Source organism: Clostridium disporicum, from assembly GCF_001405015.1.
Classification (GTDB): domain Bacteria; phylum Bacillota; class Clostridia; order Clostridiales; family Clostridiaceae; genus Clostridium; species Clostridium disporicum_B.
Map to the genome: position 1 here is coordinate 173,014 of NZ_CYZX01000003.1, position 54,768 is coordinate 227,781.

Here is a 54,768-nt window from a genome sequence, read left to right on the forward strand (position 1 = left end):
ACCATTATAACTCCTAAGGTTAAAATTACCGTTATTAATAAAGGTAGATTATGTGTTAACTCATATATAAACTCTGCCAAAGAAATAGTCATTAAGTACACTCCTCATAAATAATATAATTTACTAGTTTATAAAAACTTTTCGATACTTAATTCTATTTTTTAACTTTACCTTTAATACATTTTTATTAGTATATTTTTTATTAAATCTTATTCTTTCATTATTTTTAAAAATTCTATTGCTCCTAATGATAATGGTACTTTCTTCAAATAACATGCACCTATGCTTCTTTTAGGAATCTTCTCTATAGTATCAATTTCGTATAAATAATTTTTTTCTAAATATTCCTCAGAAAACTCTTTAATTACGCAAGCAATTCCTAAATTTATTTTTGCAAACTCTAAAAGTAAATCATACGACCCTAATTCAAAATCCGGTGATAAATTTACACCTTTTGAATTCATAAAACTCTCTACATATTTTCTTGAGTTTGATGACTTTTCTAAGAATATTAAAGGTAATTTTGTTAATTCTTCATAAGAAACTTTATCACTTATCAACTTTTTATACTTTTCTCCACAAACAAATATATCTTGTATTTCAGCACAAGGTATTAATTCTAATGAAGAATCATCTATAGGAAAGTTACAAATTGCAATATCTATATCACCAGACTTTATATATGAACAAAGCTCGGTTGTTGTGCTATTAATAATCCTTAATTTTATATTTGGATATTTATTATGAAACTTTTCTAAGAAAGATATTAAGTAATGCTTTGATATTGTATCACCTACTCCTATCTTTAATTCTCCTGTAGAAAGATTTTTAAATTCAAATATCTTCTCTTCCCCTGCTTCAATAAGAGTTATTGCTGAATTTACATAATCAAAAAGATTCTCTCCTTCAGTAGTAAAAGTTACTCCTTTACGAGTTCTATTAAAAAGACGAATATTCAATTCACTTTCTAATTGCATTATTGATTGACTAACAGCTGGTTGAGTCATATATAGTTCTTCTGCCGCCTTTGAAAAACTACCACTCTTCCCCACCTGTCTAAAAACTCTATATAAGTCTAATTTACCTATCATATAAGTACTCCTTATATCAAATATACAAACTATTTATTTTACTTATATTATATCTAATAGTATATTACAGGTATAGAAAATTTTTTTAAATTTTACATAAGGGAGAGATTATTTTGGAAAGAATTATAGGAACAGTTGTTAGAGGTCTTAGATGTCCAATTGTCAAAGAAGGAGATAATATTGAACAAATAGTTGTTGATTCAGTTTTAAAAGCAGTTGAAACAGAAAACTTAACTTTAAATGATAAAGATATAGTAACAGTAACAGAATCAATAGTTGCACGTGCTCAAGGAAACTACGCTACAATCGATCAAATAGGACAAGATGTTAGTTCTAAATTCGGTGAAGATACAATAGGTGTTATATTCCCTATCTTAAGTCGTAATAGATTTGCCATATGTTTAAGAGGTATTGCTAAAGGCGCTGCTAAAAAAATAGTTCTAATGTTAAGCTATCCTTCAGATGAGGTTGGTAATCACTTAGTCGATTTAGATCTTTTAGATGAAAAAGGAATTAACCCTTGGACTGATGTTTTAACAGAAGCTGAATTCCGTAACCTTTTCGGATATAATAAACATACTTTTACTGGTGTTGATTACATAGAATACTACAAATCACTTATAGAAGAATACGGAATAGAGTGTGAAGTTATTTTCTCGAATGACTGTAGAACTATATTAAATTACACTAAGAGCGTTCTTACTTGTGATATTCACTCAAGATTTAGAACTAAGAGATTATTAAGAGCTAATGGTGCTGAAAAAGTTTATGGACTAGATGATATAATGACTGAATCTATAGACGGCAGTGGTTGTAATAAAACTTATGGTTTACTTGGCTCTAATAAATCAACAGAAGAAACAGTTAAACTTTTCCCAACTAACTGTCAATTAGTAGTAGATAATATACAAGCTATTTTATATGAAAAGACTGGTAAAAATATTGAAGTTATGATTTACGGAGATGGTGCATTCAAAGACCCAGTAGGTAAGATTTGGGAACTAGCTGACCCTGTTGTTTCTCCTGCTTATACTTCTGGATTAGAAGGAACACCAAACGAAGTAAAAATTAAATATCTTGCAGATAATAACTTTGCTAACCTAGAAGGTGAAGAATTAAAGAAAGCTATCTCTGAATATATTGAAAATAAAGATGCTGATTTAACTGGTAACATGGTTTCTCAAGGAACTACTCCTAGAAGACTTACTGACCTTATAGGCTCATTATCAGATTTAACTTCTGGTAGTGGAGATAAGGGAACACCAATCATCTTCATCCAAGGTTACTTTGATAATTATACTAAATAGTTTCCATTAAATAATATACAAATATATAAAATAAAGACTGTGTATAGCCGGTCTTTATTTTTTATTAAATTTATTCTACAAATAAAGATACAAATTCAAACTTTAGAATTTACACAGACTTACTAATGAAAAAAGCCAGCTAAAGCTGACTTTAAATCATTATATTTTCAGAAACACCATCAGTTTCCTCTTAACTATTAACTTTTATATCTTAACTATTTGCTAAGTTTCTTCCCATCATAACTCCCATAGCTGAAGCCATCATTAGACCTCTTGTCCAACCTGAAGAATCCCCTAAACAATATAATCCTTTTATATTAGTTTCAAAATTCTTATCAAGTTCTATTTTATTACTATAAAATTTAATCTCTGGTCCGTAAAGAAGAGTTTCTCTACTTGCAAATCCAGGAACTACAACATCCATAGATTCTATAAAGTTTAAAATATTAGTCATTGTTCTATATGGTATAGCTGAAGTTAAATCTCCTGCTTCAGCATCTGGAAGAGTATGTTTTATATTTGATTGATATAACTCATGCTCCCATGTTCTCTTACCGTCTAAAATATCACCATATCTTTGAACGATAATACTTCCATTTCCAAGCATATTTACAAGTTCAGCAACCTTCTTACCATATTCTATAGGTTTATTGAATGGCTCACAGAAATTGTGAGAACTTAATATTGCTAAGTTAGTATTTTCTGACTTTTTATTTTTATATGAATGTCCATTTACTATAGCTAAATCATTATCGTAGTTTTCTTGGCTAACAAATCCACCTGGGTTTTGACAGAAAGTTCTTACCTTATCGTGGAATGGAGCTGGGTAACCAATAAGCTTTGATTCGTATAAAACATCATTTACACTTTCCATAACTTCATTTCTAAGCTCAACTCTAACTCCGATATCAACAGTTCCTGCTCTATGATCAATATTATGTTCTAAACACATATCCTTTAACCAATCAGCACCTTTTCTACCTGTAGCCACTACTACTTTATCTGCATAAACTTTTTCTTCTATCTTTTTAGTTCTTGAATCAGCTATTAATACACCTTTAATAGCATTGTCTTCTACTATTAAATTCTTAGCAACTGTATCAAATTTTATTTCAACACCTAATTCTAAAAGGTGATTTTGAATCTTTAAATATATTTGTTGTGCCATTTCAGTACCTAAATGTCTTATAGGACAATCTACAAGCTTTAAGTTACCTTTAATAGCTTTTCTTCTTATTTCTTTTACTGCTTCGTTATTCCCTACACCTTCAACTTTAGTATCTGCACCAAAATCTAAATATATTTTATCAGTATAATCAATAAACTCTTGAACTAGGCTTGGTCCCATAAGCTCTGGCAAATCTCCACCTACCTCATAGTTTAATGAAAGCTTTCCATCAGAGAAAGCACCTGCTCCTGAAAAACCAGTAGTTATATGACAGTAAGGCTTACATGACACACATACATTAGTTTTTTCTTTAGGACAAGATCTTTTATCTATTCTTCTTCCCGCCTCAATAAGTAAAATATTCTTTTCTGGGTTTAATGTTTTCGCTTCTAATGCTGTGAAAATTCCAGATGGACCTGCTCCTACAATTATTACATCATAATTCATCATAAAATACCTCCAACTAGCTTATAGTTCAGCTTTTTACGGTAGCTGAGTAGAAACATCTAGACCTTATTACCAGAAATATATAAGCGAATATTTTTAATCTTTATTTAAATTTTGTTCGGTTTTATTATATTACATTTTACGAACGAAATCAATATGTTTTTAAATAATATTTGTATTTTTTACAATATCAATTTATATATTCCTTTTATTAAATTATATTGAATTACACTTTAAATTTTTTCTATATATTATATAATATTAAGATAATGATTTTTATTTTGAGAGGTATTTTTTATGAATAATATATTGACTGAAGAAAATATTAAAAAATTAAGAGAAGAGTTAGATTATAGAATGACTGTAAAGAGAGCTGAAATAGCTAAAGATAAACTTATTGCTGCAGCTCATGGTGACCGTTCAGAAAACGCTGAATATAAAGCTGCTTGTGAAAACTATAGAGAAAATGACAACAGAATACAATACTTATTAACTATGATTTCTACAGCAACAGTAGTTGATGATTCTTCATTAGACAAATCAGTATTAGGTATAAACAGTAAAGCAAGAATTAGATTTATCGAATTTGACGACGAAGATACAATAACTCTTACTACTACTCTTGATGCTAATCCTGAAGATATGCTTATAAGTATAGAATCTGATTTAGGAAAAGCACTAGCTGGAAAAAAAGTTGGAGATATTGTTGAAGTAAACGCTCCTGCTGAAAACTATTCAGTTGAAATATTAGAAATACTATAAGTGTAAAGCTACGAACGTATGCGAGTAGTGTGTTTCAAATAAAAAATAATAAATGAGGTTTTACTATGGTTGAAATGAATATTAGAGAATTATATGAGGTTGGCACTACTTTTGAATCAGCAGTTGGTCAAGGTACAAAAAGTGAAAGAGCTAGAATACCTAAAAATTATTCGAGAATTAATTTTACAGAAGATATGGTTAATTTTTTAGCTAGCTTTGATAAAGAAATTAACTTTCTAATTGCAGGTGAGATTTGGTGTCCAGATTTCCAATTAAATGCCACAGTTTTAAAGAAGTTTACAGAGATTAATAGTAATTTTGATATGTCTGTAATATCGATGGGCAGAGGTAAAAAGTTCTTATTTCCTATTTTAAATGTTGAAAACATGAAATTTCCTGTAATAGTAGTTTTAGATAAAGAATTTAACATTTTAGGTACTTTTGAAGAAAGACCTAATGTAGTTCATGAATCATCTAATTTTGAAGATATAAAACTAGATTATTATAAAGGCAGATACTTAATAGATTCTGCTAATGAATTTATAGATATTATGAATAAAGCAAAATAAATACTTACTTTCTAGCTATAAAAAGAAGCCAAAAGTTTATATATCTTTTAGCTTCTTTTATTCTTATACTATTTCTTAGGAACGTCTTCCCAATCTTTTAAAAATTTTTCTATTCCTATATCAGTTAATGGATGTTTAGTCATTTGAATTATTACTTTATAAGGAACTGTTGCTATATGAGCTCCACATCTCGCTGCTTTAGTAACATGAATTGGACTTCTTATACTTGCAGCAATTATTTCTGTTTTTATATCATGTATCTCAAATATCTCAACAATTTCTTTTATTAATTCAATTCCATCCATGCCTATATCATCTAATCTTCCTAGGAAAGGGCTCACATAAGTAGCTCCTGCCCTTGCAGCAAGTAATGCTTGTGCTGCAGAAAAAATAAGAGTTACATTTGTTTTTACCCCTTTAGATGATAATATTTTTGTAGCCTTTAACCCCTCTTCAGTCATTGGAATCTTAATTACTATATTTTTATGAATTTTTACAAGTTCATCTGCTTCTTTAACCATTCCTTCTGCTTCTGTACTTACAACTTCAGCACTAATAGGTCCATCAACTATATTTGTTATTTCTGTAATAACCTCTTTAAAATCTCTTCCTGATTTTGCAATTAAGGATGGATTTGTAGTTACTCCACATATAACTCCCATATCATTAGCTTTTTTAATCTCTTCAACTATAGCCGTATCTATAAATAGCTTCATTCTAACTCCTCCCTTGAATTAACTTTAATAATTCAATTACAATATATGCAAATACAATAACTTTATACTGAATTCTTGACTTTATAATCCATTATATATTTTATGCATATAGTATACTTACATATATATCTCATTAACTAATCTCTAAAACTTTAACCCATATCATATGATTTTATTTCATTTCTAATCCTATCTATGAATCCATCTAATTCTACAGAACCTTCATCTCCATTTTTTCTGCTTCTTAAAGCTATATTTTGATTTTCCACTTCTTTTTCTCCAACTATAACTATATATGGTACTCTTTCATTTCTTGCTTCTCTTATCTTATAACCTATTTTTTCAGCACGTAAATCTTCTTCAACCCTTATGCCATTATCTAATAATTTATTTTTTACTTCACTTGCATAATCATTAAACTTATCCGATATAGGTAAAATCTTAACTTGCACCGGAGCAAGCCATGTTGGGAATTTACCTGCAAAATGCTCAATTAATATTCCAATAAATCTTTCTATACTTCCAAAGATTACTCTATGGATAACTATAGGTCTATGCTTCTCCCCATCACTACCTATATAATCAAGTTCAAATCTTTGTGGTAACTGGAAATCTAATTGTATTGTTCCACATTGCCATGTTCTACCTAAGCTATCTTGAAGATGAAAATCTATCTTTGGTCCATAAAAGGCTCCATCACCTTCATTTATTTTATATGGTAAATTTAATTCATCTAGAGCTCCTTTTAATGACCCCTCAGCCATATTCCAATCTTCATCACTTCCCATCGAGTCTTCTGGCCTTGTAGAAAGCTCAACATTATATTTAAATCCAAATTTTGAATATACTTCATCAATAAGCTCTACGACACCTTTTATTTCAGATTTTATTTGTTCAGGTAACATAAAAATATGCGCATCATCTTGAGTAAAAGCTCTAACTCTCATAAGTCCATGTAAAGCACCTGAAAGTTCATGTCTATGAACTCTTCCCAGTTCACCTAACCTCATTGGAAAATCTCTATATGAATGGACTTCTGATTTATAAACAAGCATTCCACCTGGACAATTCATTGGCTTTAATGCAAATTCCTCTTCATCAATAATTGAAGTATACATATTTTCTTTATAGTGATACCAATGTCCTGATGTTTCCCAAAGCTTCTTGTTCAACATTATTGGAGTTTCAATTTCTACATATCCAGCTTTCTGATGAACTTCTCTCCAATAATTTATTAAAGTATTTTTTAAAACAACTCCTTTAGGTAAGAAAAATGGGAATCCTGGCCCCTCTTCTACAAAAGTAAACAGTTTTAAATCTTTCCCTAACTTTCTATGATCTCTCTTCTTTGCTTCCTCTAAATTATGAAGATAAGTTTTTAGCTCATCTTTGCTTGCAAAGGCCACACCATAAACCCTTTGAAGCATTTTATTTTTTTCATTTCCTCTCCAATAAGCACCTGCTACGGAAGTTAATTTAAATGCTTTTATATACTTAGTTGAATAAATATGAGGCCCTCTACAAAGGTCAATAAATTCACCTTGCTTATATAAAGATATTTTTTCTCCCTCTGGTAAATCACTTATAAGTTCTACCTTATAATCTTCACCTCTGTCTTTCATAAGCTTTAAAGCTTCTTCTCTTGATATATCCACTCTTTCAAAACTTAGGTTTTCAGAAATAATATTATTAATTTCTTTTTCAATTTTATTTAAATCTTCTGCTGTTAACGGTTCTTCTATATCAAAATCATAATAAAACCCATTATCTATTGATGGCCCTATTGCTAATTTTACATTCTTAAATACTCTCTTAACTGCTTGAGCCATAACATGTGAAGTAGAATGTCTCATAACTTCAACTGCTTTCTCATCTTCAAATGTTAAAATGTTTACCTCATCATTATTTTTCAACTTATAACTTAAATCAACTAAGGTTCCATTTACTTCACCTACCACTGCTGATTTAGCTAGATTCTTGCTTAGTGATTTTGCAAGTTCATAAATATTAGAACCTTCTTGGACTTCTCTTACTGATCCATCTTTTAATTTTACGTTAATCATACCTCTACCTCCTTAAGTGAGATTAAAAATTTCGCCCACAGGGCGCACATGTAATTTGTTTAATCGAACTTACACCTTCGATTCTAGGAGAAGGTGATTCCTATATTAATTTAAAATAAAAAAACATCCATCCCTAACCTTGGGACGAATGTTTACATACGTGGTTCCACCCAAATTGAATTACTACAATTCAATTCATCTCTTAAAATTTAACGATTTTCACCGATGATATTTCACCTTTAGACTACTAAACCATAGCTCCAGGGTAGTTTTCTTATAGTCATATTTAAGAATGCTTACAGCCGGCGACATTCTCTCTCTTCAAACTGTGCTCTATAGTACTCTTCCCTTTCCTTGCCTATAAATATTAAAACTAATATTATCACTTTTACAATATTTTGTAAATATATATTTTTAAATATTTTATGTTTTAACACCTAATTTTATTCAAAAAAGAAGTCGCACCTTTAATACGACTTCTCTATTAAAACTCTGCTATCTCTATTGTTCCATCTTGTAAAACTGTAAATGTTATTCCTCTATCATAATCTTCAGTTATATAAATCTCTGAATTACTTAATGCTTTTCTAACCCTTTTACTAGCAGAATTAGTATCTACTGTAGTATCTGTTGTAATAACTGAATACTTTGGAGAAACAGCTATTGCAAATTCATCTGATGTAGCATCCTTATTTCCATGATTTCCAACCTTTAATATATCACTAGAAAGATCTACCCCAGCATCCATAAGTGTCTTTTCCTCTGCAAACTGCATATCTCCAGTAAACAAGAAAGTCTTCCCATTTACTACAAGCTTCATTACAAGTGAATTATCGTTATCGTCATCTTCATTTAACACCAAAGGTCCAATTACATCAAAATAAATATCATCTGTAATCTTAACCTTATCTCCAGCATTTAATTTTGTTATTGGTAGATAAAGATCCTCTGATAAATTATCTATTTTATTTTCACCATTCTTTTTATTTTCAGATATTTCTGCTCTGTACATCATCTCTATATCATAAGCTGCTGCAACTGCTTCCATACCACCAATATGATCTTTATGTGTATGAGTTAAAAATACTCCATCTAAAGTATCTACATCTTTTGCTTTAAGGCCCTCTAGAAGCATTTCTGAATTTTCCTCTAGTCCAGTATCTATAAGATAATTCTTATCATCAATTTGAACTAAAATAGCATCTCCTTTACCTACGTTTATGTATGAAACATTAACATTTTCTGCTTTACTAGATATATTGGATAAACTATTCTCTTTATTTTTCCCACACCCAACTAATACAAATATCATAAAAAAACTACTTAATATTTTAAAAATGCTTTTCTTATTATTCATCAAAATTCTCCTCTCTTAAATTACTTCAACTTATTTTTCATAAGCTAATTTATAATGCTTTCGATATTGAAGTGGAGTCATCTTATATTGTTTTTTAAATACTCTATAAAAATAACTTTTTTCTTTAAAACCAATCATTTCAACGATATTTTGTACAGTCAAATTTGTAGTAACTAACAACCATCTAGCTTTTTCCAACTTTATTTCTAATAGCTTTTCAGAAAATTGGCAATTAGCTAATACTTTAAATCTTACCGAAAAATATGTGGGATTAAAATTAAAATGTTCTGCCATAGACCTAAGAGTTACTGTTGAATAATTATCTACCATATACTTAAGCCACTTTCCAATATCATAATCCTTCATCATACTAGACTCACTTATTATTAGTGCCTCTTGATGGACCTTATGTAAATTAGTTAAAAATAAAATCAAAGAAGCTTTTACTAATTTATAATTTTCTTCATCGTTACTACTTAGCTCATATAATAATATATTTAAATATGTCTTAACTACCTCTTGCATAGTTATATCAAATAGCAAATATTCCATTTGAGATGTATCTAATCTTAAAAAATCATATAATATTGGACAATCTGCCATTTGCGCTATTAATTGAGTAGTTATAAACTCTTTCTTTAACTTTACAAAGCAAATCTCATTCTTATCTTTAATATTATATTTTATTTCCCCTACTTGCTTCAGTAATATAATATTACCACTAAACAAGTTAATAACTTTAGAATCTATAGTTATACTTCCTTGTCCAAAAGCTACTATCAAAATTATATCTCCTTTTTCATTTGATAATATACCTTCTTCACCTTCAATTAATCTTATATTATAAATTCCATTTTTATTTTCTTTTTTATTTCTTATTTTATTTAAAACACTTTTAACTTCCATAGTTTTCATTACCGCTTTCTATATAAAAGTTTTATTCTTAGCTATATAAAATCTATTATATTTTTATTAACTTAATATTACCTTAATCATTTTATTACCATAACATAATTAGAATATTATTAAAATATCACATCTTTCAATTCTTAAAATAAACCACTTTTTCTGCAAAATGCATCATCTTCTTTTAACTTTTTTATACTGTTATACTTTTTCTTGTTAGTTAAAGATATAACAATGAATGGGGGAAACACTAAAATGATAAGAAAAAAATTAAGTATGCTATTAGCAACAGCTTTAGTTTTTGCTATGAGTACAAGCCTTTTTGTTGGTTGTAGCTCAAATAATACTGGTTCTAAATCAACTGCAAAAGCTGGTACTTATACAGCAACTGAAAAAGGATTTGGTGGAGATGTTACAGTTAATGTAACTATTGCTGAAGATGGAAGCATCGAAAGTATTGATGTTACTGCTGACTCTGAAACTCCTGATATCGGTGGTAAAGCTGCTCCTCAATTAGCAGAAACTATAGTAAATAATCAAAGCTTAGCTGTTGATACAGTAAGTGGTGCAACTGTTACAAGCACAGCTGTAATTACAGCAATAACTAACGCTTTAACTGAAGCTGGTGCTGATATAGATGCATTAAAAAATGCTGAAACTGCTAAGAAAGGTGAAAATGAAGAAGCTACTGTTGACGTTGTTGTAGTTGGTGCTGGTGGTTCTGGTACTGCTGCTGCTTTAGCTGCTGCCGAAGCTGGACTTAACGTAATGGTTATAGAGAAAACTGCTTCAGCTGGTGGTAATACAAAAATTTCTTCTGGATTCTTCGCTGTTGATACAGAGCTTTTAAAAGAAGATGGATATGATCTTTCTGTAGATAAAGCAGTTCAAGATTTAATGGAATTTAACCAATACTTATCAAACGGTACAATCGTAAGAAAGATTGTTGAAAACGCTGGTGATACAGTTGAATGGTTACAAGGATATGGGGTTGATTTCTATATTCCAGAAACTACAACTCAATTAGCTCACGAAGATGACGTTTATAAGTGGAAAACTTATCACAAATATAAAGATAATGCCGTAGCATATGAAAATATGTATGCTAATTTAGATAACATGGGTGCTGATGTACGTTACAATACTTCTCTTGAAACTATAATCAAGAATGACGAAGGTGTTGTTACAGGTATAACAGCTACTAAAGCTGATGGTGGTACTTTAACAGTTAACGCTAAAGCAACTATCATCTGTACTGGTGGATATGGTGCTGATGCTGAAAAAACTGCTGAAGCTTTAAAATCTGATTTATTTAACTCTCTTGGTATGCCAAATGCTGGAGAAGGTATAGAAGCTATCGAAGCTGTTGGTGGATACGACCTAGATGCAACTCCACTTTTACATGCTTGTCAATTTGCAGAATCAGAAGTTAAACAAGATTCAGCTGGTGAAAACCTTGCTGGTTTCTCTGATACAAGCTTAACTCAAGTATTAAATACTCCATTATTATGGGTAGACCAAACTGGTAGCCGTTTCACTAACGAAGATGTTGTTTATGATACAGCATTCTGGGCAAACGCTGCTTACACTGTTGGTGGAAAATACTACATCATAGTAGATGAAGCTACATTAAAATCTTTCTCTGAAGGAACTAAATTAACAGTTTCTCAAGCTGGTCCTGGTGCAAAAATGGATCTTGATGATTTCGTTGCATTAGCAGATGCATCTGTTGAAGCTGGTACTGCATTTAAAGGTGCTACTTTAGAAGAATTAGCTGAAAAAGCTGGTATGGATGCTGAAGATTTAAAAGCTACTGTTGAAAGATATAACACTATGGTTAAAAACGGTAAAGATACTGATTTCGGTAAAGCAAGTGAATCATTAGCTTACTCTGTAGAATCAGGTAACTTCTATGCTTTTGATGTAAGAGGTGTATTCCTTGGAACTATCGGTGGAGTTAAAGTTGATGAAAACATGCAAGTTATGAACACTAACTACGAGTTCATCCCTGGATTATATGCAGCTGGAGCAACTGCTGGTGGATACTACACTGGTGTTGGATACCCTCCATATGAAGGATTAGCATCTGGATTTGCTTATACTTCTGGTAGAATAGCTGGTATGAGCGCTGTAGATTATGTTAACTCTTTAAAATAGTTAAAAGCTATAATTTTAACCCCTAAAATATAGTTTTAAATATCTATCCCCAAATCATTTATTTTAATGATTTGGGGATTTCTTTCATTATGCAGTATTATACATCTAAGTATGTTGTATTAGCAGGAACACCTGATATATCTTCATTAACATTTAATTCATCAATCTTTTTAATATCTTCACTTGATATATCAAAATCAAATATATCTATATTAGCTTTTATTCTTTCTTCATTTGATGATTTTGGTATTGGAATTACTCCATTTTGTATGTGCCACCTTAAAGTAATCTGAGCTATACTTTTATTATATTTTTCTGATAACTCTAACATTAATGGTAAAGATAATATTTTCCCTCTCATTATAGGTCCCCATGCAACTACCTGAATATTATTTTCATTACAGTACTCAATTGTTTCCTTCTGAGTTTTGCAAGGATGTATCTCTATTTGATTTACCATAGGCATAATTTTAGCTGTCTTCTTTAATTCTTCTAAATGACCTATCTTAAAATTACATACTCCTATTGCTCTTACTTTTCCTTCTTTATAAAGATCTTCAAAAGCTCTCCAAGTTTCACTATTTAATTTATTAGGCCAATGAATTAAATATAAATCTAAGTAATCTACACCAAGTTTTTTTATAGACTTATTGAATGCATTAATTGTTTCCTCATAACCATGGTCATCATTCCAAAGCTTAGTCACAAGAAATATATCTTTTCTATCAATGCCACTTTCAGCTATTCCTTTACCAACACCTTCTTCATTTCCATAAAAAGAAGCTGTATCAATCTGTCTATATCCAAGATTAAGTGCTAGCTTGACTTTATCTATTACCTCTTGTTCTTCTCCAAGCTTATATGTCCCAAAACCAATTGAAGGTATATCAACTCCATTAGATAATTTTCTAACCATACTTTCCATATTAATTTACCTCTCTTTCAATTATTTTTATTTCTGTATCACTGACTACTATTACTTTAGTAGCAATCTTATAAAATAATGACGTATCTACAACACCTACAATTGAATTTAAATCTTCATTTAATTTTTCTATACTGCTAATTTTATATTTATCAAAAAAAGCATCAATTAAGAATAATCCATTATCTGATATTGTGATTCCATCCTTTGCTACACTACTTCTCATTTTAGGTATTCCGCCTAAATTTCTTATTACCGATTCTACATAACTCTTACTTTCAGGGATTATTTCTAAGACTACAGGATGATTAAATTCTAATCTCTTTACAACCTTACTTTCATCTACAAGGAGAACATACTCTTTAGCCATACTTGCAATAATCTTTTCTTTAGTATGAATTCCGCCTCCACTTTTTAACGCATTTAATTCTTCATCTACTTCATCACATCCATCAAATGCAATGTCTACACTACTAATTGACCAAGTTGGTAGAACTTGAATACTATTTTCTATACAAAGACTTGCTGTCTTAAAAGATGGGGTAACTACTTTTACATTTAATCCAGATTCCTTTATATAAGAAATCAAATATCCTATAGTACTTCCCCCTCCAAGTCCTATTGTCATATTATCTTTTATATAATTTAAAGCTTCCTTTGCACATCTTCTTTTCACTTTTCATCTCTCCTATTTATAGCTTATCATCAGCAATTGATTGTTCATGCCTACTTAAGTTATCATAGACATCCTCTTTTCCTACAGTCAGGAATAAGTATAGTATTTCTATTACTGTCATAGCTGATATTCTTGAAAAATAATATTCATCTAAAAACAATTTTTCTCTAGTAGCCGTTGTGATATGATAATCACTTATTTTAGCTAATGGTGAATTAGCACTATTAGTAATCGATATTACTTTAGCTTCTTTTTTATGAGCTACTTCTGCTACATTTAATAATCTTTTAGATGCTCCTGAATTAGAAATTACTATCACAACATCTTCTTTTGTTAAATTATAAGTATATGCAATTTGTGTTTCCCAAATTGTATTAGCTACTGCTGGTATGCCAATTTGATTAAATTTATAACTTCCATCCATTGCAACTGGTATTGTATTACCTACCGCTGCAAATTGAATACTTCTAGCTCCACTTATCAACTTTATAATTCTGAGTAAATTCTCTTCATCTATCATAGATACAGTTTGGCTTAATTCCTCTACTTTATTAGCTAAAATGTTCTGTAATGATTTCTTGATATTATTTTGGTTAACATCTCCAGAAGCAGTTACTTCTGATTCACAACCTTTAACTAATTCTTTTGCAAGAGTAATCTTTAGATGATGAAACCCCTTCACATTACACTTTTTACAAAACCTAGAAACAGTTGCCTCACTAGTACCTGCTGCTTCAGCTAATTCTGCAATTGTTAATTCAACTACTTTAGAAGAATTATTTAAAATATAATTTGCAATTTTCTTTTCTGCATCAAAGAAATTATTATACTCAGCAAAAATTCTATCCCTAATTGTTTTATTTTCCATATGAAATTTCCTTTCATCATTTAGTATATTTTTAGTATATCAAAGAAATTAAATTTCGTAAATAATTATACCAAGAAATTAAATTTCTTGGTATTGCATAATATCTTATACCTATGTTAATTCTTTTTTATATACAAACTTATAATATTTAATATGAAAAGTAGGTATAGATAAAATTCTATTTTTATCTATACCTACTTACATTAAAACACACAATTAATCTATTTTTAGAATGCTAAACATCTTATATATACATAAATTACTTTATAAAAGTGTTTTAGCAAACTCTATATTATCAAATTCTTTTTCTTTTATATACCTTATAGATTTAGTTAAATAACTTCTATGATGCTCAATAGTTTTAGAGAATACTTGAATAAACCTAACTATTTCCTCTTTAGAATCATTTCTTTCCTTTATATATTTTCCAACTAGATAAAACCTAATAAATGAATATCTCATTAATAACATAATATATCCATCAAAAATAGACTCTTTTTCATTAAACGGAAACATATTATTATAAATAAAATTAACTAAATAATTTTCAAAAATATATGTATACTTATCAAGAAATTCTTTATTATATTCTTCAAAAACCTCTATATATGTTCTATTATCAGCATCTTCTCTATTCAAATTAAACGAATCTATAATTTGCTTTGTATATTCCTTAAACAAATCACTATCTACTTCTTTATCTATATTTAATAAAGATACCATCTTCTTAAAGAAATCTATTTGAAGCATAAAATATAAACTATTTTTTTCATAAAAACCTTGAGTTCTGTTTATATCATAGTTATTAATAAACTTTTCTATGTTATTAAAATTACTTTCACTTTCATCTTCTAAATTATTGATAAATTCACCTAATACGAAAAGTCTTTCAGTTAATTCTAATTTTCTATTTTGAATTATTTTAATACAGACTTTCCTTATCTCTTTAAAGTACTTTGCAAGTGAATTGCTTAATTCTTTAGATTTAGTATCAACTTGGTTTGATAATATATGTTTACCTATCTCCTCTTCGCTTTCTTTAAACTTAATTCCCTCTTCATTCAATAATAAAATTCTTGCAGCTTCAGGACAAGCAACATCAAGGGATCTTTCATAACATCCATCAACTAAGTTTGTTATCCTTGGAAAACATGTACAAACATTTGAAAGATAATCTTCCCCAAGTTTTGAATGTATTACACAATAATTATTACAATCTAAAAAAGGACATCTTTTATCATCCTTTAATTTTACCTTTCCATAATCTACATCATCACTAAAACTTTCTTCATTATTATGTACATTTTTTTGAAACATTCTTTTCATCTCTAAATCTTGTACTTTATAATATTTTCTAAATGTAACCTTATCGATATCTATATCCCATCCAATACAACAGCTATCCTCACAAGAACCACCTATACATTTAAACTCATTATAATATTCTGGATATATACTTTTAACTTTCTTCCCCATAGTTCATTCCTCTTCTAACAATTAAGTATAGGCTCATTTTACTATAATTAAAAATTAAAATCTATATTTAATAAGTATACTTAATTTAATGACTATACCTTGTCAAAATTTAATTTCATATTATTAAGTAATTCGTACTCAAAGATTTTCTAAATATATACTAAAGAGATTACCTATAAAGTTTTTAGGTAATCTCTTTTAATTAATATATATTTATATAATCTAAATTGTATATGAAACATTATACTGGTAATATTATTGTAAATTTACTTCCTTTATTTAATTCACTTTCTAACGTAACCTTTCCGTTATGTAGCTCCACTATATATTTAACTAATGTTAATCCTATACCACTACTACTTACCTGAGTTGAATTCATATTTTCTCCTTGCTCAAATCTATTAAATATGAACTTCTGGTCTTCTAATGATATTCCTAGTCCTGTATCCTCTACTGAAATACTTACTAACTCACCATAGTCTTTAATAAATACTCTGATTTCTCCACCTTCTTCAGTAAATTTAACAGCATTTCCTATAAGATTAATAATACATCTCTCTATTTCATTAGGATCACAACATATTATTTTCTCCTCAATCTCTGGGTCTATAATTAGTTCAATTCCTTTTTCACTTATTAAACTACTCATTCCTAGTGCAGTTTCTTCAACTAAATATACAATATCAATACCTTCTTGTTTTTTTATCTTATATGCACCTGATTCTATCTTTGAACTGTCTATAATATCATTTATAATTCCCAATAAATTATTAGAACTCTTCGTAATAATATTCAGATATTTTTCTCTATTTTCATTATATAAATTATCTTTTCCAACTAATGTCCGTACTAGCTGTACTGTTGCTATAATAATATTAATTGGTGTTCTTAACTCATGAGAAAGATTTACAAAGTAATCATTTTTAAACTTCTCATTTTTAATGTTTCTTTCATATAACTCCCTATTCGTTTCCATCTGAGCATTTATTTCCTTAGTCTGCCTATCAACTATCGCTTTTAATATTTTAACATGATTTCTAACATAAATAACTATAGCAGCTATTATAATAAAATAAAGTATAAATGCAGTTTTAGTTCTCCATATAGGACTTTTTACAATAAAGTTAAGAGAAGTTTCTTCAGTTATATCTCCATTACTCTTTATGCCCCTAACCTTAAATGTATAATTCCCTGGCGATAACAAAGTATAAATAGCATTATTTCTATTTTCAGGATATTGCCAGTCACTATCAACCCCTTCAAGCATGTAGGTATATGAAACTCCACCTATTCTACCATAGTCAGGTAAAAAATATTTAATCTCTATATTATTCTCATTATGATTAAGTTTGATAATCTCATTATCATCATAATCTATTAATTGATTATTTACTCTAATATTACCTAATACAACCTTATCTTCATTATATATTTCTTCTTTTATTTCACTTGGATTAAATGAAATAATACCTTTATTTGTACCAAAAAACATTTTACCACTCTTTGTCTTATAGGCTGCTCCCCTATTAAAAAGAGTTCCTTGTAAACCATCTGCTTCAGAGTAATTCGTAAACTTTTGTTTTTTTATGTTAAACTTACTTAAACCATTATTAGTTCCAATCCATAAGTTTCCTTCATCATCAATTAATAAAGAGTTTATATAATCATTTGCAAGTCCATCTTTTTTAGAATAATTAGTAAATGTTTCTGTTTCTATATTAAATTTATTTAAACCGGCATTGGTACCTATCCACAAGTTACCATTACCATCACCTTGAATACAGTTTATAGTATCATAAGTTAAGTCATTATTATTATCATCACTTGTATAATTCTTAATTATCCCTTCTTCTTTATGAAACTTGATTAACCCTGTATATCTACCACCAGCTAACCATAATATATTTTCATCTTCTTCATCCTGAAAGATATCAATTACCCTATAATTAGATAAGCCATATTCCTCAAAGTGACTATTATAACTTTTTGCAAGATTTCCACCATTTTTATGTATATAAAAACCTTCATTGCTTCCAACCCATGTAGATTGTCCATCATAATAGAATTTCAAATAATTTTTATTAGCCGCTTCTCCTAAGCGATTTTTATTAATGTTTTGTATAGTCCCATCTTCTTTTAATATCACATCCACAGACTCATCTGTAGAAAGCATAATTTTACCGGGTTCTACCTCATGTAAATGGTTTATAGAATTACTGCTTAAAGATTGCTCCATTGTATCATCATGAACATATCTTATGGTCTCATTTGTTTCTTCGTTAAAACAAAATACTCCATTATATTTAGTTCCTACCCATATATCTCCATGACTATCTTCTAATATTGATGTAACACTGCTTTCAGAAATACCTAGGTTATGTAATAAATAATTATATTTTTTATTAAATTGTTGAGTATTATTTAATATACTCACTCCGTTATCTGTCCCTATCCAAATAACTCCATTCCTATCCTCATATACATAAGTTATATAATTACTTAATAAACTATTGGATACTTCTTTATCGGTTTTATAAACTTTAGTTATATCATCTTTTTGTTCATACTTTATTAATCCATTTGAGCTTGCAAACCATATATTTTCCTGTGAATCACATAATATATAGCTGATATCTGTATTAATTCTTTCTCCTATATCTACATCAAAATAAACGCTCTGTATCTTATTATCATTAATATAATAAATCCCACTTTTTGTTGAATACCAAGTTTTATAATCGTTATCAAAATCTATACTATATATATATTTATTATTTTCATGAATATCTTTCATTTTATTAATTTCAAATGTATTAATATCTATGTATGTTGCTCCACTTTTAGTAGCTACTACTATATTACCATCTTTAAACTCCTTAATATCTGTAATATAGCTATTAGTTAAAGAGTTACTATTACCCTCTTCTGCATAATACTTTCTAAATTTCCCTGTTTGCTCATCATACATATTAAGCCCATCAGAAGTTCCAACCCACATTGTATTATTATTATCCTTAAATATAGCGGTCACGTGATAGTTTGATATCGAATAATCACTATTATAATTATTTCCTATTCTGGTGACTTCGTTAGTTTTCATATTTATTATACTTAAACCACCACCAGTTCCAACCCACATATTACCATTAGAATCTTCAGCTAAAGCTGTTATATATGTTGAATTTAAGCTCTTTTCATCTTCATAGGAATAATTATAGATTCGGACTCCACTTCCATCATATCTATTTAATCCATCTGCCGTCCCAATCCACATATATCCTCTAGAATCTTGTAAAATTTTTGTTATATAATCATTGGAAATCCCATCTTTTACTGTTAACGATTGAAAATTAACAGCATCATTTTTTACTATTTCATTATCATATATAACTTTATCATCGGAGTATACGATTTGATTACCTCCGAGTACTATAATAAATAAAAATAGTAAAAATATTATATATTTTCTCTTTTTACTCATTTTCCCCCCGAATAATTAAATCAATATTTTTAACACCAATATTTTAGCAAAAACTTCCTTTTTTCGTCAATATTATAGTGGTAATTTTCAAATAAATTCATAGTATTATTATATTAATATATAATATGATTCTGTTATCAAGTTCCATTTTTAACTATTTTAATATTGAATAAGCTTTTTATGTAAGCTTATTCACTTTAATTTTAAGAATAAATAAAGAACTATATTTAAATCTCCTTATATAATAAGTAGTTTTTATATAGTTCTTTCTATTCATCTATAATACAATCACTATCTTCTAATGTTTTATTTATATCAAGTATTTACCCTACCAATGTTTTCCTCACATTTTATATCCTCTTTTTTAATATATCTGCTTTCCAAAATAGCAAATATTATTAAAGTTATTGTTACTCCCATTGTAACATCTGATGCAAAATGAGCTCCTACCATTATTCTACTTATTGGAACTACTAATATCCATAATAAAGAAAAACCTATAAACCAATTTTTCTTTTCTCTTAAAGATGTAATAAATGTTGGAATTAATGTAATCCAAATCATAATAGCTGCATTTGCACTATGTCCTGATGGAAATGACATAAATTCATTATCTGTTGTTAACTTCTGTGGAATAAACCAAAGAGAGAAACCTTCAAAAGAGCCTGTTGCAATCATATGCCTATATCGTTCTCTTCCCCATCCCATTTTAACTAAATTAAAAGTTATAACAACAAATACAAAAGTCAATACGCCTACAATTGCTGCGTTACGTAATTCCTCTCTATTAGTAGAGGAATACTTTTTAGCAATTATATAAGAAATAACTATATATAAAGTAGCAATTATAGGAATAAGCACTGTAGGTCCATTAAAATATTTTACTGGTAGCATAGCTGCCATCAGTGCAAATAGGAGCAATAATATAATATATCCACCTGTTCTTAAATTATATTTTACTGACTTTTCTTCATTTCTAGTTAGCATTAAACTAACTGTGCAAAATGTTGCTATAACCGCAGCTGGAAATTCTCCAATAGCTTCAAATATCATCCCAAAACTACTATTAGAATTATAGATTGCATTTGAAATCTGTAAATCAGTAAAAGCAAATATCACCAATAAAATACCAATAACTAATAACGTATATTTATAAGTTTTTCTCATATATTCATACCCTCATATATTTATTTTGAATACTTTAAAATAAATTTCCCCATTTCTATAGCACAATCTTCACTTTGTGGATATACCCCTATGTTATCTCCATAAGCATGTCCAAAGCCTTTGTATAATACAGTTGTTGTATCAACTCCAGCTTTAGTAAGCTTTGCTGCATAAGCTAAACATTCAACCTTTAAATAATCATGTTCTCCAACAGTAATAAAGGTAGGTGGTAGCCCCTTTGCTTCTCTTATATATGGAGTCAAATATTCATTCTTAACATCATTTGTACCTAATATATCTTCTAATCCTCCAGTCATACCCCCAAACATACCTAACATCATTTCAAGTCCTGCTCTGTGCTTTGGAGCCATTTCATATTCATCCATACTCCATTTAAAATACTCATCTTCAATACCTGCCATATTTACTGTAGGATAAAGTAATAGCTGACCTTTTACCATTCCTAAGTTATCTTCCATATCTCTTGTTGTACAGTATTGAGTCAGATTTCCTCCAGCACTATCTCCTGCTACAAATATATTATTTTTATCTCCGCCAAATCCTTCTGCATTTTCATAAATCCATTTTAGTACAGAGTAACAGTCAGTATGCCCTATTGGATATGGATTTTCTGGAGCTAATCTGTAATCTACTGAAAAAGCCAATATGTCTGTTTTTCTCAACTATTAGTTTTACAAGTTCTTCAACAACATCTGGTGATCCTCCAAAGAATCCGCCTCCATGAATATAATATAAAATAGGTGCATTTTCTTTAATAGTCTCAGACTTATAAATACGTACTGGTACCTCATATCCATCATCAGCTTTAACAGTTTTATTTATAATATCTATCTCTTTTTCAACTATTGGAATACTCTTAATTTCTCCAAACATCTTTCTTAACTTTTCAATCCCTTTTGCTGATGTATCCATCTTTGTCATGCTTTTAGGCATAAATCTCATTATTGTCATTTGCTTTTTCATATCTTTATAAAGACGTGGATCCATAGCACCTTTTTCATCACTATCTGGTAAATTCTTAACTAAAACTTCTACTCCTTTTATATTTACCAATTCTTGCCTTTCAACTATCTTATTTAATAAATCTTGTGAATATTTTCTACTCATTTTTCCTCTCCTTCCCCATTACCAACTTTTATAAAACCTTTACATAACTAATAAAATTTAAACGCACATTTTGCTTATATTCAAATCTGTGCGTTTAATTTATTAATTAGATATTATCATTTTTAATTAATTTATTGTTGTAATTTCTTGTCCACTTTTCAGCTGTTTCTTGACAATTTATTAATTGACGATATTTTGATGGAGTCATATTGTATTTTTCTTTAAATATGTTTATAAATGATTTTACATTTAAAAAGCCATGTGTAAGTGCTATATCCTGAATATTATCATCGCTATTAATTAAATCTTCATAAGCTTTTGAAAGCCTATAATTGGCTAAATACATTTTATATGTAACTCCAAACCACTCATGAAATTTCCTTGAAAAATACTCACTACTCATATAGAATTGTTTAGAAATTTTATCTAACGATAATTCTTCTCTGTAATTTTCACCTATATACATTAAAATTTCCTTTTGTTTATCTCTATATTTAAAATAATTTTCTAAGTTAGAATTATCATCTTCAACTGTAAAATTAGATAATAAAATATATAATATTTCATAAAGATATGAATTAATCTTAATATAATCTAATTCCTCTGGATTCAAATATATATCTTTAATAGTCAAAAAAATATCTACTAATCTTTTTTTGCTATTACTTTTCTTATAAATATCAAATCTAATATTATCAATATTAGGATATACGCTTTTTATAAAGTCATAAGATAAAACTAAAATGATTCCACCACATAATTTTCCTTGCTTTTTTTCTATCTCATGTACATCTCCGCTATTTACAAAAATAAAATCTCCACAATTAACTTTAATACTTCTACCGTTAATAACCCCTTCTACTTGCCCTTCTGTTAAAAATGTAATCTCTATACTCCTATGCCAATGGGGCCCTATATAAAAAGCACTTTTCGCATCAATATTTTCCTTTCCCCAATATCCTAACATAGCCGGTATATTAGGGTTTAAATTAACCTTTTCATATGTAACACCATTCATAATATTCTCCCCTTTTTGACTAATACCTTCTAATATTGATACTATTTATTTAATTCGTTAAAGGAATCACCTTATCAGGTTCATCATATCCTCTCTCTAATAAAGATATTCCTTTTAAATTATTATCTTCTAAATATTTATTACTTTCCTCATTATTTATTGGATTAAACATAAGCCCTATAGCTACAGTAATTAATGCTATTACCGATACTAAAACTACCCCAAAGCTTGGTTTCTTATAGTTAAGAACATTTTTCACTCTGCTCTTAACCTCACCTTCTCCAAATGCTATAGGGGCTATACCTACTTTATTCTTGTCAGTTGCAAATAATAATAGAGACATAGAATACTCTTTTTTTATTTTACTTCCCAATTCTTTTACTACCGTCTCATCACATGACATTTCCATATCCTTTGACATTAATATAAACGAAAGCCATACAAATAAGATTACATAGGAAGAGGTTATACTCATTTTTAGAACTGTTAAGAACAATTTATCCATAATTATTCCTCCTCATATTTATCAATCAACTCTTTTAATTCATCAGCTTGTTTCTTACTTAACTTTTTATTTCCCATAAATGCAGCTAAAAACTTAGGTAAAGATCCACCAAATGTATCCTCAACAAATTCCTCACTTTTATATTTAAAATATTCATCTTTTGATACAAGTGAAGTAACTATTGAATTATTATTTTCTAATATCCCTCTTAAACATAGTTTTTTAAGTACAGTATATGTAGTGGATTTTTTCCAATTAAATTTCTCTTCACATAAAGCTACAAGATCACCGGATTTTATAGGCTCACTATCCCATATAATCTCTGTAAACTTCATTTCTCCTTCTGCTAACTTATACTCTTTCATCCCATTCCCCTCCTTAGTCTATCGATAATAGACCTTATATGGTTTACTCTATCACTGATAGACCTAATTGTAAATATATTCCTTTTACATTTTTTATTATTTCAAATTTAAACCATTAAAACTTAATTATACTTGATATAAACAAGTTCAGCTAAAATTGCAAAATAAATATACCTGTAGCAGATATTTTAATATCTTTATGCCACAGGTATATACTTACTCACCATATTTCTTGTGATATTTAACTTTTACATTTATATTAGGATGCATTTCACAAAACTGACTAATTACATAGTAACAGCTTGGACACGGTTCCCATTTACTATACAATATAAGTTCACCATTATCCTTTAATTCTCCACCTGAAATTTGCTTATGTATTTCTTCAAATATCTTTTTTTCACTATCATTAACTCTTTTATATCCTACTCCTAGTTTACCTAATTTATTAACCTTACAAGCTTCAAAAGCAGCTTTTCCTAAATAAGGTGCATTACAATAACCCCTTATATTATTTTTACCACTTATAGCCTTAAACTCTTTGCCATTAAATGAAGCTATAGCAATATTTATAGTATCTTGAAGTGCTTCACTTTGGTCTATCTTAAAAGATTTTATTTCACTTTCATGGGATTTCATATATTTATTTAAATTTTTTATTAGCCTTTCCATTCTAGGTATATTATTATTTAAATGTTGATGATATTCTACTGTTCCTTTTGTTGCTTTAATATAATCTTTATTAAGTTCTTTTGGAATATCTATGGATAATGTTTTAACTCTTTTTTGTACATTATAATTTTCAAATATTTTATCATTTTTATTTGATATCATTCTTTTTAATAACTCAATATCTTTAGCATAAACATAATATTTACTTAGTTCTTTTTCGATGTTATATATTTTATCTATTCCACTCTTATCAATAACACTAGATATTTTAGGTTTTAAAGTTTCAATAATATTTATAATTTCATCTACATCATCTTGAATAGATGGCTCTCTTTCATATTCTTCCCTATCTATATGTAATCTCTTTATTCCTTTTATTTGTCTACATAATTTTTTATGATTATCTTCAAATAATACTATTTTCTCAATATAATCAATAAAACTATTTATGTTATCAGCTCTAAAAGTATGTTCTTCATCTTTAATAAAACTATGTAATTTATCAGCTACTTTTTCATCTACATTAAATACCTCTATAATTTCTTTTTTTAAGTTATTATCTTCTATTTCCTTAAGTCTATAACCTTCTTTTAGAGAAGCTTCTTTAAAATCTCTTATTGTACATATATCTATTCTTACTTTTTTTCTTTTATTTAAAGTTATATTATCTTCTCTCATATTTACCTCTTATCTTTTGATTAGTTAACTACAAACTTTTAATCAAACAACTTTTCTTCTAACTTGTTATAATTTAAAATAGTTATACTTTTTCTATCAAAATCAATAATAGCTTCATCCCTTAAGTTTATCAACTCTCTAGATAGTGAAGGTCTAGGTATACCTAAATAAGCAGCTATATCTTCCTTACTTTCATTCAACATAATAATATTAGAATTTGCTATACTACTCTTTTCTAAAATATAATCAACCACTTTATGGTTAATAGACTTTAATGAAGTGCTTTTTACCTTTTTATTTAACATAATTACTTTATCGCTTAAAAGAGTAATAAAATTTTCTAAAATTTTTTCACTTTTAGAACATAATTTTAATATTTCTTTTCTATTTATAAAAATAATCTTACAATCACTTTTTGCAATAACTGTAGCTGGATATAAAGATTTGCTCGATATAACAAGTGCTTCCCCAAAAACATCTCCTTCTGATAATTTAGCTAAAACTATACTTTTTCCACTTGAATAAATTCTTTCTAATTGAATTAGGCCTTCCTCTATTATTCCAATATTTTCACAAATATCACCCTCTTGAAATAATATTTGTCCCTTATTATAGCTAGTTTCTGAGTATTTTATATACGAGAAAATACTTTCTATCTCCTCATCACTTACTCCTTTAAAAAGAAAGTTATTACTTAATTTATTCTTCATAATAAACTCCAAATATATTTTATTTTAAATAATCCAATATCTTATCTATATTAATTGCTTCTCTATATTTTAATCATAAATTTCTAATCATGCAATGTAATAATCTATATTTAATTATTTCCAATATTACAATGATTGTTAAAAATAATAAAGCTCCATTAAACAACTTAGTCTAATAGAGCTTTATTATTATTTTAATCTATACATTATAGCTTCATATGGTCTTAAAGTTAAATTTTCAAGAAGTGTACTAGAATCATCATAGTTACTTAATAAAATTTCTGCAAAATTAAAATCATCATTAAGTCTAAAATTAACTGTATCGCAATAGAAATTACAAACTACTAATATTTTATCTCCATTTAACTCTCTTATATAAGCAAAAATATTTTTATCTTCTGGACATACTAATTTATAATCTCCATAGATAATAGTATCATTATTCTTTCTTATTTCTATCAGTTTTTTATAATGATAGAATATTGAATTTTCATCTTCTAATGCTTTTTTCACATTTATTTCTTTATAATTTTTATTAACTGCAAGCCATGGTTTTCCTGTTGTAAATCCTGCATTTTCTGAATCATCCCATTGCATTGGAGTTCTAGCATTATCTCTTCCTTTAATGTATATAGAATTCATTATTTCTTCGTGACTATATCCCTTTGAAATTCTATCCTTATACATATTTAATGTTTCTATATCATTATATTCATCAATATTTTCAAGTCTTATATTTGTCATTCCAATCTCTTCACCTTGATAAATATATGGTGTTCCCTTCATTCCATGAAGAAGAGTTGCAAGCATCTTAGCACTTTCTACTCTATACTCTTTATCATTTCCCCATCTTGAAACTATTCTTGGAAGGTCATGGTTATTCCAGAATAAACTATTCCATCCTTCACCTTCAAGTTCTGTTTGCCACTTAGATAATACCTTTTTAAGCTCTAATAAATCTAAAGGCTTAACATCCCATTTATCCTTACCTTCAATTTGATCTAATCCTATATGTTCAAATTGGAATACCATACTTAATTCTTTTCTTTCAGGGTTTGAGTAAAGCTTGGCTACTTCTGGAGTTGCTCCCCAAGTCTCTCCAACAGTTAATAAATCATTTCCCTCTAAAGCTGCCTTATTCATCTCTTGTAAGTATTCATGAAGCTTGGGACCGTTACCGGTAATCATATCATCAGGCACTTTACCGATAAGGTCAATAACGTCCATTCTAAATCCACCGATACCTTTATCAATCCAGAAATTCATCATATCATAAACTTCTTTTCTAACCTTTTCATTTTCCCAATTTAAATCAGGTTGCTTTTTACTAAATAAATGTAAGTAATATTGCCCTGACTCTTCATCATATTGCCATGCACTACCGCTGAAAGTTGAGCCTAAATCATTTGGTTCTTTACCATTAACAGGATCTCTCCAAATATAATAATCTCTATATTCATTATCTTTAGATTTTTTAGCTTCTATAAACCATTTATGTTCATCAGATGTATGGTTAACAACTAAATCCATCACAATCTTAATATTTCTTTCCTTAGCTTCATTTAAAAGCCTGTCCATATCTTCCATAGTTCCAAATTCATCCATGATATCACAATAATCACTTATATCATATCCATTATCATCATTTGGAGATTTATATACTGGACTAAGCCATATTACATCTATGCCTAATTCCTTAAGATAATCTAGCTTTTCTATTATTCCATTTATATCTCCTATCCCATCACCATTGCTATCATTAAAGCTTCTTGGATATATTTGATATACCACTGAACTATGCCACCATTTTCTCTCCATAACTTCCACCTCTCATTAATTAACATCCTTAATTTATTAAATATAGAAAATATTAATATTTATCTACAATAAAATTATATTATGTTTTTTTAATAAAGTCTATTTTTTATATATTTTCTAATACTACTAATCAAAAATTCTGTAGCCTATGCTTGAACAGATATATCTTATGCACATGTTGCTATTATTATATCTATATTATTATCGTCAATATAAATACCTTCTTCCTTATAAGAATAATCTAAAGTTTCTATTATTCCATCATATATATCCTGTTATTATTAATACCTATTCTTATATTTTATTAATCCTTTTCTTTACCCACTAATCATTAAAGATATGATATAATTTATATGCTTATAAATTATAAATTTACTTTAAAAGAGGTACTTATGATAAAAGAATTAAAGATTTATTTTACATCTGACCTTCACGGTTATATTTATCCAACAGATTACATTGAAAAATCTAAAAAAAACATTGGATTATTAAATATTATTAATCAGTTCGATAAAGATGGGAACACTCTAATAATTGATGGTGGAGATACTATACAAGGCTCACCATTTACAAATTATTTAAGTAACACAGAGTTTGAAGTACATCCAATAGCTTCTATTATGAATGAAGGTGGATATGACTTTATAACTTTAGGTAACCACGATTTTAATTATGGTTTAGATTACTTAAAAAACTATTTAAGCAATTTAAATGCTACATGTCTTTGTGCCAATGTAGTAGATGAAACAGGAAACCTACCTATACTTCCATACAAAATTAAAACTATGGAAAATGGATTAAAAGTAGGTATAATTGGATTTACTACTGACTTTATAAATAGATGGGAGCGTCCTGAAAATATAAAAGGCATAAATATTACAGATACTTTTGACTCAGTAAAAGAATATTTTGATGTTGTGAAAAAACAGTGTGATTTAACTATAGGTATTTATCATGGTGGTTTTGAAAATGATTTAGACTCTCATAAAAAATTAAGTAATACAAAAGAAAACATTGCTTACAAAATTTGTGCTGAGTTTGATTTTGATATCCTTCTTACTGGACATCAACATATGTCTATAGCTAATATGAATCTTCATGGTACTCATATAGCTCAAACTCCTCATAATGGAAGTAAATTCTTAAAGTTAAATCTTACTATAGATGATAATAATATAACTAAAATTACATCATCATTAGAAGCTGTAACTCTTAATCCAAATAAAGATATGTACGAAAAATTCTTATCTTTAGAAAATAAAGTTCAAGAGTGGCTAGATACACCTGTAGGTTTCTTAGATACAGAACTACAACCTACGGATCATTTACATATGGCTTTAAACGGATGTGCCTTAGCTAACTTTATAAATCAAATTCAACTTGAAACTAGTAATGCAGATATATCATGTACATCTTTTGCAAATGTGATAAAAGGTTTTGATAAAAATGTTACCGTAAGAGATATTATGTCAACTTATCCTTACCCAAATACATTAGTTATTCTTGAAGTAAATAGAGATATTCTAAAATCAGCATTAGAGAGATCTGCTAGTTATTTTGATAATAATAATGGTTGTGTAACAATATCAGAAAGCTTCCTTAAGCCAAAAGTTGAGCATTATAACTATGATTACTTTGCAAATATTGAGTATACTTTTGATTTAAATAAAGAAATAAATAATAGAGTTACTTCTATTAAATATAAAGGACAAGAATTATCAGATGGACAAGTACTTAGCTTAGTTATGAATAACTATAGAGCAAGTGGTGCTGGTGGATATGATTTCTATCAAAACTGTACTGTACTTAAAGAAATCTTAGTTGAAATGCCTGAAGTAATTATTAACTACTTCAAAAGTAATTCAAACGTAAAGGTACATAAATCTACATATTTAAAAACTATTATTTAGTTAAAAGTAAAAAGAGTTAAAAATTGTATAAATAACAAATATTAAATTTATTATTTCGTACTAATTTTTAACTCTCTATCTTTAATTTTTAACTTACTTATCCTCTAGTAAGCTTAGTTCTTATCTTAGTTGAAAGTATCTCTACTATTAATACTAAAATTACTAATCCACAAAGAATAGCTCCAACTTCATCCCAGTTAAATGCATTCATTGCAAATATTAATGGTGCACCTATACCTCCAGCTCCAACTAATCCTAATACAGAGGCATCTTTTATATTTATTTCAAATCTATATATAGCTGTAGATATGAAATCAGTGAATAATTGTGGAAGTATACCATATCTGATTTTATCAAAAGTATTACATCCTGCAGCATCTAAAGATTCTAAAATTTTTATATCTAAATCTTCAATTGATTCAATAAATAGCTTAGATATCATTCCAATAGATATAACTGATACTGTAAGAACACCTGCAAATGCACCAGGCCCAGTTACACGAATAAACATTAATCCATAAACAAATGCTGGGAATGTTCTAAGTGCTGCTATAGTAAATAATCCTATTTTACTTATCCACTTAGGCATTAAATTACTAGCTGATATAAAAGCTAATGGTATTGCTAATATTGTTCCTATTAATGTACCAATTAGCGCTATACAAACAGTTTCTAATAATAAAGCTGGAACCCCTGCCTTAAAATCAAGTAACATCTCCATATCAGGGTGTAATATACCTGAAACTACATTTTTAGCAATTTCAATACCATTTCCCTTTATTCCACTAAAAGCTATTCCCTTAGAAGCCCATACTATTACAAGTACAACAAATAATACAGTTAGGGCTTTGTGTATCCACATATTTGGTTGTTTTTCTAATTGTTTTTTAACTGTTAACTCCATATTACCCTAACCTTTCTCTTATGTATTTACTTCCATTTTCTATAATTACAACTGTAATGAATAACATAACAAGGATCATCCCTACCTTATCATATTCTCTCCATCCAATCTTTTCATTTAAAATAAGACCAATACCACCAGCACCTACATATCCAAGTATTGCAGCTGCTCTAACGTTTATTTCTAAACTATAAAGGCAAATTGATAAGTATGATGGCATTATTTGAGGCATTATTGAACCAACAAAAGCTTTAACTCTTGTTGCTCCCACTGCTTCCATAGCTTCAAAAGGTCCCATATCAACAGTTTCTATTTTTTCATATAACATTTTAGTAACAATACCAAATGTAAAAATTGATATAGCTACAGTACCAGCAAAAGTACCTAAACCAAATATATAAGTTGATATTAAAGCAATAATTAATGTTGGTAATGTTCTTGTAATACTCATTATAACTCTGATTAAATTTAAAACTATCTTAGATTTATTAATGTTTACAGAACACATCATCGCAAATGGGATTGCTATAAAACTACCAATCATCGATCCTAAAACAGAAATTTTAACAGTTTCCACTAAAGGAGGAATAACTGACTTTATATAACTAAAATCTGGTGGGAACATATCTTTTAAGATTACAAAAAATTCATTTCCCCTCTTAACTATAGTTTCAAACTTAAATCCAGTTACATCACCTGCAATAATTAAAGCTATTACTAGTCCAATTATCACAAAAGGTGCTATTGGTGTTGGAGGTTGCATTTCTTTCCCATTATTTAAAACTATTTTTTTAGGCTTAAATATACTTTTAATCTTTTCTAACATGCTTTTAAGCCCCCATTACTTCATCTTCAGCTAACTCACGGCCGTATATTTGTTTTAAGATTTCACTATCAACATCTTTCGCTGGTCCATCATATACTATTTCCCCTGCTTTTATTCCAATAACTCTGTCTGCATATTTTAATGCTAAATCTACATGATGGATATTAATTAATACTGACATATTTAATTCTTTATTAATCTTTTTAAAATCATCCATAACTTGTGTTGCAGTTATAGGGTCTAGAGCTGCAACTGGTTCATCTGCAAGAATTATTTCAGGTTTTTGCGCTAATGTTCTAGCTAAAGCTACTCTTTGTTGCTGTCCCCCAGAAAGTTGATCTGCTCTAACATAAGATTTATCTAGTATACCAACTTTGTCTAAAGCTTCTAATGCTATAACCTTATCCTCCTTAGAGTATAATCCTATAATAGATTTCCATAATGGCATATCTGGCACTCTTGAAGTTAATACGTTATTTATTACTGTAGTTCTAGTTACCAAGTTAAATGATTGGAAAACCATTCCAACCTTACGTCTAAATTTTCTTAATTCTTTTCCTTTTAAATCATTTACTTCTTGTCCATTTACAGTTAATGATCCTTCACTAATATCATGCATTCTATTAATTGTTCTTAATAATGTTGACTTACCAGCTCCTGATAAACCTATTATTGCCACAAATTCACCTTGATTTATTTCAAGCGATATATTTTTTAATGCATGTAATCCATTTGGATAAAATTTATTTACCTTATCAAACTTAATCACTAGTTTCCCTCTTTCCCATTTTCATGATATTTATGAATATTTTTCTTGTTTGCTCTTTATACACAAAATGAGTTCATGCTAGCATGAACTCATTTTTATTAATTATTACTGCATAGATTTAATTAATTCTTGCGCAGCTCTTTCTCCATCATAGTTAGCATCATCAGCTATTTGATAACCTTTATGACTATAAATAGAAATAATTTCTTGACCTTCTTCTGTGTTACCGATATTAATGAAAGCTTGTTGTATAGCTTCCTTTAATTCAGGAGTCATTGAAGCATCTTTAGTTACTGATATAGTATCGTTATATATCCCATCAGTTACACCTATTATGTTTGTTTCTTCCCAGATTGAAGCTGTTCTTCCAAAATCAGAAGTCCATTTTTCAACATTGTCTAAACGAGCATCTGCGTATGTTACCATTACGTCAATTTGTCCGCTTGCTAATTGAGTGAATGCTGTAGTGTAATTATCTAATGCTACCTTACTTTGTAAATCAGTTATTGATATACCAAAGTTATCTTGTAGCCATAAGCTTGGATATATGTATCCTGCTGGTGAAGTTGTATTTGATGAAACTCCCCATGTAGCACTTTGAATATCTTCTAAAGTTAACTCTTCACCATTATTTATTTTAGCAGCTAATTCTTGACCTTTTTCACTTGGTCCAGCAATTACTAGTGCTCTATAATAAGTTACTTGCTCATCTGTATTTTCTGTTGGAGCTGTATTCCAATCTGCAGCGTTCTCTGAATCATGGCTTAAACCAAATCTAGTTGCTGTTAATGCAACATCTACACCATCATCATATAATACATAAGTCCCACCTGGGATAAATCCAACTTGAGCTGTTCCTGATGATAAAGCTTCTCCAACTGCCTCAAAGCTTGTCCCAACTACAATTTTAACATTATTAAATTCATATCCTAATCCAGCTAATTCTGTCTTTAACATTTCTGATAAAGGTGCTGTAGCTGTTTGGATTTCTTCAGGATTTCTTGATGGTACAAAGTATACAACTAATTCGTCATTAGATGCTTCACTTGAACCACACCCAATTAACATTGACATACTTAATACTAATACTGTAAGTAATGCAAATAATTTTTTCATTTTGCTTCTCCTCATACTGTCTAATTTTTTCAGCATTATTATAGCATAATTCGATGAATTTTCCACTATTTTATTGTTTTTTTACAAAATTTTAACCTTTATGTTATACTATTTCTAGTAAAGATAAAATAAATACTTAATAATTCATACAAAAAGAAGCCATCCTTAAGATGACTTCTTTTTTTACAATATAATTAAATATCCTTAAATCTGATATGAAAATTTTCCTACCAAAACGTAAAATTCGAAGTATAATTTATTCTAAAAACATTTTTAAATCATCTTCAACATTTGTTATTCCACCGATTCCAAAGTTTTCAACAAGTACTTTAGCTACATTTGGTGAAAGGAACGCTGGTAAAGTTGGTCCTAAGTGAATATTCTTTACTCCTAAGTATAATAGTGATAATAATACTATTACAGCTTTTTGTTCATACCATGCAATATTAAATGCTATTGGTAATTCATTTATATCTTGTAATTCAAATACTTCTTTTAATTTTAACGCAATTAAAGCTAATGAGTATGAATCGTTACATTGTCCTGCATCTAATACTCTTGGAATTCCGTTTATATCTCCTAAATCTAATTTATTATACTTATATTTTGCACATCCTGCAGTTAAGATTACTGTATCTTTTGGTAATGCTTTTGCAAAATCAGTATAGTAGTTTCTTGACTTAGCTCTTCCGTCACATCCAGCCATAACGAAGAATTTCTTTATAGCTCCAGTTTTAACAGCTTCAACAACTTGGTCTGCTAATGCAAATACTTGGTTGTGAGCGAATCCACCGATTATTTCTCCTCTTTCAATTTCTGTTGGAGCTTTACACTTCTTAGCTTGTTCAATTATTTCTGAGAAATCTTTATTATCTTCACTTTCTCCCTTAATATGCTTAACACCTGCAAATCCTGCTGCTCCAGTTGTATATAATCTATCCTTATAGCTATCCTTTGGTGGTACTATACAGTTAGTAGTCATAAGGATTGGTCCGTTAAAGCTTTCAAACTCTTCTTTTTGTTTCCACCATGCATTTCCATAGTTTCCTGCAAAGTGTGAATACTTCTTAAATGCTGGATAGTAGTGAGCTGGTAACATTTCTGAGTGAGTATATACATCAACTCCTGTACCTTCAGTTTGCTTTAATAATAATTCTAAATCTTTTAAATCATGTCCTGATACAAGTATTCCTGGATTATTTCTTACACCGATATTAACCTTAGTTATTTCTGGATGTCCATAAGTTCCAGTATTAGCCGAATCTAATAGAGCCATACCGTCTACTCCAACCTTACCAGTTTCTAAAGTTAAAGCTATAAGCTCGTCTATGCTTAATGAATCATCTAAAGTTTTAGCTAAAGTTGACTGCATAAATGCATTTATATCTTCACTATCATATCCTAAAGCATTCGCATGTTTCATATATGCAGACATACCTTTTAGTCCATATATGATAAGTTCTCTTAAGCTTCTTATATCTTCATCTTTAGTTGCAAGTACACCTACAGTAATTGATTTCTCATCAAATATCTTATCTATATTTACTTCTTCTGTTCCACTTCCTAATACAGCATTTTTAATCTTAGAAAGTATTCCTACCTTGTTATCAATTTCTTTGTTTGAAGTTGCATTCCATAATGCAGCTTCTGATAAATTAGTTTTATTTTCTAAAGTAGCTAATAACTCTTCTTTAGTTCTTAAAGTTTCTTTAACTCTCTCATAGAAAACTTCATCATCAAAGTTTGCATTAGTTATAGTTGTAAATAAATTTATAGTTATTAAATGGTTAACTTGTCCATCTATTTTCTTACCTTCAGCTCTTAATCTCGTAGTTACCTCTGATAATCCTTTAGTTGTATATATCAATAAATCTTGCATTCTAGCTAAATCAGGTGATTTACCACACACTCCAAATTGAGTACATCCAGTACATCCTGCTGTTTCTTGACATTGAAAGCAAAACATCTTATTTTCCATCTTTATTCCTCCAAAGTTTAAATATTTATTTTACATGCACATTTTACATTTTATTTTGATAATTTTCAGTAACATTTGTTACGCATTTTAAATTTTATAAATTATTTAATTTTTCTAATACTTCTTCTAAATTTAATCCATGAATGCTACAAGCTTGTTCTAATGATTCAACTCTTGCTGATGGGCATCCTAAGCACCCCATACCAAATCCCATTAAAACATCTGCTGCCTTAAAATTTATATCTAAAATTTCACCTATTGTCATATCTTTATTTATCATTATCAATTCACTCCTTATCTTTTTAAATTCTTAATCATTGGTGCTTTTGCTATTGTTACTAATACTTTACTTACTTCTTTAGCTACAACATTGTGTTCTATTCTTGCATCAAAAGGTAAAAAATCACCAACTTTTAATTCAATTCTCTCACCATTAGCAAACTCCATATCAACTTCTCCACTAATAACTTGTATTGTTGCAAATCCGTTATGCTTATGGTTCGGCAATCCCTTTCCTTCATCAAACTTAAAATATACAGTTTTAAATCTATCATTTTCTGTTACTATTTCTCTATTAGCTTCTATTCTATTAAGATTTAATTTTTTCATATCTTAGCCCTCCATAATATACCTTTTTTCTAACTCTTCTAATATAGATAAGCATTTTTCTTTAACATAATTATTTTTATCTTCAAAATCATTACATTCTTTATTAACTAATTCTAAAATATTTATGTCTAATTCTCTTTCAGCATATTTATAAATAACTCTGTCCTCTTTATCAATATGTCTCTCTAAAAGATGAGTATATGAAATAGCATTTGCAATAAGGTCTAGCTTTGCATCTTCATCTCCGTCTTTAACCTTTTCTAATGCTCTATTTAAATCCTTGATATAAAGCCTTCCTAAATCATGCTCTACAAGCATCCCAGTCTTAACTACTTTTTCTGCAGTTCCTCCTAAATGCTTAACCATCTTATCAAAAAGTATATCTTCCTCTTTCTTATGATGGTGCTTATCTGCATACTCTACTATAAATTCTAATATTTTATCAAAATCATCATAATTAATATCTTCACCTTTTAAAACTCTAGAACAACATGCTCTTACTACCTTAAGCATACGGCTAATATTCTTATGCTCTTCATTCATTATTAATATAGCTTTCATATTAATTCTTCACCTTCTCTATTTTTAATATTTATATTAACTGCTAAATAACTTTTTATCTTAACTTGAAAATCATTTTTTAATTTACTAGCGACTACATTTCATATGATATATCAATTTGTATTTAAGTTCTGTAACAACTGTTACTAAAATTAAAAATATTTATTTTATTTATACATTTTAATTTTATTATATCTAAATAAAATAAGATACATCCAATTGTAATCAGATGTATCTTATTTATCTCTTTATTATTAGAATAAACTAAAACTTATTTAATTTTAACTAACTGCAAGAAACATTCTCGCTCCCATACTGCTATAATTATTTTCCTCAAATCAATTTAACTTATTGCTTAAATTAAACTTCTTGTTTTAAACAAGTTTTCAAGTCATCATCAGGAGTACTTATCAATCTTAAATCAAAGGTATCTACTAAATATTGAAGTACATTTGGACTTAAGAATGCTGGAAGTGTTGGACCTAAGTACATTCCCTTTATTCCAAGTGATAATAAAGCTAATAAATCTGCTACTGCTTTTTGTTCATACCAAGATAATATTATTGATAATGGTAACCCATTAACATCAGTACCAAATGCATCAGCAAGAGCTGTTGCAATTCTAACTGCTGAATATGCATCATTACATTGACCTACATCTAAAAGTCTTGGAAGTCCTGCAACTTCTCCAAAGTCTAACTTATTGAATCTGTATTTTCCACAAGCTAAAGTAAGTATAATGCAGTCATATGGAACCTTCTTTGCGAATTCTGTATAATAATTTCTTCCTGGTCTTGCTCCATCACATCCACCAATTAAGAAGAAATGTCTTACCTTACCATCCTTAACTGCATTAACTATAGTTTCTGCATTACTCAATGTTGCATGATGTCCAAAACCTACTAATATTTCGTGTGGTTCTTGATCTTCTTTAAATCCCCCAAGCTCTAGGGCTTTATTTATGATTTCAGTAAAGTCTTTCTTACCATCTTTATTTTTTCCTATATGTTTAACTCCGTCCCAACCTACTACGCTTGTAGTAAAAATTCTATCCTTATATGTTTCTCTTGGTCTCATAAGACAATTTGTAGTCATAAGTATACATCCTGGTATATCATCAAATTCTTTTTGTTGATCTTGCCAAGCACCACCAAAATTTCCTACAAGATGAGAATATTTCTTAAGTCCTGGATATCCATGACTAGGTATCATTTCTCCATGAGTATAAATATTAATTCCTTTTCCTTCAGTTTGCTCTAATAACATTTCAAGGTCTTTTAAATCATGTCCTGATACTATAATAAAAGGTCCTTTTTTAATATGTACATTTACTTTATGAGGTGATGGATTCTCATAAACTGTTGTATTTGCTTCATCTAATTTTTTCATTACTGCTACACTCATATCTCCAGTTCTCATAGTCCATCTTATTAATTCTTCTACATCTAAAGTATCATCTGTTGTAGCTTCAAGTGCTCTTATATAAAAATTATCAACTTGATCATCATAATATCCAAGCTCTCTTGCTTGATGTCCATAAGCGCTTATTCCTTTTAATCCATAAACTATAGTTTGTCTTAATGAACGAATATCAGGGTCTAAATCTTGATCATACATTATACCAGCTTTTTTTGCATCATCCAGCATTTCTGCTTTAGTATTGCTTAAATTATATGTAGCATGCTCTGTATCATTCTTTATTTTCCCTACTTGTTTTCTTAATCTTTCTTTTATTTTTTGAGATTCCTTCAACATTTCAACATGAACATCTGCATCAAAGTTTACATTTGTTAAAGTTGTAAATAATGCATTTTCAACAAAGCTCACTATATCCTTATCTACATTCTCACCTTTTTCAACTATTTCTTTTGCATAACAGCTTATCCCTTTTATTTGATATATAAGCAAGTCTTGTAGTGCTGCAACTTCTGGTGTCTTACCACATACACCTAATTTGGTGCAACCCTTTCCCCCTGCAGTTTGCTCACATTGATAACAAAACATTGGATATTCTAATGCCATATTATTTTCCATAGCTTATACCTCCGATTAATATTTTCTATAAATATAATTCCCTAAACTTCTTAAAATATTATTGCTAAAATAATATGCTTCAAACTTTTTATGAAATATCGAAAGGTATTCTATCTTCAATAATATATAAGTATAAAAAAGTCGATAATAATTATTCTTTTTTATATAAAAATAATTATTATCGACTATCATTTTACTCTTTAATGTATATTATTTTTTTATTTAATTACATAGTTGCTTTCATCAATAACTTTAATTTTTTTATTTCCTTGGAAATAATTTATTATTATTTCACTTATATCGACATTTATTTCCTTAACTACTTTTGCATTTTCATATGCTGGATATATCGAAGTATTAGTTGCACGATAATTATTTAAAACTACAGTATAGTCTTTATCTAAATCAATCTCTTCATTATCTTTCTTCATAGATACAACTCTATCACCAAATTCTCTAGATAAATCTATTTCATATGTCAATCCACCAAAAGTATCATAATTATAGTTTTGTACCTTAGGAACCAAGAATCCATTGTTTATTTTTACTTCTCCATCTTCTACAACAAAATATGTAGCAGCCTTTTCTATGGCTTCCTTTAATTTATGTCCATTTATTTTTAAGACCATTAATGTATTTGGATATGGATAATTAATTAATACATCTCTAATTGAAACATTCTTTTTAAATCCAATAGCTGAATCAAATAATGATAATGCTGAGAAATCAGCTCCTGAAACATCTAGCTGTACTTGGTGTAAGAAGTTTATAAATGGATGTCCCTTTAATCTTGCTATAAAAATATCATCCATTAATATATCTTTATCAAATTCACCAATCTCATTATTTAAATAATCTTGCAGCTCTGCTTGAACATTATTAAATATCTTTTCCATATCTTGATTAATTTCATCATTTAACTTAGATACATCTATTAATTCATAAGATGCTTCTTTACTTTCAGTATCTAATACAATCTTAGTAAAGTTTTGTCCATTATGTAATGGTTGTGCGCATACTATTCCATTTATCTTTGTTATAAATGATCTATGTTGATGTCCACTTAATACCATATCTATTGAATCATATTTTTCTAGTAATTCACTAGCTTGATTTTCTTTAGTTAATTTTTCTGTAGGAGTATTGTTTCCATCTAAACTCTTTTCAAATCCTCCATGATAGCAAACAACTATAAAATCAGTCTTTTCCTTTAACTCATCTTCATATATACCATATGTTTCTACTGGATCTAAAAAATTTAACCCATCTATATTTTTTTCATGTTCCCAATTTGGTATAAATGATGTTGTAAATCCAATACACCCTATCTTAAAGCCATTAAAGTCAAATATCTTATATGGCTTAGTTTCAAGTGATAAACCTTCAATATTAGAATTTATTATTTTATCTTCTACTTCTTTATAAGAATTAATTAAATAATCTTTCCCATAATTAAACTCATGGTTACCTATAACATAAGCATTATATCCAATAAACTCTAACCCTTGAATTAGAGGATTTCTTTCTATTTTTTCCTTAGATAAATAGTGAGCTAATGCTGACCCTTGAATTAAATCTCCACAGTCTATTTTTAAAGATGCATCATAATTCTTCTCATCTTTTAATATGTAACTTCCTATCTTAAGAATCCCAAGTGGCATATCCTTTACATAATTAGTAGGATAAACATATCCATGTAAATCACTAGTTTGATATATTGCTACTTTCATTTTTATTCTCCCTTATTATATCGTTTGACCTTTTTCCACTAAAATCATATCTCCATTTTCGTTATAAAGTTTTTCTGGATGATATGAGTGAATAGGTGCTAATAACTTAGGTTTTATTAAGTTAATTATTTCTATTAAATCGTATGGACGAGCATGTCCACTACAAACAACTCTATTAAATTCAATTTTTCTATCTGCAAAAGATTTTACAAAAGGCGCAAAAGCTGGATCAAATTCTCCTAATGGTTGTGCATCGCAATGGATATAAACTCCGCCTTCTTTTAGCTTATCAAAATATTTAAGTGCATTAGCATCTAACTGCCATAAATATTTTTCATTATCCTCTAATAATTCGTTAAAGTTTACTTCTAATTCTTTCTTTAATCCATATTCTTTATTATCTAAATTGTAGTACTGTACTTCATATCCTGTTGCTTCTTTTAATACATATGCATTGTATGAATCTAAAACTACAGTTCTCTTCACATTTTTTATTATATTTAATATTCTTTCAATATTTGAAATATAGTAATTAAATGTAATCTGCTTTCCTTCATTATCATTAACTATTTTATTAATTTTATCTATTAATTCTGATTCTGTCTTTGGCTCTCCTTCTCTTATAGGGTCTCCAAAGTCTTGGAACGATACACTTACACCTTCAATTAATAATACATCGCAATTTTCACTTTCTTTACAGAAATTTAAAGTATCGCTTTTTCTATATCCGTGAAGTCTTATATCTCCAGTATAAGCTATAGTTAAATCAGGAGTTTCAATAAATAATCCACATGCTCCGTAAGCATCGTGATCTACAGGCATTACTTTAACTTTAATTTTACCTACCTGTACTATTTCATTTTCCTTAACTCCAATAATATCTCTTGTATTCTTAGTACCATCATTGTTATATAATGGGAATATAAAATCATTATTTATATTTAAAGTATTTAATAAAGATTTTGTACCCTCTAATGTATATAGAGGTACTTCTGGATTTAAGTAGTTTATAATCTTAGAATGGTCTAAATGCATATGTGATAAAAATACTGCTGTATTATCAAACTTATTTTCTTTAGACTCATATCCCTTTAAAGGAATTTTAGGATCAAACATATTATCTAAAAATGGAACTAAATTCTCATCTAATAATCCCTGTAAATCTGTTGGCTGAACCTTTGCCGCTGGATTATATTCTGAACCAAAATCAAAGAATATATGACTATCTTCATAGGCTATCTCGATAATAGTTCCTCCAATTGTTAAAACTCCACTATGGAAAGTAATCTTTGTTTTCTTATCTTTTAAAACCATTCTATAAACAACTCCTCTTATGAATATTTTTTATTTTTTCTTATGTTTTAATATATACCATATACAATTCAATAAATGGTATATAACGTTTAATTATACATTATATTTATAATTTTGTATCACTTATATAATAATTTTTTAATCCCTTATATTTATAATTAATATATAGTATGTTCAGCACTTAAAATTTAAATCCACTTTCTCATACCATATCCTTTACTCTAAATCATTATCATCATAGGATGAATAAGTATACGTGTAATAAAAAAAATCAAGGAAATATACAGCTTAAGCATATATTCCCTTGAAAATATAATTTACTTCTATATAATTAACTATTTCTACATTCGCTAGTTGAAAATCCTTCAAGCTTTCTTAATAACCAAGCTGACACATCATTCATAACTTCTAATTTATTATCTTCGTTTAATATTTCATGTCTCTTATCTTTATACAGCTTATAGTTAACATCTTTTATTCCAATAGATTGTAATTTATTATATAAATTCACTATTCCTTTTCCAAAGAAGCCTACTGGATCCATATCTCCAGCTATTATATATATAGGTAAATCTTTCGGTATGGAATTAAAGTTTTCTTTCTTATGAATTGCTTTTAATCCTCTTAAAAGGTCATAATAAAATGATGCTGAACATACAAAACCACAGTATTCATTATCAATATATTTATCAACTTCTTCTTCTACACTACATAACCAGTCATATGGAGTTCTATTTGGTCTAAACTTTCTATTAAAATCACCAAAAGATAACTTGTCCATCATTTTACTTGTATGTTTTCTTCCAAATAATTTTATTTCTATATTTGATAGTAATATTCCTAGTGGTGTTAATTTTGTTGGTTCACCATTACTTCCTGAAAGAATTACTCCATCTATTTCATTTCCATGCAATTCTATAAACCTTTGACTAACAAAAGACCCCATACTATGTCCAAATAAATAAATTGGAAGCCCCTTATTCTCTTCTTTTATCATCATCATTAATTCATATAAATCTCTAACTAACCAATCAAAGCCTTCATTATCTGCTATATATCCAAGCTCCTCTTTAGATTTTGCAGTTAATCCGTGACCTCTATGATCATGTCCATATACTATAAATCCCTCATTATTTAAATAATTTGCAAATTCATCATATCTTAAAACATTCTCCGTCATTCCATGTGAAATTTGTACTATCCCTCTAATTTCTCCATCTGGAATCCACTTATATACATTTAGTTCTACCCCATCACTATCTTTAAATTTAAAATTTTCTCTCATTTTACACCTCTAAAAGCATAATCTTAGTTTATTACAATAATTATATCAAATTTTAACTTTAATTTTCAATTTTAAATTTCACATATTATTAATTATTTTTTAATTCCTGTAGATATGACTAAGGACTTGTCATATTCAGACAAGTCCTTATATCTTAAACTATTTATTATTATACATATAATTATTTAACATATTTACTTAAGAAACTAAATACTTTTTCATAATAAGTTTCTGGATCAACATCCGGTGCTGAACCATGTCCTGCTCCCTCAATTACGAGCATGTCCTTTTCACATGTAGCAGCATCATATAACCTATAAATCATTTCTGTAGGTACATAAGTATCCTCTCCACCATGAGTAAATAACATTGGAGTCTTAGACTTTTTAATCTGTTCTAAAGCTGAAGCCTCTTCAAAATCATATCCCGCTCTTATTTCAGTAACTATATTGGCTACATTTATTATAGGGAATGATGGAAGATTAAATCTTTCATATAATTGAGCTTCAAACATCTCCTTAACTGAAGTATACCCACAATCCTCTACTATAGCTTTAACGTTAGATGGAAGCTCTTCACCTGATGTCATCATAACAGTAGCTCCCCCCATAGATTCTCCATATAGAACTATTTGAGAATCTGCATCTATACTTAGCACATAATCTATCCATTTTAAAATGTCTTTTCTATCCAGCCATCCCATACCAATGTACTTACCTTCACTATTTCCATGGGCTCTCATATCTGGAGTTAAAACATTATATCCTTGATTGTAGAAATTTAGAGCTATTGGTTGTATATCTTCATGGCTTGAAGTATAACCATGAGCAATTATTACCCACTTATCAGTTTGCTCTTCTTGGAAATACATCTTACCCCAAAGCTTTAATCCATCCTCTGACTCTATAGTTGTCTCTTCCGTTTTTACATCTTCTAACCACTTGTCCACTTCTTCTCTAGCTTTTTCTTTATTAGCTACTTCAGCCATAGTTTCTATTGATTGAGGTGCATTTGGGTCTACATTTGCTGCAGTTACTATTCCTTCTTGTCTAAGAAGAGCATATTCAAAGAAGTAATTACCTACAAATCCTAATCCACCAATTAATACTACTAATATAAATGAAATAATACATATAACTATCTTTTTCTTCTTACTCATAAACATCCTCCTAAATGTATGCCTCTTTACATAGTATCTGATATTTATTTTAATAAGATTTATTTTGATAGTCAATATATTTGATTTAAATAGTTTTAGTAGTCATCAACATCAAATTCTTTATCTTTGTAATAATACTTTCTATGCTCTTCTGTTATTTCTCTTATTACTATACAAGGGTTACCTACAGCTATAACATTATCAGGTATATCTTTTGTAACAACACTACCTGCTCCAATAACAACATTATTACCTATTGTAACTCCTGGAGTAATTATAACGTTACCTCCTACCCATACATTGTCACCAATAGTAACAGGAATTCCATATTCATATCCTGAGTTTCTTGATTCAGGATGTATTGGGTGACCTGCTGTATAAATTGATACATTAGGAGCGAACATAACATTTTCTCCAATCGTTACTTTAGCAACATCTAATATTACACAGTTGTAATTAGCAAAGAAATTATTACCTACCTCAATATTTTTACCATAATCACAACGGAAAGGTTGCTCTATAAACACCTCTTCTCCTGTTTTTCCAAGTATATTTTTTATCATTTCTTTCATCTTTTTCTTATTATCTGGACGAGTTAAATTATAATCATGTATCTTTAACTTATTTTCCATTCTTTCTTCTTTTAGTCCATCTAACCATGCCTTATATGGTAATCCTGCTAACATTCTTTCTTTTTGATTCATTCTATACTCCTTTTATCTAAATATAATTTATATAACTTAAAGATATTAATCTATTTACATAATAAATTCTTATGTAATAGTTCTGCTACTTTTTATTTTATTACATATATCACTTTATTATTTTCATAAAATGAAAGTATTATTTTTTATAATAAAATAAAGATAGAGAGTATTATACAACTCTCTACCTTTATTCTTAGCATTAAGGATTTATGAAATTATACGCTGCTCCTATTAAACCAGCATCATTTTCATGCTTACATTTTTCTATAGTGCATGATACATGCTTCCACCATGGAATTTCATTTAGTGCATTTTGCAATTCTGAAATCAGCTCTTCCCTTGCACTAACCCCTCCACCTATTAATATTTTTTCAGGGTTTAACATTGATGAAACATTATATATCATCCTTGCTATATTTCCATACCATTCATTAATAATAGCTTTAATATTTTCATCTTTTTCTGCTTCTTTAAAAATATCTGAACCTAAAACTTTTTCCGTATCACTTATCTTTTTATATTCCTTATACATTTTTATAAGAGCCGTCATTGATGAATTTTCATTAAGTTTCTGATAACCCGCTTTATCTTTAGTTATCATATAACAAAACTCTCCACCCTTAAACTGTTTACCTCTTATTAATTTATTATTTAAATAAATTCCTCCACCTATACCAGTTCCAATAGTTATACAAATGAAGTCTTCACACTCTTTTGCATTTCCACTAAACTTTTCAGCCAAGGCCACACAGTTTGCATCATTTTCTATCCTAACTTTTAAATTAGTTCTTAATGATAGTTCCTCTTGTAATTTATAACCTTCTATAAATCTTAAAACACTACAAACTAATGGAATACCTTCTATATTATTTATAAATCCAGGCATGCTAATTGCTATACCTAAAATATCTTTATGTTCTTTATATAGATTAGCTATTTCACAAAGTTCATTTACAAATCCCTCTGCTGTTTTTTGAATAGTCTCCATCTTATTTTTACATAAAACATTACCAGCTTCATCAACTAACCCATACTTTATAAAAGTTCCACCTACATCTATAGAAATTATTTTTCTCATTTTTATTACTTCCCTTTAATAATTTATCTCCACCATTTGGTGACCATCTACCTTATTTACTGTAAATTCTAAAGTTCCATCTACAATATTAAACTTAACCTCTTCATTTTGTGGAACTAACGTAACGCTCTTAGGTGATTTTTCTAAATTCATTTTCACCTCTAAATTGTATAGAGGTATTACATCTTCGATTACATCAATTCTTTGACATCTTCTTTCAGGTATATAATGAAGTAAGTGTAGTACATATCTATTTTCATTTTCTTGCTCATTTAAAGTACTTATTATAGTGCTAGGTCCATTATGATTAACTAATCTATTTTCTAATAATGTATCTATAGAATTAATAAATAACTTTTTGCACCAAACTGATCCATAGTTATGATATTGAGAGAATATTTTATGAGCAATATATATTGCATTATCTCCCTTTATAATAGCTGGTCCATATATTTTCCCACTACTTGGTGCATGTTGATGCGAACAAAAATGTTCTGGTGTTCTATTAAAGTAAGGTTCTATTGAGTTGCATAGTACTTCTCCACCTTCTTCAACAGAGACTTTAGATGAATCTTCATACATAACATATTCTGTGTTATATAAATCTTTAGCTAATTTACCTTCTGGTATTATAAATGTTGGAGTAAATTCCCCTTTACCTTCATATTTTACTTTTAAAGATGGGATATTAAACTCTGTTTTTTCTTCATTTAATCCACCTTCATACACAGCTATTATTTTACCACCATTTTGAATAAATTTCTCTATTTTACAACTAAATTCATCATTTACAATAACTCTTTCTTCTGGCAATACTAAAAGTTTGTATTTATTAAAATCCATTGAACTATCAATAATATCAAATTGAAGCGAAGCTTCTTGTAACATTCTAGTTACTCCAGTTATTGAAGGTTTTAATCCAAACGGTCTCTCTGATTTATAGTCTATAAATTCTTCCGGAGTAAATACTCCTATTTCACAAACTGCTTTTGCATCTTCGCACCAAGGCTCCTTCTTTTCAACTTCACTATAAACCTTACCAATTAAATCATAAACTTCTTTAGATATTTTTCCATTAGGATCTAATTGATCTCCAATAGAGCACTTTGTATTTTGTGCTAACATGTGGAAACATTCATATTGAAGTGCGGCTAAATTCTTAAATGAGTGAAAATCTCCCCAATAAGTATGGAATTTTCCTGTCATACCTAAGCAATCTTTACCTAAATTTCTAGCATATCTAACAGTTGTAGGAAAGTGCATGTATCCCCATCCACCACTTGGTAATGACTCAATTTCAATATGACTATAATTATCTAGTCCATCTTTAAGTTGAGGGCTTATATGGGAGCCATTATAGAATATAGTTACATTTTGATTTATCTCTTTAACAAACTGACTCATTTCTCTCTTAAATTCAGTAAGCATCTTTTCAGAGAATTTTAATCTTTCTCCTTTTATTGTATAGTCAATCCCTAAATCTTCCATACTCTTCTTACAATTTTCACAAGCACATGGCACTACCATAACTATATCGAAGAATAACCCATCACACTCTGGGAATATTTCTAATATTTCTCTTACATGATTCTTTAAAAATGTTCTGTATTCATTGTTTACACATAAGAACTCATAAAATCCAGGCTTTCCACCTTCACCTTTTATGATATTACCATCTATATCTTTAGATACCCATTCTGGATGTTCATCATAAGTGAACTTGTCCCACTGAACTGGTAAATATATTGGCGCCTTAATTCCTCTCTCATGACAAGCTTCTATTTGTTCTTTCAACAAATTCTTATTAGCAAGATGTGGATGAACTCTTTCTTTATTAATCTTTGAATCATAATATAAGTATCCATGATGACATCTAGCAAAGCATGTTATAGAATTAACTCTCGCCTTTTCTAACACTTCACCAAATTCTTCTTTATTAAAATCTTTTCCTATACCCTCTATTAATGGACTTGTATGAAAATCTAAATGTATTTGTCTGCTTCTTGTCTTATACCCCATATTAATTCTCCTCTAATCTTAAACATATAATAATTTATCCTTTTACTGCTCCTGATGTAATACCTTTTTCCACATGCTTTTGACATAATACATATATAATTATTATCGGTATTATAAACATACTTATAGCTGCAAATATTGCTCCTTTATCAGATGAATATCTTCCGTTCAAACTCATAAGCGCAACTGAAATGGTATATTTAGTTTTATCAGTTAAGAACATAAGTCCAAATATAAATTCATTATAAACTGACATAAAAGTAAATATTGATATTGTTGCTGCAGCTGGTTTAGCAAGCGGAAGTAATATTCCAAATACTAATCTTAATCGTCCACATCCATCTATTATTGCTGCTTCATCTATTTCTTTACTTATTCCTCTCATATATCCTGACATCATAAATATAGCAAATGGTAATTGAAACGTTGCATATAAAAAGATAAGTGGTATAAGTTGATTTTTAAATCCATATCTATTTATAATATCTGCAATAGGAATTAATGTTGTATGCATTGGAATAGTTAATCCAATTACGAAGTATGTTAAAAGTAAATTTCTAAGCTTAAATCCTGTTCTTGTTATTACATAAGCAACTAAAGTAGTAAGTATCACTACCAAAATTGTCGTTGAAATAGCTAAGAAAAATGAATTAAATATAGCTGATACTATATCAGCTTTGCCAAGAGCGGTTTCATAGTTAAAGAAACTTATAGTTTCAGGAAGAGCAAAAGAATTACTATATATGTCATTAGTATCTTTAAATGATGACATCAATGTGAATATTAATGGAGCAACACTAAATATAGCCCATAATATAGCACAAGCATACATGCAAATTTTTATTATTTTATTCTCTTTATTTTGTAGCATTTTATTACTCCTTTCTATTCATCGCTGCCTTTAAATACTTTATTTACTATTAATGTACAAATTACTGCTGCTATTAATATTAACATCCCTATAGAGCTACCATATCCAAAGTTATTATATTTAAACGCTTGATCATATAATAATGTTACTGGAACATCTGTAGCTCCCCCTGGTCCTCCACCAGTCATAATAAAGATAATATCAAATACTTTGAAAGAACCTACTATCGCTAATACTGAGAATATCTTAAAGCTTTCTTTCATTAATGGTAAAACTATGTGTATTTGCTCTTTAAAGCCATTAGCTCCATCGATTTTAGCAGCTTCTATTAATTCTTCTGGAATATTAGTTAATCCAGCCACAAAAATAAGCATATTATATCCTATAAATATCCATGCATTAACTAAAGCAACTGTTAAAATTGCAAGTTTTGGATTACCTAACCAGTCTTGCTGTGCTGCTCCCATTCCTATTTTCATTAAAAGTGTATTTAGAGCTCCACCAGATTTATATAATATTAATGTCCACATTAACCCTGTAGCTGCTGTTGGTAATATTGATGGCAAGAAATATACTGTCTTAAAAAATCTCTTTCCATTTATATATTTACTACTAACTAGCAATGCTAAAAGATACGCAAATGGCATTATTACTAAAAAGCTTACCAGCATAAATACCCCTACGTTTTTTAATGCACTATAAAACGCTGGATCTTTGAATATATTTATAAAGTTATCTAAACCTACAAATTTCTTTTCAATAAGTGGAATACCATTCCATTTTACAAAAGATAAGTATAATGACTTAACTACTGATGATATATAAAAAAATGTATATATAGCAACCGCCGGTAGCACAAATAGTGTGCATACTATATTTTCTTTTATCATTTTCTTAATCTTAGATTTTTTTCGTATATTATTAGGTACTGGATTAAGGCTTTTTTTACTTCTTATTTCAATTTCATCTATTTCAACTTCTGCTGTAGCTGAATTTTTCATTTTATTTTAACCTCCTTTAATTCCCGTATTAATTAAAGTGAGCCGCAAAATTCTGCGGCTCTTATATTAAATACCACAACTTCTATTTAATATTTTTATTCCATATCAGTTACTTTCTGAATTCTAGCTAAAGTATCATCTACACTAGTTCCTGCAAACATACCTTGAATAGCATCTCTTATTTCTTCCCTTAATTGTGCTTTAGCAGCATAATCACCTGGCTCTAATTTAGCTTCATTAACATCTGTAAATGCAGCTTGGAATTCTTTAGCTATTGGAGTTATATCATCAATTTCTTTCATTGTTGTTACTGGATAAATTCCACCTTTAGATAAAGCTTGAGACTCATTGTACGCTTCTTCATCAGTTAAATACTTTAATAACTTTATTGAAGCTTGTAATCTTTCTTCCCCGTTAGTAGCAGATAAACTAAATCCTTCTGAAGTACCTGAGTGCCAATTATTCTTATTTTCTGGATATTTTTCAAAGTAAGGGAATGCTATAAATCCAACTCTTTCTGGATTATCAGAATCATTTACTTGATTCATGAACCAAGAACCATTTAAATGCATTGGAGTATCTCCATTTAAAAATAAAGATTGTTCTCCACTTGAATCTAGAGTAGTTATATTTTCTCCTAAATACCCTTTTTCTCTCCATGAATTCATTAATTCAAATACTTCCTTCATAGCTGTATCATTCCATTTAGTTTCACCATCTATAATTGATTTTGTATAATCAAATCCATCTCTCTTTAAAACTAAATTAGCTAAAAGGTGAGCTCCTCTAAAATTATCTTTATCACCTAAAGCAAATGGTGTAATTCCCTTTGCTAAGAATTCATCACATACTTTTTCAAATTCTTCTATAGTTGTAGGTGGTTCTAATCCATTTTCTTCAAATAATTCTTTATTATAATAAAGTCCTGTAGCAAAACATGAAAATGGAACCCCATAATATCCTTCTACGCCTTCATACTTCAAAGCATCCAACATACTTTCTATATACTTGTCTCCCCATACAGTATCTTCTTCAGCAACTTTACTTAAATCATAAAATAATCCACTTTCAACATATTCTTTAAATTGTGTTCCTCCATAATTTACAAATACATCTGGTGCATCCCCTGTTGCTATTGATGTCTTAAACATATTATTGTATGTTGATTCATCACCTATAGCTTCATGCTCAACAATGATATTAGTATTTTCAGCCATAAATTCTTCAATTCTTTTGTTAATAGTTATATCATCTGGCCCTTGGTCACTACTATATCTAGATAGCATCTTTATAGTTATTGTTCCTCCCTCTTCAGTTGTACTGTTTGCACTGCTACTTCCACAACCAACTAATGAAGTCATAGTCATTGTTGCTAGAAGTAATCCTATAATTTTTTTTCTCATAAAATCCTCTCCCCCATCTTTCATTTTTTCTAATTCTATGTTAACATTTACATTATTGGTATAAAATGTATTTTCTTTAGAATTTATTTGGAGTATATTTTATGGATATTAATTTTTTTAACTTTAAATCTATTAAAGATAAAGTGTTCTATTTCTCATTCTTAGTAACTTTATCAATTATCTTACTACTTATTTTTATTGCATATTTCATTACTTACAATAATATAAAAAATACCTCTATCTCTAGAGAGTTAGATACATTAGAACTTATAGCGAATCAAACTGACTTGGTCTTAAATTCTGCTGAATCAAGTTCAACTGGAATTATTATTGATTCAGATGTTCAAAATATACTAACTAATTCCAGTGTAAACAACATTTATCCTACCCCTAAAGATGTGTTAAAAGTTCAAAGAGCTATAGATAATAGTATGTATAAAGAATCTGTTATATCTGGAGTCATACTACACTCTACAAATAACTTTACTTTTCAGACAAACAGTAAACTTATTAGCTTTGCTAATTATAATATGGAGTTTAATAAATGGTATGGTGGAATTTCAAACATAGCAGGAAATCCTTATCTATATACAATAAAACAGATATTTAATATGAATACCGGAAAACTAATTGGTTACTTAGAAGTCTTTGTTGATGAAAGTACTTTGTCAGCAAATTATACTAACACTAAATATAATAAATTCATTAATTTTTTTCTCATTAATAACGATGGAGTAATTACTTCATCTTCTAATCAAAATGAAGTTTCTGATAACATTTTTAAACTTAGAAAAAATTTAGAATTTGCTACTTCAAATGATCCTATAAAAATAATAGAAAATAGAAAAGAGGATAAATTAACTCTTATGCTATATCATAGTAACTTAGATTGGAACATAGTTGCTGATATATACTTAAAAGATTTAATTAAAAATAAAGAAGCACTTATTTTATCTCTAATTATTTTATCCTTAATAGCTTTATTATTATCTTATGTTCTTTCTAAGACTATTGCTAAATCAATTATACAGCCAATTAACAACTTATCTTTAGCTATAAATCAAGTTGAAAAAGGCAATTGGTCAACAGAGATAGATATTTTATCTGATGATGAAATAGGATTACTTTCAAAAAAATTTAACAATCTAATCTTTTACATAAAAAACCTGCTAGATACAATAACCCTTGAACAAATAAAAAAGAAAGAATTTGAATTTGAATTAATTCAATTACAAATAAAACCACACTTTTTATATAATTCACTAGAAAATATTTCAGCTTTAGTTGAACTTGAAAGGAATGATGAAGCTGTAGATATGATCTTAAACCTCTCTACTTTCTATCGAGGGGCATTAAGCAAAGGGAATAACATTATTTCAATAAAGGACGAGCTTTCTCTAACAGAAAGTTACTTAAAAATCATGAAGTTACGATACTATGATGTTTTTGATTATGAAATATTTAGTGATTATAATTTAGAACAGTTCTCTTGTCCAAAGCTTTTAATTCAACCTTTAGTAGAAAATGCTATATATCACGGCCTAAAAAATTATGATGATACAGGCAAAGTAATTATTTGTATTGAATCTTTTAATAAGGAACTTAAAATTACCATCGAGGATACTGGTATAGGAATGACAGAAGATGAATTGCAAAAAGTAATTACTGGTAACATCTCCTCTTCGGCAAAAGGTGGATTTGCCGTAAAAAATACCATAGAGCGTTTAAAGTTGTTTTATCATAATAACTGTATTTTTAATATAAAAAGTCAAAAAAACATTGGAACTACTATTACTATAGTAATACCAGCAATAAAAAAGGAGGTATACAGCGATGAATATACTTTTAGTTGATGATGAATATCTTATTAGAGCAAAGCTTTTAAAATACTTAAAAGATAGTACATTTAAATTTAACAATATTTATGAGGCTTCTGACGGATTAGAAGCACTAGAAATTATTAGAACCAATTCTATTGATATTGCAATAATTGATATACATATGCCTAAGATTACAGGTATTGAACTTCTTCAAACTTTAAGATCTGAATTATATAAAACTAACATAATATTTCTTTCCGGTTTTGAAAAGTTCGAATATGCTAGACAAGCTATTAAATATAACACCGTCGAGTATTTACTTAAACCTGTAAAAAAATCTGATCTATATAATGCTATAGAAAAGTGTATATCATTAATAGAAAAGTCAGATCAGAATTTAGTGGCTATCCATGAATTAGAGGAAAAATCCAAATATCAATATATAGTAGATTCTATTTATAATGATCTAGACATAAAAAATTCTCCACTTACTATCACTGATAATAACTATATTTTTATATCAGTAGAATTATTTCATGAATCTTATCTAAACAAACTATATAGCTTTTTAGAAAATAATTTTGAAACTTTTGATGTTATATATGGTCTTTCTAAAAAAAATAAAATATTACTTGTTAACTGCATATATTCGGATAATATAAAAGCTAGATTTAACTCTCTTATTGAAAACAAAATATTATCATATTGCTATTTTAATAAAGACTCCAAAGATATAAAAAAATTAAAAGATTCTTTCTTTGAATGTATTACACTATTTCCTGCTAAGATTTTTTTTGATAAATTTTCAATATTTACTTTTAATGATATCAAATACAAAGCTTGTACACTTCCAAATACCCTTAAGCTTGACTTTGAGCTATTAGCTCGTTCTAACACATCAAATAATTTAGTAAATACTTTTGAATTTTATATAGATAAAGTCAGTGATATTAAAGACATATATGCTCTTAAATTATTAGTGAATTGCTTTTTATCATCTATCGAAGATGTCTTTTTAGAAGGTAATGGTGAATATTTATCTCTAATAAATCTTGACCATCTTATAACTAATTTACTATATACTAGTAAAGATTTAAATTCTATTAAAAGCTATTGTTATAATTGTTATGACAGATTATCAAAAGAAAAGTCTACAACTAGGAATAATAAAAATTCAATATCATCAAAAACTATAATAAAAGTTAAAGAATATATAGACCAAAATTATTATTCTGATAATATAAACTTAGATTACTTATCATCTCATTTTTATATTAATAGCTGTCATTTGAGTTCTACATTTAAGAAAATTATTGGTGAAAGCCTAGTAGAATATATAACTAAAAAACGTATAACAGAAGCTAAATCTCTCCTTAAAAATGATGATATAAAGCTTTCGGAAGTAGCTGAAAAAGTAGGATATAAAGATTACTACTACTTTAGTAAGTTATTTAAAAAGCATGTTGGAGTATCACCACTTAAATATAAACAAACATAAATATCTAAATACTAAAATAGGGGCTGTCTCTGAAATGATTTTTAAAATCATTTCAGTAGACGGTCTTTTTATTTTTTATTCATATATTTATATGAAATTATTTCTAAATGAACAAGTTTTTTGACACGACAAATAGGAGGTTATAA

General features: G+C 28.4%; 47 protein-coding genes, 1 riboswitch and 1 other annotated feature (1 of these 49 only partly in view). Of the genes, 7 read left to right on the top strand and 40 right to left on the bottom strand.

Features of this window, described 5'->3' with window-relative positions:
* A protein-coding gene (locus ARA56_RS03075) for an inorganic phosphate transporter (protein WP_055263834.1) crosses the window boundary here: on the bottom strand, window positions 1-92 show its 5' end (the start). Its footprint begins 961 nt before the window's first position; 92 of the gene's 1,053 nt are visible here — the first part of the coding sequence; its start codon is at window positions 90-92; its stop codon lies off the left edge, out of view.
* Between the two features lie 117 nt (window positions 93-209).
* Window positions 210-1,091, bottom strand: a complete 882-nt coding sequence (locus ARA56_RS03080) for a LysR family transcriptional regulator (protein ID WP_055263836.1) — start codon at window positions 1,089-1,091, stop codon at window positions 210-212.
* A gap of 113 nt (window positions 1,092-1,204) precedes the next feature.
* Between ARA56_RS03080 and ARA56_RS03085 the strand changes: the two genes are divergently transcribed.
* A complete protein-coding gene (locus ARA56_RS03085; RefSeq protein ID WP_055263838.1) occupies window positions 1,205-2,398 on the top strand; it encodes a coenzyme F420-0:L-glutamate ligase in 1,194 nt (397 codons plus the stop codon).
* Between the two features lie 211 nt (window positions 2,399-2,609).
* Here the strand turns inward: ARA56_RS03085 and ARA56_RS03090 are convergent, their stop codons facing one another.
* On the bottom strand, window positions 2,610-4,013 hold the full coding sequence (locus tag ARA56_RS03090; RefSeq protein ID WP_055263928.1) for an NAD(P)/FAD-dependent oxidoreductase: 1,404 nt from the start codon (window positions 4,011-4,013) through the stop codon (window positions 2,610-2,612).
* Between the two features lie 4 nt (window positions 4,014-4,017).
* A riboswitch (purine riboswitch) is annotated at window positions 4,018-4,119 on the bottom strand.
* A 191-nt stretch (window positions 4,120-4,310) separates the two neighbouring features.
* Between ARA56_RS03090 and ARA56_RS03095 the strand changes: the two genes are divergently transcribed.
* Both ARA56_RS03095 and ARA56_RS03100 read left to right on the top strand, forming a co-directional pair.
* On the top strand, window positions 4,311-4,775 hold the full coding sequence (locus tag ARA56_RS03095) for a GreA/GreB family elongation factor (RefSeq protein ID WP_055263840.1): 465 nt from the start codon (window positions 4,311-4,313) through the stop codon (window positions 4,773-4,775).
* A 65-nt stretch (window positions 4,776-4,840) separates the two neighbouring features.
* Window positions 4,841-5,344: a thioredoxin family protein gene (locus ARA56_RS03100; RefSeq protein ID WP_055263842.1), complete on the top strand. Its 504-nt coding sequence runs from the start codon at window positions 4,841-4,843 to the stop codon at window positions 5,342-5,344.
* 68 nt (window positions 5,345-5,412) lie between these two features.
* Here ARA56_RS03100 and fsa read toward each other — a convergent pair whose 3' ends face one another.
* The 4 genes from fsa to ARA56_RS03120 all read right to left on the bottom strand — a co-directional run bounded on the left by fsa (window position 5,413) and on the right by ARA56_RS03120 (window position 10,386).
* Entirely contained in the window at window positions 5,413-6,060 is a 648-nt protein-coding gene (gene fsa, locus ARA56_RS03105) for a fructose-6-phosphate aldolase (protein WP_055263844.1), read from the bottom strand.
* A gap of 152 nt (window positions 6,061-6,212) precedes the next feature.
* Window positions 6,213-8,123, bottom strand: a complete 1,911-nt coding sequence (gene thrS, locus ARA56_RS03110; protein ID WP_055263846.1) for a threonine--tRNA ligase — start codon at window positions 8,121-8,123, stop codon at window positions 6,213-6,215.
* 137 nt (window positions 8,124-8,260) lie between these two features.
* Window positions 8,261-8,487, bottom strand: a binding site (T-box leader).
* Window positions 8,488-8,607: 120 nt separating this feature from the next.
* On the bottom strand, window positions 8,608-9,480 hold the full coding sequence (locus tag ARA56_RS03115; RefSeq protein ID WP_055263848.1) for a ComEC/Rec2 family competence protein: 873 nt from the start codon (window positions 9,478-9,480) through the stop codon (window positions 8,608-8,610).
* 30 nt (window positions 9,481-9,510) lie between these two features.
* Window positions 9,511-10,386 carry a helix-turn-helix transcriptional regulator gene (locus ARA56_RS03120; protein ID WP_148315735.1) on the bottom strand — a complete coding sequence of 292 codons (876 nt, stop codon included), beginning with the start codon at window positions 10,384-10,386 and terminating at the stop codon, window positions 9,511-9,513.
* Between the two features lie 255 nt (window positions 10,387-10,641).
* On the opposite strand from ARA56_RS03120, the gene ARA56_RS03125 reads away from it, so the two are divergent.
* Window positions 10,642-12,543 carry an FAD-dependent oxidoreductase gene (locus ARA56_RS03125; RefSeq protein ID WP_172675734.1) on the top strand — a complete coding sequence of 634 codons (1,902 nt, stop codon included), beginning with the start codon at window positions 10,642-10,644 and terminating at the stop codon, window positions 12,541-12,543.
* Window positions 12,544-12,640: 97 nt separating this feature from the next.
* On the opposite strand, the gene ARA56_RS03130 is transcribed toward ARA56_RS03125, so the two are convergent.
* The 14 genes from ARA56_RS03130 to ARA56_RS03190 form a co-directional block, all read right to left on the bottom strand.
* Complete coding sequence (locus ARA56_RS03130) at window positions 12,641-13,468, bottom strand: aldo/keto reductase (protein ID WP_055263852.1); 828 nt, start codon at window positions 13,466-13,468, stop codon at window positions 12,641-12,643.
* A gap of 1 nt (window position 13,469) precedes the next feature.
* A complete protein-coding gene (gene rpiA / locus ARA56_RS03135) occupies window positions 13,470-14,144 on the bottom strand; it encodes a ribose 5-phosphate isomerase A (protein WP_055263854.1) in 675 nt (224 codons plus the stop codon).
* A 16-nt stretch (window positions 14,145-14,160) separates the two neighbouring features.
* Window positions 14,161-15,012, bottom strand: coding sequence for a MurR/RpiR family transcriptional regulator (locus ARA56_RS03140; protein WP_055263856.1), 852 nt, complete (start codon window positions 15,010-15,012; stop codon window positions 14,161-14,163).
* Between the two features lie 264 nt (window positions 15,013-15,276).
* A complete protein-coding gene (gene fliB, locus ARA56_RS03145; RefSeq protein ID WP_055263858.1) occupies window positions 15,277-16,488 on the bottom strand; it encodes a flagellin lysine-N-methylase in 1,212 nt (403 codons plus the stop codon).
* Window positions 16,489-16,729: 241 nt separating this feature from the next.
* On the bottom strand, window positions 16,730-19,969 hold the full coding sequence (locus ARA56_RS03150) for a ligand-binding sensor domain-containing protein (RefSeq protein ID WP_055263860.1): 3,240 nt from the start codon (window positions 19,967-19,969) through the stop codon (window positions 16,730-16,732).
* Between the two features lie 315 nt (window positions 19,970-20,284).
* Window positions 20,285-21,136, bottom strand: a complete 852-nt coding sequence (locus tag ARA56_RS03155) for a phosphatase PAP2 family protein (RefSeq protein ID WP_055263862.1) — start codon at window positions 21,134-21,136, stop codon at window positions 20,285-20,287.
* A gap of 20 nt (window positions 21,137-21,156) precedes the next feature.
* Window positions 21,157-21,801, bottom strand: coding sequence for an alpha/beta hydrolase (locus ARA56_RS16905; RefSeq protein WP_207642899.1), 645 nt, complete (start codon window positions 21,799-21,801; stop codon window positions 21,157-21,159).
* Entirely contained in the window at window positions 21,740-22,264 is a 525-nt protein-coding gene (locus ARA56_RS16910) for a hypothetical protein (protein WP_207642900.1), read from the bottom strand. The genes ARA56_RS16905 and ARA56_RS16910 overlap by 62 nt, the downstream gene beginning before the upstream one ends.
* A gap of 106 nt (window positions 22,265-22,370) precedes the next feature.
* Window positions 22,371-23,282, bottom strand: a complete 912-nt coding sequence (locus ARA56_RS03165) for an AraC family transcriptional regulator (RefSeq protein WP_055263864.1) — start codon at window positions 23,280-23,282, stop codon at window positions 22,371-22,373.
* A 49-nt stretch (window positions 23,283-23,331) separates the two neighbouring features.
* Entirely contained in the window at window positions 23,332-23,787 is a 456-nt protein-coding gene (locus ARA56_RS03170; RefSeq protein WP_055263866.1) for a M56 family metallopeptidase, read from the bottom strand.
* A gap of 2 nt (window positions 23,788-23,789) precedes the next feature.
* Window positions 23,790-24,152 carry a BlaI/MecI/CopY family transcriptional regulator gene (locus tag ARA56_RS03175; protein ID WP_055263868.1) on the bottom strand — a complete coding sequence of 121 codons (363 nt, stop codon included), beginning with the start codon at window positions 24,150-24,152 and terminating at the stop codon, window positions 23,790-23,792.
* A gap of 216 nt (window positions 24,153-24,368) precedes the next feature.
* Window positions 24,369-25,502, bottom strand: coding sequence for a deaminase domain-containing protein (locus tag ARA56_RS03180; protein ID WP_055263870.1), 1,134 nt, complete (start codon window positions 25,500-25,502; stop codon window positions 24,369-24,371).
* A 38-nt stretch (window positions 25,503-25,540) separates the two neighbouring features.
* Window positions 25,541-26,212 carry a Crp/Fnr family transcriptional regulator gene (locus ARA56_RS03185; protein ID WP_055263872.1) on the bottom strand — a complete coding sequence of 224 codons (672 nt, stop codon included), beginning with the start codon at window positions 26,210-26,212 and terminating at the stop codon, window positions 25,541-25,543.
* A gap of 189 nt (window positions 26,213-26,401) precedes the next feature.
* Entirely contained in the window at window positions 26,402-28,030 is a 1,629-nt protein-coding gene (locus tag ARA56_RS03190; protein ID WP_055263874.1) for a glycoside hydrolase family 13 protein, read from the bottom strand.
* 392 nt (window positions 28,031-28,422) lie between these two features.
* On the opposite strand from ARA56_RS03190, the gene ARA56_RS03195 reads away from it, so the two are divergent.
* Window positions 28,423-29,940, top strand: coding sequence for a bifunctional metallophosphatase/5'-nucleotidase (locus tag ARA56_RS03195; RefSeq protein WP_070205635.1), 1,518 nt, complete (start codon window positions 28,423-28,425; stop codon window positions 29,938-29,940).
* A 97-nt stretch (window positions 29,941-30,037) separates the two neighbouring features.
* Here the strand turns inward: ARA56_RS03195 and phnE (ARA56_RS03200) are convergent, their stop codons facing one another.
* From phnE (ARA56_RS03200) to ARA56_RS03290, 19 genes are all read right to left on the bottom strand, one after another.
* Window positions 30,038-30,844, bottom strand: coding sequence for a phosphonate ABC transporter, permease protein PhnE (gene phnE / locus ARA56_RS03200; RefSeq protein WP_055263876.1), 807 nt, complete (start codon window positions 30,842-30,844; stop codon window positions 30,038-30,040).
* Window position 30,845: 1 nt separating this feature from the next.
* On the bottom strand, window positions 30,846-31,670 hold the full coding sequence (gene phnE, locus ARA56_RS03205; protein WP_055263878.1) for a phosphonate ABC transporter, permease protein PhnE: 825 nt from the start codon (window positions 31,668-31,670) through the stop codon (window positions 30,846-30,848).
* 4 nt (window positions 31,671-31,674) lie between these two features.
* The gene (phnC, locus tag ARA56_RS03210; RefSeq protein ID WP_055263880.1) at window positions 31,675-32,439 is read right to left on the bottom strand and encodes a phosphonate ABC transporter ATP-binding protein; all 765 of its coding nucleotides are present in this window, start codon (window positions 32,437-32,439) and stop codon (window positions 31,675-31,677) included.
* Window positions 32,440-32,544: 105 nt separating this feature from the next.
* On the bottom strand, window positions 32,545-33,555 hold the full coding sequence (locus ARA56_RS03215) for a phosphate/phosphite/phosphonate ABC transporter substrate-binding protein (protein WP_055263882.1): 1,011 nt from the start codon (window positions 33,553-33,555) through the stop codon (window positions 32,545-32,547).
* Between the two features lie 256 nt (window positions 33,556-33,811).
* Complete coding sequence (gene hcp / locus ARA56_RS03220; RefSeq protein WP_055263884.1) at window positions 33,812-35,533, bottom strand: hydroxylamine reductase; 1,722 nt, start codon at window positions 35,531-35,533, stop codon at window positions 33,812-33,814.
* Between the two features lie 94 nt (window positions 35,534-35,627).
* Entirely contained in the window at window positions 35,628-35,813 is a 186-nt protein-coding gene (locus ARA56_RS03225; protein ID WP_055263886.1) for a DUF1858 domain-containing protein, read from the bottom strand.
* A 14-nt stretch (window positions 35,814-35,827) separates the two neighbouring features.
* Window positions 35,828-36,142, bottom strand: a complete 315-nt coding sequence (locus ARA56_RS03230) for a cupin domain-containing protein (protein WP_055263888.1) — start codon at window positions 36,140-36,142, stop codon at window positions 35,828-35,830.
* Between the two features lie 3 nt (window positions 36,143-36,145).
* A complete protein-coding gene (locus ARA56_RS03235) occupies window positions 36,146-36,703 on the bottom strand; it encodes a hemerythrin domain-containing protein (RefSeq protein ID WP_055263890.1) in 558 nt (185 codons plus the stop codon).
* A 360-nt stretch (window positions 36,704-37,063) separates the two neighbouring features.
* Window positions 37,064-38,737 (bottom strand): hydroxylamine reductase, encoded by a 1,674-nt coding sequence (hcp, locus tag ARA56_RS03240; protein WP_055263892.1) that lies wholly within the window; start codon window positions 38,735-38,737, stop codon window positions 37,064-37,066.
* Between the two features lie 218 nt (window positions 38,738-38,955).
* Window positions 38,956-40,467, bottom strand: a complete 1,512-nt coding sequence (locus tag ARA56_RS03245) for a bifunctional metallophosphatase/5'-nucleotidase (RefSeq protein WP_055263894.1) — start codon at window positions 40,465-40,467, stop codon at window positions 38,956-38,958.
* 15 nt (window positions 40,468-40,482) lie between these two features.
* Window positions 40,483-41,781, bottom strand: a complete 1,299-nt coding sequence (locus ARA56_RS03250) for an MBL fold metallo-hydrolase (RefSeq protein WP_055263896.1) — start codon at window positions 41,779-41,781, stop codon at window positions 40,483-40,485.
* A gap of 331 nt (window positions 41,782-42,112) precedes the next feature.
* The gene (locus ARA56_RS03255; protein ID WP_055263898.1) at window positions 42,113-43,066 is read right to left on the bottom strand and encodes an alpha/beta hydrolase; all 954 of its coding nucleotides are present in this window, start codon (window positions 43,064-43,066) and stop codon (window positions 42,113-42,115) included.
* Between the two features lie 181 nt (window positions 43,067-43,247).
* A complete protein-coding gene (locus tag ARA56_RS03260) occupies window positions 43,248-44,225 on the bottom strand; it encodes an alpha/beta fold hydrolase (RefSeq protein ID WP_070205636.1) in 978 nt (325 codons plus the stop codon).
* A 95-nt stretch (window positions 44,226-44,320) separates the two neighbouring features.
* Window positions 44,321-44,929 carry a sugar O-acetyltransferase gene (locus tag ARA56_RS03265; protein WP_055263900.1) on the bottom strand — a complete coding sequence of 203 codons (609 nt, stop codon included), beginning with the start codon at window positions 44,927-44,929 and terminating at the stop codon, window positions 44,321-44,323.
* Window positions 44,930-45,131: 202 nt separating this feature from the next.
* Window positions 45,132-46,010: an ROK family protein gene (locus ARA56_RS03270; RefSeq protein WP_055263902.1), complete on the bottom strand. Its 879-nt coding sequence runs from the start codon at window positions 46,008-46,010 to the stop codon at window positions 45,132-45,134.
* Window positions 46,011-46,025: 15 nt separating this feature from the next.
* Entirely contained in the window at window positions 46,026-48,029 is a 2,004-nt protein-coding gene (locus tag ARA56_RS03275) for a beta-galactosidase trimerization domain-containing protein (protein WP_055263904.1), read from the bottom strand.
* 34 nt (window positions 48,030-48,063) lie between these two features.
* Window positions 48,064-48,900, bottom strand: a complete 837-nt coding sequence (locus ARA56_RS03280) for a carbohydrate ABC transporter permease (protein WP_055263906.1) — start codon at window positions 48,898-48,900, stop codon at window positions 48,064-48,066.
* A 14-nt stretch (window positions 48,901-48,914) separates the two neighbouring features.
* Entirely contained in the window at window positions 48,915-49,901 is a 987-nt protein-coding gene (locus ARA56_RS03285; RefSeq protein ID WP_242855852.1) for a carbohydrate ABC transporter permease, read from the bottom strand.
* Window positions 49,902-49,996: 95 nt separating this feature from the next.
* The gene (locus ARA56_RS03290; protein ID WP_055263908.1) at window positions 49,997-51,304 is read right to left on the bottom strand and encodes an ABC transporter substrate-binding protein; all 1,308 of its coding nucleotides are present in this window, start codon (window positions 51,302-51,304) and stop codon (window positions 49,997-49,999) included.
* A 101-nt stretch (window positions 51,305-51,405) separates the two neighbouring features.
* Here ARA56_RS03290 and ARA56_RS03295 point away from each other — a divergent pair, with 101 nt between their 5' ends.
* Both ARA56_RS03295 and ARA56_RS03300 read left to right on the top strand, forming a co-directional pair.
* Window positions 51,406-53,157, top strand: a complete 1,752-nt coding sequence (locus ARA56_RS03295; RefSeq protein ID WP_055263910.1) for a sensor histidine kinase — start codon at window positions 51,406-51,408, stop codon at window positions 53,155-53,157.
* A complete protein-coding gene (locus ARA56_RS03300; RefSeq protein ID WP_055263912.1) occupies window positions 53,138-54,622 on the top strand; it encodes a response regulator transcription factor in 1,485 nt (494 codons plus the stop codon). The genes ARA56_RS03295 and ARA56_RS03300 overlap by 20 nt, the downstream gene beginning before the upstream one ends.
* Window positions 54,623-54,768: the final 146 nt, after the last annotated feature.

Excerpts from the sequence above, each read along its gene's own strand:
- ARA56_RS03080 (WP_055263836.1), bottom strand. The coding sequence starts at position 1,091 with ATGATAGGTAAATTAGACTTATATAGAGTTTTTAGACAGGTGGGGAAG.
- ARA56_RS03090 (WP_055263928.1), bottom strand. The coding sequence starts at position 4,013 with ATGAATTATGATGTAATAATTGTAGGAGCAGGTCCATCTGGAATTTTC.
- ARA56_RS03095 (WP_055263840.1), top strand. The coding sequence starts at position 4,311 with ATGAATAATATATTGACTGAAGAAAATATTAAAAAATTAAGAGAAGAG.
- ARA56_RS03100 (WP_055263842.1), top strand. The coding sequence starts at position 4,841 with ATGGTTGAAATGAATATTAGAGAATTATATGAGGTTGGCACTACTTTT.
- fsa (WP_055263844.1), bottom strand. The coding sequence starts at position 6,060 with ATGAAGCTATTTATAGATACGGCTATAGTTGAAGAGATTAAAAAAGCT.
- thrS (WP_055263846.1), bottom strand. The coding sequence starts at position 8,123 with ATGATTAACGTAAAATTAAAAGATGGATCAGTAAGAGAAGTCCAAGAA.
- ARA56_RS03115 (WP_055263848.1), bottom strand. The coding sequence starts at position 9,480 with ATGAATAATAAGAAAAGCATTTTTAAAATATTAAGTAGTTTTTTTATG.
- ARA56_RS03120 (WP_148315735.1), bottom strand. The coding sequence starts at position 10,386 with ATGGAAGTTAAAAGTGTTTTAAATAAAATAAGAAATAAAAAAGAAAAT.
- ARA56_RS03125 (WP_172675734.1), top strand. The coding sequence starts at position 10,642 with ATGATAAGAAAAAAATTAAGTATGCTATTAGCAACAGCTTTAGTTTTT.
- ARA56_RS03130 (WP_055263852.1), bottom strand. The coding sequence starts at position 13,468 with ATGGAAAGTATGGTTAGAAAATTATCTAATGGAGTTGATATACCTTCA.
- ARA56_RS03140 (WP_055263856.1), bottom strand. The coding sequence starts at position 15,012 with ATGGAAAATAAAACAATTAGGGATAGAATTTTTGCTGAGTATAATAAT.
- fliB (WP_055263858.1), bottom strand. The coding sequence starts at position 16,488 with ATGGGGAAGAAAGTTAAAAGTATATATCCAGAATATTATAATGAGTTT.
- ARA56_RS03150 (WP_055263860.1), bottom strand. The coding sequence starts at position 19,969 with ATGAGTAAAAAGAGAAAATATATAATATTTTTACTATTTTTATTTATT.
- ARA56_RS03155 (WP_055263862.1), bottom strand. The coding sequence starts at position 21,136 with ATGAGAAAAACTTATAAATATACGTTATTAGTTATTGGTATTTTATTG.
- ARA56_RS16910 (WP_207642900.1), bottom strand. The coding sequence starts at position 22,264 with ATGAGTAGAAAATATTCACAAGATTTATTAAATAAGATAGTTGAAAGG.
- ARA56_RS03165 (WP_055263864.1), bottom strand. The coding sequence starts at position 23,282 with ATGAATGGTGTTACATATGAAAAGGTTAATTTAAACCCTAATATACCG.
- ARA56_RS03170 (WP_055263866.1), bottom strand. The coding sequence starts at position 23,787 with ATGGATAAATTGTTCTTAACAGTTCTAAAAATGAGTATAACCTCTTCC.
- ARA56_RS03175 (WP_055263868.1), bottom strand. The coding sequence starts at position 24,152 with ATGAAAGAGTATAAGTTAGCAGAAGGAGAAATGAAGTTTACAGAGATT.
- ARA56_RS03180 (WP_055263870.1), bottom strand. The coding sequence starts at position 25,502 with ATGAGAGAAGATAATATAACTTTAAATAAAAGAAAAAAAGTAAGAATA.
- ARA56_RS03185 (WP_055263872.1), bottom strand. The coding sequence starts at position 26,212 with ATGAAGAATAAATTAAGTAATAACTTTCTTTTTAAAGGAGTAAGTGAT.
- ARA56_RS03190 (WP_055263874.1), bottom strand. The coding sequence starts at position 28,030 with ATGGAGAGAAAATGGTGGCATAGTTCAGTGGTATATCAAATATATCCA.
- ARA56_RS03195 (WP_070205635.1), top strand. The coding sequence starts at position 28,423 with ATGATAAAAGAATTAAAGATTTATTTTACATCTGACCTTCACGGTTAT.
- phnE (WP_055263876.1), bottom strand. The coding sequence starts at position 30,844 with ATGGAGTTAACAGTTAAAAAACAATTAGAAAAACAACCAAATATGTGG.
- phnE (WP_055263878.1), bottom strand. The coding sequence starts at position 31,670 with ATGTTAGAAAAGATTAAAAGTATATTTAAGCCTAAAAAAATAGTTTTA.
- ARA56_RS03215 (WP_055263882.1), bottom strand. The coding sequence starts at position 33,555 with ATGAAAAAATTATTTGCATTACTTACAGTATTAGTATTAAGTATGTCA.
- hcp (WP_055263884.1), bottom strand. The coding sequence starts at position 35,533 with ATGGAAAATAAGATGTTTTGCTTTCAATGTCAAGAAACAGCAGGATGT.
- ARA56_RS03225 (WP_055263886.1), bottom strand. The coding sequence starts at position 35,813 with ATGATAAATAAAGATATGACAATAGGTGAAATTTTAGATATAAATTTT.
- ARA56_RS03230 (WP_055263888.1), bottom strand. The coding sequence starts at position 36,142 with ATGAAAAAATTAAATCTTAATAGAATAGAAGCTAATAGAGAAATAGTA.
- ARA56_RS03235 (WP_055263890.1), bottom strand. The coding sequence starts at position 36,703 with ATGAAAGCTATATTAATAATGAATGAAGAGCATAAGAATATTAGCCGT.
- hcp (WP_055263892.1), bottom strand. The coding sequence starts at position 38,737 with ATGGAAAATAATATGGCATTAGAATATCCAATGTTTTGTTATCAATGT.
- ARA56_RS03245 (WP_055263894.1), bottom strand. The coding sequence starts at position 40,467 with ATGAAAGTAGCAATATATCAAACTAGTGATTTACATGGATATGTTTAT.
- ARA56_RS03250 (WP_055263896.1), bottom strand. The coding sequence starts at position 41,781 with ATGGTTTTAAAAGATAAGAAAACAAAGATTACTTTCCATAGTGGAGTT.
- ARA56_RS03255 (WP_055263898.1), bottom strand. The coding sequence starts at position 43,066 with ATGAGAGAAAATTTTAAATTTAAAGATAGTGATGGGGTAGAACTAAAT.
- ARA56_RS03260 (WP_070205636.1), bottom strand. The coding sequence starts at position 44,225 with ATGAGTAAGAAGAAAAAGATAGTTATATGTATTATTTCATTTATATTA.
- ARA56_RS03265 (WP_055263900.1), bottom strand. The coding sequence starts at position 44,929 with ATGAATCAAAAAGAAAGAATGTTAGCAGGATTACCATATAAGGCATGG.
- ARA56_RS03270 (WP_055263902.1), bottom strand. The coding sequence starts at position 46,010 with ATGAGAAAAATAATTTCTATAGATGTAGGTGGAACTTTTATAAAGTAT.
- ARA56_RS03275 (WP_055263904.1), bottom strand. The coding sequence starts at position 48,029 with ATGGGGTATAAGACAAGAAGCAGACAAATACATTTAGATTTTCATACA.
- ARA56_RS03280 (WP_055263906.1), bottom strand. The coding sequence starts at position 48,900 with ATGCTACAAAATAAAGAGAATAAAATAATAAAAATTTGCATGTATGCT.
- ARA56_RS03285 (WP_242855852.1), bottom strand. The coding sequence starts at position 49,901 with ATGAAAAATTCAGCTACAGCAGAAGTTGAAATAGATGAAATTGAAATA.
- ARA56_RS03290 (WP_055263908.1), bottom strand. The coding sequence starts at position 51,304 with ATGAGAAAAAAAATTATAGGATTACTTCTAGCAACAATGACTATGACT.
- ARA56_RS03295 (WP_055263910.1), top strand. The coding sequence starts at position 51,406 with ATGGATATTAATTTTTTTAACTTTAAATCTATTAAAGATAAAGTGTTC.
- ARA56_RS03300 (WP_055263912.1), top strand. The coding sequence starts at position 53,138 with ATGAATATACTTTTAGTTGATGATGAATATCTTATTAGAGCAAAGCTT.